This is a genomic window from Shimia sp. W99, from assembly GCF_053851455.3.
The window spans coordinates 284,549-341,376 of sequence record NZ_JBSQBU020000001.1 but is presented as its reverse complement, the minus strand read 5'-3'; the positions used below and the strand labels follow the sequence as shown (position 1 = coordinate 341,376).

Annotated in this window: 55 protein-coding genes (2 of these 55 running past the window's edge); 26 read left to right on the top strand and 29 right to left on the bottom strand. The window is 60.8% G+C overall.

Going from position 1 to position 56,828, the window contains the following annotated elements:
- The 8 genes from pepN to ACS3QZ_RS01610 form a co-directional block, all read left to right on the top strand.
- Positions 1–190, top strand: partial view of an aminopeptidase N gene (gene pepN / locus ACS3QZ_RS01645; protein ID WP_456036272.1) — the end only. It extends 2,417 nt beyond the left edge of the window; the window shows 190 of its 2,607 coding nt (coding positions 2,418–2,607); the start codon falls outside the window, past its left edge; its stop codon occupies positions 188–190.
- Positions 172–912, top strand: coding sequence for an SDR family oxidoreductase (locus ACS3QZ_RS01640; protein ID WP_456036271.1), 741 nt, complete (start codon positions 172–174; stop codon positions 910–912). Before pepN ends, ACS3QZ_RS01640 begins: the two co-directional genes overlap by 19 nt.
- Complete coding sequence (locus tag ACS3QZ_RS01635) at positions 912–1,340, top strand: hypothetical protein (RefSeq protein WP_456036270.1); 429 nt, start codon at positions 912–914, stop codon at positions 1,338–1,340. Before ACS3QZ_RS01640 ends, ACS3QZ_RS01635 begins: the two co-directional genes overlap by 1 nt.
- 109 nt (positions 1,341–1,449) lie before the next feature.
- Positions 1,450–2,754: a hypothetical protein gene (locus tag ACS3QZ_RS01630; protein WP_456036269.1), complete on the top strand. Its 1,305-nt coding sequence runs from the start codon at positions 1,450–1,452 to the stop codon at positions 2,752–2,754.
- Between the two features lie 74 nt (positions 2,755–2,828).
- A complete protein-coding gene (gatB, locus tag ACS3QZ_RS01625; RefSeq protein ID WP_456036268.1) occupies positions 2,829–4,340 on the top strand; it encodes an Asp-tRNA(Asn)/Glu-tRNA(Gln) amidotransferase subunit GatB in 1,512 nt (503 codons plus the stop codon).
- Positions 4,341–4,421: 81 nt separating this feature from the next.
- The gene (locus ACS3QZ_RS01620) at positions 4,422–4,898 is read left to right on the top strand and encodes a thioesterase family protein (RefSeq protein ID WP_456036267.1); all 477 of its coding nucleotides are present in this window, start codon (positions 4,422–4,424) and stop codon (positions 4,896–4,898) included.
- A gap of 57 nt (positions 4,899–4,955) precedes the next feature.
- Complete coding sequence (locus ACS3QZ_RS01615; RefSeq protein ID WP_456036266.1) at positions 4,956–5,561, top strand: class I SAM-dependent methyltransferase; 606 nt, start codon at positions 4,956–4,958, stop codon at positions 5,559–5,561.
- Between the two features lie 21 nt (positions 5,562–5,582).
- Positions 5,583–6,080: a DUF4177 domain-containing protein gene (locus ACS3QZ_RS01610; RefSeq protein WP_456036265.1), complete on the top strand. Its 498-nt coding sequence runs from the start codon at positions 5,583–5,585 to the stop codon at positions 6,078–6,080.
- 2 nt (positions 6,081–6,082) lie between these two features.
- On the opposite strand, the gene ACS3QZ_RS01605 is transcribed toward ACS3QZ_RS01610, so the two are convergent.
- Positions 6,083–6,340 (bottom strand): BolA family protein, encoded by a 258-nt coding sequence (locus tag ACS3QZ_RS01605; protein ID WP_456036264.1) that lies wholly within the window; start codon positions 6,338–6,340, stop codon positions 6,083–6,085.
- Between the two features lie 75 nt (positions 6,341–6,415).
- Here ACS3QZ_RS01605 and ACS3QZ_RS01600 point away from each other — a divergent pair, with 75 nt between their 5' ends.
- The 3 genes from ACS3QZ_RS01600 to ACS3QZ_RS01590 all read left to right on the top strand — a co-directional run bounded on the left by ACS3QZ_RS01600 (position 6,416) and on the right by ACS3QZ_RS01590 (position 8,222).
- A complete protein-coding gene (locus ACS3QZ_RS01600) occupies positions 6,416–7,039 on the top strand; it encodes a DnaJ domain-containing protein (RefSeq protein ID WP_456036263.1) in 624 nt (207 codons plus the stop codon).
- A gap of 247 nt (positions 7,040–7,286) precedes the next feature.
- Entirely contained in the window at positions 7,287–7,496 is a 210-nt protein-coding gene (locus ACS3QZ_RS01595; RefSeq protein ID WP_456036262.1) for a hypothetical protein, read from the top strand.
- 15 nt (positions 7,497–7,511) lie between these two features.
- On the top strand, positions 7,512–8,222 hold the full coding sequence (locus tag ACS3QZ_RS01590; protein WP_456036261.1) for a response regulator transcription factor: 711 nt from the start codon (positions 7,512–7,514) through the stop codon (positions 8,220–8,222).
- Positions 8,223–8,255: 33 nt separating this feature from the next.
- Here ACS3QZ_RS01590 and msrB read toward each other — a convergent pair whose 3' ends face one another.
- Entirely contained in the window at positions 8,256–8,714 is a 459-nt protein-coding gene (gene msrB / locus ACS3QZ_RS01585) for a peptide-methionine (R)-S-oxide reductase MsrB (RefSeq protein WP_456039294.1), read from the bottom strand.
- Between the two features lie 210 nt (positions 8,715–8,924).
- Between msrB and cobS the strand changes: the two genes are divergently transcribed.
- From cobS to ACS3QZ_RS01560, 5 genes are all read left to right on the top strand, one after another.
- Entirely contained in the window at positions 8,925–9,899 is a 975-nt protein-coding gene (cobS, locus tag ACS3QZ_RS01580) for a cobaltochelatase subunit CobS (RefSeq protein WP_093093070.1), read from the top strand.
- Positions 9,900–10,053: 154 nt separating this feature from the next.
- On the top strand, positions 10,054–10,455 hold the full coding sequence (locus tag ACS3QZ_RS01575; protein WP_456036260.1) for a hypothetical protein: 402 nt from the start codon (positions 10,054–10,056) through the stop codon (positions 10,453–10,455).
- A 74-nt stretch (positions 10,456–10,529) separates the two neighbouring features.
- Entirely contained in the window at positions 10,530–12,404 is a 1,875-nt protein-coding gene (cobT, locus tag ACS3QZ_RS01570) for a cobaltochelatase subunit CobT (RefSeq protein ID WP_456036259.1), read from the top strand.
- Positions 12,405–12,527: 123 nt separating this feature from the next.
- Entirely contained in the window at positions 12,528–14,324 is a 1,797-nt protein-coding gene (locus ACS3QZ_RS01565; RefSeq protein WP_456036258.1) for an aminopeptidase P family protein, read from the top strand.
- 76 nt (positions 14,325–14,400) lie between these two features.
- Entirely contained in the window at positions 14,401–14,745 is a 345-nt protein-coding gene (locus tag ACS3QZ_RS01560; protein ID WP_456036257.1) for a DUF427 domain-containing protein, read from the top strand.
- A gap of 10 nt (positions 14,746–14,755) precedes the next feature.
- Here the strand turns inward: ACS3QZ_RS01560 and ACS3QZ_RS01555 are convergent, their stop codons facing one another.
- Entirely contained in the window at positions 14,756–16,420 is a 1,665-nt protein-coding gene (locus ACS3QZ_RS01555; protein ID WP_456036256.1) for a chloride channel protein, read from the bottom strand.
- 178 nt (positions 16,421–16,598) lie between these two features.
- Here ACS3QZ_RS01555 and ACS3QZ_RS01550 point away from each other — a divergent pair, with 178 nt between their 5' ends.
- On the top strand, positions 16,599–17,645 hold the full coding sequence (locus ACS3QZ_RS01550; RefSeq protein ID WP_456036255.1) for a GFA family protein: 1,047 nt from the start codon (positions 16,599–16,601) through the stop codon (positions 17,643–17,645).
- Here the strand turns inward: ACS3QZ_RS01550 and recN are convergent.
- The 15 genes from recN to ACS3QZ_RS01475 all read right to left on the bottom strand — a co-directional run bounded on the left by recN (position 17,637) and on the right by ACS3QZ_RS01475 (position 33,381).
- Positions 17,637–19,283 carry a DNA repair protein RecN gene (gene recN, locus ACS3QZ_RS01545; RefSeq protein WP_456036254.1) on the bottom strand — a complete coding sequence of 549 codons (1,647 nt, stop codon included), beginning with the start codon at positions 19,281–19,283 and terminating at the stop codon, positions 17,637–17,639. The two genes, ACS3QZ_RS01550 and recN, sit on opposite strands and share 9 nt — an antisense overlap.
- A 29-nt stretch (positions 19,284–19,312) precedes the next feature.
- Positions 19,313–20,167: an outer membrane protein assembly factor BamD gene (locus tag ACS3QZ_RS01540; protein WP_093093084.1), complete on the bottom strand. Its 855-nt coding sequence runs from the start codon at positions 20,165–20,167 to the stop codon at positions 19,313–19,315.
- A gap of 107 nt (positions 20,168–20,274) precedes the next feature.
- Positions 20,275–21,198 (bottom strand): UDP-3-O-acyl-N-acetylglucosamine deacetylase, encoded by a 924-nt coding sequence (lpxC, locus tag ACS3QZ_RS01535; RefSeq protein WP_093093086.1) that lies wholly within the window; start codon positions 21,196–21,198, stop codon positions 20,275–20,277.
- 210 nt (positions 21,199–21,408) lie between these two features.
- Entirely contained in the window at positions 21,409–23,037 is a 1,629-nt protein-coding gene (gene ftsZ / locus ACS3QZ_RS01530; RefSeq protein WP_456036253.1) for a cell division protein FtsZ, read from the bottom strand.
- A 348-nt stretch (positions 23,038–23,385) separates the two neighbouring features.
- Positions 23,386–24,720 (bottom strand): cell division protein FtsA, encoded by a 1,335-nt coding sequence (gene ftsA / locus ACS3QZ_RS01525; protein ID WP_093093090.1) that lies wholly within the window; start codon positions 24,718–24,720, stop codon positions 23,386–23,388.
- A complete protein-coding gene (locus tag ACS3QZ_RS01520) occupies positions 24,713–25,591 on the bottom strand; it encodes a cell division protein FtsQ/DivIB (protein WP_456036252.1) in 879 nt (292 codons plus the stop codon). Before ACS3QZ_RS01520 ends, ftsA begins: the two co-directional genes overlap by 8 nt.
- The gene (locus tag ACS3QZ_RS01515; protein ID WP_456036251.1) at positions 25,579–26,493 is read right to left on the bottom strand and encodes a D-alanine--D-alanine ligase; all 915 of its coding nucleotides are present in this window, start codon (positions 26,491–26,493) and stop codon (positions 25,579–25,581) included. The genes ACS3QZ_RS01520 and ACS3QZ_RS01515 overlap by 13 nt, the downstream gene beginning before the upstream one ends.
- A gap of 108 nt (positions 26,494–26,601) precedes the next feature.
- Entirely contained in the window at positions 26,602–27,525 is a 924-nt protein-coding gene (murB, locus tag ACS3QZ_RS01510) for a UDP-N-acetylmuramate dehydrogenase (RefSeq protein ID WP_456036250.1), read from the bottom strand.
- Positions 27,526–27,628: 103 nt separating this feature from the next.
- Complete coding sequence (locus ACS3QZ_RS01505; RefSeq protein ID WP_456036249.1) at positions 27,629–27,946, bottom strand: hypothetical protein; 318 nt, start codon at positions 27,944–27,946, stop codon at positions 27,629–27,631.
- Positions 27,943–28,188 (bottom strand): DUF2484 family protein, encoded by a 246-nt coding sequence (locus ACS3QZ_RS01500; protein ID WP_456036248.1) that lies wholly within the window; start codon positions 28,186–28,188, stop codon positions 27,943–27,945. Before ACS3QZ_RS01500 ends, ACS3QZ_RS01505 begins: the two co-directional genes overlap by 4 nt.
- Entirely contained in the window at positions 28,185–28,442 is a 258-nt protein-coding gene (locus ACS3QZ_RS01495) for a DUF2484 family protein (protein WP_456036247.1), read from the bottom strand. The genes ACS3QZ_RS01500 and ACS3QZ_RS01495 overlap by 4 nt, the downstream gene beginning before the upstream one ends.
- Positions 28,439–29,626, bottom strand: a complete 1,188-nt coding sequence (locus ACS3QZ_RS01490) for an APC family permease (protein ID WP_456036246.1) — start codon at positions 29,624–29,626, stop codon at positions 28,439–28,441. Before ACS3QZ_RS01490 ends, ACS3QZ_RS01495 begins: the two co-directional genes overlap by 4 nt.
- A 75-nt stretch (positions 29,627–29,701) precedes the next feature.
- A complete protein-coding gene (murC, locus tag ACS3QZ_RS01485; protein WP_456036245.1) occupies positions 29,702–31,117 on the bottom strand; it encodes a UDP-N-acetylmuramate--L-alanine ligase in 1,416 nt (471 codons plus the stop codon).
- Positions 31,118–31,120: 3 nt separating this feature from the next.
- The gene (locus tag ACS3QZ_RS01480) at positions 31,121–32,218 is read right to left on the bottom strand and encodes a UDP-N-acetylglucosamine--N-acetylmuramyl-(pentapeptide) pyrophosphoryl-undecaprenol N-acetylglucosamine transferase (RefSeq protein WP_456036244.1); all 1,098 of its coding nucleotides are present in this window, start codon (positions 32,216–32,218) and stop codon (positions 31,121–31,123) included.
- Positions 32,215–33,381: a peptidoglycan glycosyltransferase FtsW gene (locus ACS3QZ_RS01475; RefSeq protein ID WP_093093110.1), complete on the bottom strand. Its 1,167-nt coding sequence runs from the start codon at positions 33,379–33,381 to the stop codon at positions 32,215–32,217. The genes ACS3QZ_RS01480 and ACS3QZ_RS01475 overlap by 4 nt, the downstream gene beginning before the upstream one ends.
- Positions 33,382–33,512: 131 nt before the next feature.
- On the opposite strand from ACS3QZ_RS01475, the gene ACS3QZ_RS01470 reads away from it, so the two are divergent.
- The gene (locus tag ACS3QZ_RS01470) at positions 33,513–34,706 is read left to right on the top strand and encodes a BaiN/RdsA family NAD(P)/FAD-dependent oxidoreductase (RefSeq protein WP_456036243.1); all 1,194 of its coding nucleotides are present in this window, start codon (positions 33,513–33,515) and stop codon (positions 34,704–34,706) included.
- On the opposite strand, the gene murD is transcribed toward ACS3QZ_RS01470, so the two are convergent.
- The 8 genes from murD to mraZ form a co-directional block, all read right to left on the bottom strand.
- Positions 34,703–36,106, bottom strand: a complete 1,404-nt coding sequence (murD, locus tag ACS3QZ_RS01465) for a UDP-N-acetylmuramoyl-L-alanine--D-glutamate ligase (RefSeq protein ID WP_456036242.1) — start codon at positions 36,104–36,106, stop codon at positions 34,703–34,705. The genes ACS3QZ_RS01470 and murD overlap by 4 nt on opposite strands.
- A 145-nt stretch (positions 36,107–36,251) precedes the next feature.
- Positions 36,252–37,334: a phospho-N-acetylmuramoyl-pentapeptide-transferase gene (mraY, locus tag ACS3QZ_RS01460; protein WP_456036241.1), complete on the bottom strand. Its 1,083-nt coding sequence runs from the start codon at positions 37,332–37,334 to the stop codon at positions 36,252–36,254.
- Positions 37,335–38,777 (bottom strand): UDP-N-acetylmuramoyl-tripeptide--D-alanyl-D-alanine ligase, encoded by a 1,443-nt coding sequence (locus ACS3QZ_RS01455; protein ID WP_456036240.1) that lies wholly within the window; start codon positions 38,775–38,777, stop codon positions 37,335–37,337. It lies immediately after the preceding gene.
- Entirely contained in the window at positions 38,774–40,246 is a 1,473-nt protein-coding gene (locus tag ACS3QZ_RS01450) for a UDP-N-acetylmuramoyl-L-alanyl-D-glutamate--2,6-diaminopimelate ligase (RefSeq protein WP_456036239.1), read from the bottom strand. Before ACS3QZ_RS01450 ends, ACS3QZ_RS01455 begins: the two co-directional genes overlap by 4 nt.
- Before the next feature lie 30 nt (positions 40,247–40,276).
- A complete protein-coding gene (locus ACS3QZ_RS01445) occupies positions 40,277–42,061 on the bottom strand; it encodes a peptidoglycan D,D-transpeptidase FtsI family protein (RefSeq protein WP_456036238.1) in 1,785 nt (594 codons plus the stop codon).
- Entirely contained in the window at positions 42,058–42,405 is a 348-nt protein-coding gene (ftsL, locus tag ACS3QZ_RS01440) for a cell division protein FtsL (RefSeq protein ID WP_165610033.1), read from the bottom strand. The genes ACS3QZ_RS01445 and ftsL overlap by 4 nt, the downstream gene beginning before the upstream one ends.
- Complete coding sequence (gene rsmH / locus ACS3QZ_RS01435; RefSeq protein WP_456036237.1) at positions 42,405–43,379, bottom strand: 16S rRNA (cytosine(1402)-N(4))-methyltransferase RsmH; 975 nt, start codon at positions 43,377–43,379, stop codon at positions 42,405–42,407. The genes ftsL and rsmH overlap by 1 nt, the downstream gene beginning before the upstream one ends.
- A gap of 1 nt (position 43,380) precedes the next feature.
- Complete coding sequence (gene mraZ, locus ACS3QZ_RS01430) at positions 43,381–43,872, bottom strand: division/cell wall cluster transcriptional repressor MraZ (RefSeq protein ID WP_456036236.1); 492 nt, start codon at positions 43,870–43,872, stop codon at positions 43,381–43,383.
- Between the two features lie 725 nt (positions 43,873–44,597).
- Here mraZ and ACS3QZ_RS01425 point away from each other — a divergent pair.
- The 6 genes from ACS3QZ_RS01425 (at position 44,598) to ACS3QZ_RS01400 (ending at position 51,315) form a co-directional block, all read left to right on the top strand.
- A complete protein-coding gene (locus tag ACS3QZ_RS01425) occupies positions 44,598–45,071 on the top strand; it encodes an NUDIX hydrolase (RefSeq protein WP_456036235.1) in 474 nt (157 codons plus the stop codon).
- Positions 45,072–45,146: 75 nt separating this feature from the next.
- Positions 45,147–45,593 (top strand): DUF1178 family protein, encoded by a 447-nt coding sequence (locus tag ACS3QZ_RS01420; RefSeq protein WP_456036234.1) that lies wholly within the window; start codon positions 45,147–45,149, stop codon positions 45,591–45,593.
- A 32-nt stretch (positions 45,594–45,625) separates the two neighbouring features.
- Complete coding sequence (locus ACS3QZ_RS01415) at positions 45,626–46,270, top strand: SDR family oxidoreductase (RefSeq protein WP_456036233.1); 645 nt, start codon at positions 45,626–45,628, stop codon at positions 46,268–46,270.
- A 142-nt stretch (positions 46,271–46,412) separates the two neighbouring features.
- Entirely contained in the window at positions 46,413–47,705 is a 1,293-nt protein-coding gene (locus ACS3QZ_RS01410) for an O-acetylhomoserine aminocarboxypropyltransferase/cysteine synthase family protein (protein WP_456036232.1), read from the top strand.
- Between the two features lie 240 nt (positions 47,706–47,945).
- Positions 47,946–50,357: a hypothetical protein gene (locus ACS3QZ_RS01405; RefSeq protein ID WP_456036231.1), complete on the top strand. Its 2,412-nt coding sequence runs from the start codon at positions 47,946–47,948 to the stop codon at positions 50,355–50,357.
- A gap of 106 nt (positions 50,358–50,463) precedes the next feature.
- The gene (locus ACS3QZ_RS01400; protein ID WP_456036230.1) at positions 50,464–51,315 is read left to right on the top strand and encodes a lysophospholipid acyltransferase family protein; all 852 of its coding nucleotides are present in this window, start codon (positions 50,464–50,466) and stop codon (positions 51,313–51,315) included.
- Here the strand turns inward: ACS3QZ_RS01400 and ACS3QZ_RS01395 are convergent.
- Both ACS3QZ_RS01395 and hppD read right to left on the bottom strand, forming a co-directional pair.
- On the bottom strand, positions 51,312–52,187 hold the full coding sequence (locus ACS3QZ_RS01395; protein WP_456036229.1) for a haloalkane dehalogenase: 876 nt from the start codon (positions 52,185–52,187) through the stop codon (positions 51,312–51,314). The genes ACS3QZ_RS01400 and ACS3QZ_RS01395 overlap by 4 nt on opposite strands.
- A 127-nt stretch (positions 52,188–52,314) precedes the next feature.
- Entirely contained in the window at positions 52,315–53,412 is a 1,098-nt protein-coding gene (gene hppD / locus ACS3QZ_RS01390; RefSeq protein WP_456036228.1) for a 4-hydroxyphenylpyruvate dioxygenase, read from the bottom strand.
- 154 nt (positions 53,413–53,566) lie between these two features.
- Here hppD and ACS3QZ_RS01385 point away from each other — a divergent pair, with 154 nt between their 5' ends.
- A complete protein-coding gene (locus ACS3QZ_RS01385; RefSeq protein WP_456036227.1) occupies positions 53,567–54,022 on the top strand; it encodes an Lrp/AsnC family transcriptional regulator in 456 nt (151 codons plus the stop codon).
- Between the two features lie 22 nt (positions 54,023–54,044).
- Positions 54,045–55,925 (top strand): monovalent cation:proton antiporter-2 (CPA2) family protein, encoded by a 1,881-nt coding sequence (locus ACS3QZ_RS01380; RefSeq protein ID WP_456036226.1) that lies wholly within the window; start codon positions 54,045–54,047, stop codon positions 55,923–55,925.
- A gap of 6 nt (positions 55,926–55,931) precedes the next feature.
- Here the strand turns inward: ACS3QZ_RS01380 and cobT (ACS3QZ_RS01375) are convergent, their stop codons facing one another.
- Positions 55,932–56,828 carry the 3' portion of a nicotinate-nucleotide--dimethylbenzimidazole phosphoribosyltransferase gene (cobT, locus tag ACS3QZ_RS01375; protein WP_456036225.1) on the bottom strand. The gene runs 114 nt beyond the window's last position, so only the last 897 of its 1,011 coding nucleotides appear in the window; its start codon lies off the right edge, out of view; its stop codon occupies positions 55,932–55,934.

The following is a 56,828-nucleotide window of genomic DNA, read 5'->3' as shown; positions in this document are numbered from 1 at the left end:
TCCGGTGAACCCGCAGACCACCGCGCGGATGAGCACGGCGTTCCAGACCTGGAAGCGGTACGATACGAAGCGTCAGGCCCTGATCGGCGCACAGCTTGACCGGATTTCAAAGCAACCGGAGCTGAGCCGGGACACGACCGAAATGATCACACGGATCAGAGGGGTGAAAGCATGCGCAAAGTCTGCCTAATTACGGGGGCCAGCGCCGGAATCGGCGCCGCCACAGCCCGTCTTGCCGCAGAGCGAGGATACGATCTGGCGCTGAACTATCGGAGCGACCGGGAAAGCGCGGCGCGGGTTGCCGCCGCTTGCCGAGAGCTTGGCGCAAGCGTAGTGCTTTGTCCGGGCGACGTGGCCAACCCCGAAGACATCGCAGCAATATACCGACAAGTCGACGAAAGCTTTGGACGGCTGGATGCGCTGGTCAACAACGCCGGAATCGTGGATCAGGCCGCGCGTGTGACCGAGCTTGACCACGACCGCCTTCGCCGCATGTTCGACGTCAATGTCATCGGGGCGATCTTGGTCGCCAAGGAGGCCGTGCTTCGAATGCAGGCCCAAGGAACAGGCGGCGCCATCGTGAACCTGTCCTCGGCAGCCGCGCGGCTTGGATCAGCTAACCAATATGTCGATTATGCCGCCTCCAAGGCCGCCATCGACACCTTCACCAGGGGGCTTGCCGAAGAGGTGGCCGCCGACAATATCCGCGTCACCGCGCTACGCCCCGGCCTGATCGAAACCGATATCCACGCCAAGGGCGGACAGCCTGACCGCGCCCAACGCCTTTCCGGTTCGGTTCCCATGCCACGCACCGGATCAGCCGAAGAGGTCGCGCGCGGCATCTTGTTCTTGCTTTCAGAGGACGCCTCATACGTAACGGGAACCACGCTTGACGTGACCGGGGGGCGATAATGGCAGAGACGCTGATCTATGCCAACCACGGGCGCAACCCGCGCACATTCGGTGCGCTGGCCGTCGCGCTGTTGTTGCTGGGCGGCCTTTACGCAATTGGAACAATGACTTGGATACTTGTCCTATTGTTCGTCTTTGCCGTTCCGGCCCTGTTCGACGTGTTGCTCAATCCTGTTTCCACGTTCGAGATGACCGACAACATCCTGCGTTGGAAAAGCCCCACCCAAACGGCCGAACTGGGTATCGACAAGATACGCGAGGCCCGTTTTGATACGCGGCTCGATGTTTCTGTCCGGGTATCGCTCACTCTTGTTGACGGCAGCAAGCTGCGGATTCCACAGGACGTCTTGCCCCCTCACAACCGTCTGGAGGCAGCATTCAAAGCGCGCGGCATCAAGGTCGAACGCCACCATTTTCGCGTGATCTGAAATTCTGCCTCATTCGAGGGCACGCTGACCGGATGATTTCAACAAGGTGCCCCTTTTTTGCCTGAAATGACCTGCACACTGATGGCAATAACAGGAGCAGATTCACGCAATGAAACTCTTTTCATCAGAAAAGGCAGGCACGACGTCCGTCGCTGCCCCGGCGCTGCAAAAGCTGACGCGGAAATTGCCTCTGTCGCGTCGCGACACGGCCGAGGAAATGCCGCTTGACGGCAACCCGACCTATCGCGATCTGCAGGATCGGTTGCAAATACCGATCAACACGGCGACCCCCGATCAGGTCGAAAGTGACGCCGCGCGTGAACGCGGTCTTTTCCTGGCGCGTCAGGAAATGTGGGAAGAGCTTGAAGACTTGATCCGCACGCATGACCAAAACCGCGCTTGCACCACTGCTGGGACACCGCTGGCGGACCTAATGATTTTTGGTGCCCGTTCCGACGTGGTGCGCGCAGCCGAACACGCGTTGCTGCATGGACGTCCCGCCAAGGACAGTGATTTTTTCTCGGGCATCGAAGCATTGGAGTACATGCTGGAGGACTACCCCGATAGCTATGCGCTTGCGCTGATCGTGGCGCATATGCATATCGATATCGGCTGGGCCTGGCGTGGCGCCTCAGCCAAGGAAGATCTGCGCGAAATCAACCGCGAGGCATTTCAGGCGCATTTCGATCGCGCAGGCGATATTCTTGAGCGTTTCTGCCCGAAAGCGCACCATTCCCCGGCGCTATCGGCTGCGAGATGTGCGCTGCTGCCGGGCAACCCGCACCCTGCCACGCGCCTGAGCCACGAATTCGAAAACCTTATTGCGCTTGATCCACAGAACCCTCGTCACATGCGTGCTCTTGGCAACTACCTTCTGCCGCGCTGGTACGGCGATTTCGAGCAGCTAGACCTTCAAGCTCGCCGCGTGGCAGCCCAGACTTATGACCTTTGGGGGGCAGGCGGTTACACTTGGGTCTGGTTTGATGCGCTGCTCGTGGATCCAACCGGGTTGGAGATGCTGGAAATCGAGTATTTCCTTGATGGGGTCCATGACATTCTTAGCCGAGTAAAGGAACAACACGTTGCCAATCTGATGGCGGCCCACCTTTTCCGAAGCTGGCAGACCGCGCGCCAACAATATTACGAAGACGGGTTGCGTCAGGATCTTCCCCCGGCGCTGCGGCAGGGGTTCGACATGGTCGTCCGTGAACATCTTCGTGAGATTCACCCGCTGATTTGGGGACATGCCGAAATCGGGTTCGAAAACACGTCGCGGATCATCTCGAAAGAGCGTCTCGCCCTCAAAGGCAAGGAAATCGCGCTCCATGCGGTCGCGATGCCTTTCCTTTCGGGCCTGCAGGCCGGGCAAACCGTCTATTTCACGCCCGAAGGCATCACCCAGATCAACCCCTGACCCGCTCCCCCCTTGCTCCTGCATCGCGGCTGGCCTAGAACGCAGGCCAGCCAGAGATTCAAGGAGCCGGAGCGATGCTCGACCTCACCTATGAGACCCCCAAGCCCAAGGTTATCGCGGGCGCCAAACATGACTGGGAACTGGTCATTGGAATGGAGGTGCACGCGCAGGTTTCCTCGAACGCCAAACTTTTCTCCGGAGCCTCGACCGCCTTCGGCGCCGAGCCGAACGCAAACGTGGCCTTCGTTGATGCGGCGATGCCGGGCATGCTGCCGGTGATCAACGAGTACTGCGTTGAACAGGCCGTGCGGACCGGGCTTGGCCTCAAGGCGGAAATTCACCTCAAATCGGCCTTTGACCGCAAGAACTACTTCTACCCTGACCTGCCGCAGGGCTACCAGATCTCGCAGCTTTATCACCCGATCGTGGGCGAAGGCGAAATCATCGTCGACATGGGGCCGGGCGTCGCGCGCAAGGTACGGATCGAGCGTATCCACCTTGAACAGGATGCGGGCAAGTCGGTGCATGACATGGACCCGAACATGTCCTTCGTCGACCTCAACCGTACCGGTGTGGCTTTGATGGAAATCGTGAGCCGGCCCGACATTCGCGGCCCCGAAGAAGCCGCCGCTTATGTCACTAAGCTGCGCCAGATCCTGCGTTACCTCGGCACTTGCGACGGCAACATGCAGAACGGCAACCTGCGTGCCGACGTGAACGTGTCTGTCTGCCGTCCTGGCGCCTATGAGAAGTATATGGAAACACAGGACTTCTCGCATCTTGGCACGCGTTGTGAAATCAAGAACATGAACTCGATGCGCTTTATTCAAGCCGCCATCGAATACGAGGCACGCCGCCAGATCGCCATTGTCGAAGCCGGTGGAAAGGTTGATCAGGAAACCCGCCTTTACGATCCGGACAAGAACGAAACCCGGTCGATGCGGTCCAAGGAAGAAGCGCATGATTATCGCTACTTCCCCTGCCCCGATCTGCTGCCACTTGAGATCGAACAGGCTTGGGTTGACGATATCGCGGCCTCTCTTCCAGAACTTCCGGACGAGAAAAAAGCGCGCTTTGTCAATGACTTCAACCTTAGCGAATATGATGCCAGCGTGTTGACGGCCGACGCGGAATCGGCGGCCTATTTCGAGGCAGTCGCGGAAGGACGCGATGGCAAGCTGGCGGCGAACTGGGTCATCAACGAGCTGTTCGGGCGTCTCAAGAAGGAAGACCACGATATCTCGGAAAGCCCGGTCAGCCCGGCGCAACTTGGCGGCATCATCGAACTGATTTCGGCTGAAACCATCTCCGGAAAAATCGCCAAGGACCTGTTCGAGATCGTCTATACCGAAGGCGGCGATCCCTCTGTAATCGTTGAAGAACGCGGCATGAAACAGGTCACGGACACAGGCGCCATCGAGGCCGCTCTGGACCAGATCATTGCCGACAATCCAGCCCAGGTGGAAAAGGCCAAGGTCAATCCGAAACTGGCCGGTTGGTTCGTTGGACAGGTGATGAAAGCGACCGGTGGCAAGGCCAATCCGAAGGCTGTGAACGAGCTCGTGCAACAGAAGCTCGGCGGCTGAAACCGACATCGGCAACACGTCGGTATTACGTCGGTATCGCGTCGGTAAATGGCGCGGCATTGACGGCCACGGGAGATTGAAATGTTCGACGCCCCCTTCATGTCCGGCTTCATGGAAGTCGAGAAAGACTGGATCGACTATAACGGCCATCTCAACATGGCCTATTACAACGTCCTGTTTGACCGGGGCGTCGACCAGATCTGGGATCAGCTGGGGTTTGGCCCGGATTATCTCGAACGCACAGGGTGCACGACATTCTCGGCAGAGTTTCACATCTGCTACCTGAGGGAAGTGCATCTTGGCGACAGGCTGCGCGCTAGCTTCCAACTGCTGGACCACGACGACAAGTCCTTTCACTTCTATCAGGAACTGATCCACGAAGACGGTTGGATTTCGGCCACGGGTGAAGGGCTTGGATTGCATATCGACCAGAGTGGACCTCGGGTGGCGGCCATGCCCGAACCGATCCTGACCAACGTAAAGGCCCTTCGGGCAGCCCATACGACCCTGCCTCGCCCGGATCGGGTTGGGCGCCAGATGGGGATTCGGCACAAATAGGCCTCCGGTTCCAGAACCCACTGGACCGCACGCCCCGATCCATGACAGGCTGCGCGAATGGAACCACCCAAGGCTGACATCGTCGACATTGTTCAGGAACGCAAAGACCTGCCGCATTTTCTTGAGCGCGACGGGTTGATCGGCATTGAATTGGGGGTTGCCGGCGGCTGGTACTCCAAACGCATGATGGAAACCGGGCTGTTTTCTCAGTTTTACGGCGTCGATATCTATGGCGACCGGCACGATACGGCCGAATACATCGCAGCTCTCAAGAATGTCGGCATGGGCAAACCCTACTGGCTTTTGCGCATGACCTTCGATGACGCGCTGGATGCCTTTCCCGACACGTTTTTCGATTTTGTCTATATCGACGGCTATGCCCATACCGGGGAAAACCGGGGCAAGACTATTTTCGACTGGTATCCCAAGGTCAAGGTCGGCGGTATGATCGCCGGGCATGACTATGATCCGAAATGGCCTTTGGTGCAGTATTCCGTCAACACGTTTGCCTTGTTGGTGGATCAGCCCGTGATGCGGACGGCCCTTTCCAAACCTCGCGACCCGCAAGACAAATTCCACTCTTGGGCGGTGTTCAAGGAATCCGCAGCCGTACCCGACTATCCCGACAGCCTGACCCTTCTTCCCAAGAACATGCGCCGTTAACAAAACTGATTTCAGACTGACATGACCCAATTCGAATACAAAGTTGTCCCCGCCCCTGCCAAAGGCCGCAAGGCCCGTGGTGTCAAAGGCCCCGAAGGTCGTTTCGCCAACGCGCTGGAAATGCTGATGAATGAAATGGCCGCCGAAGGATGGGAATTTCTGCGGGCCGAAACCCTCCCCAGCGAGGAACGCAGCGGACTAACCGCGAGCACGACAATCTATCGCAGCGTTCTGGTCTTTCGCCGCGCCCGCACCGACACGGTAGACGCATTCGAGCCGCGCTTGCTCGACCACCCGGCACCTTCAGAGCTACCACCTCCGGACACGGAATGCGATGCGCCAGCTGCGAAGGATCAGAATGAGACAACTGCGGCGGAGGAAACCGGACCGCAGCCCCTGGTTCTGAGCAAGGAAGATGCAACCGGTGCAAGCGCGGTGAGCGACCCGGATGAAGCGGACAATGTCAGCGACATCTCGGTTGCGCTCAAAGCGCGTGCAGAAAAGCCGCCCGAGACTTAGGCTCAGACACCGATATCCAGCGCCAGCGCGTGAATGCGTGCTACTAGGTCGGCGCCAAGCGCCTTGTGAACAGCGCGGTGCCGGGCCACGCGGCTTTGACCTTCAAAGGCCCCGGCCCGAATATATACGTTGAAATGGCTTTCTCCGCCCTCCTGGTAGCCAGCATGGCCCCGGTGGCGTTCGCTATCATCCACGACGTCGAGTTCGCGCGGTTCAAAAGCGGCGTTCAAACGGTCATGAATTTCCTGTGTCACAGACATGTTTTTTGCCTCCAGCCTCTTCAATCTTTTCCCCGTTAGGGTAAACTCCCTGCTCCGAGTCGAAAAGGTGAGTTCATGACCAAACCAGACCCCTTCGGTTTTGATATGTCCGTGAAATCGGCCAAGAAGAACAACCCCCGTGGCCGACGTGGCATGTCCGGCGCACAGGAAACGTCAACGCGTGTGTGCGAACACGACGGTTGCGAAGAACCCGGCAAGTATCGCGCACCCCGTGCGCCCGACGTGCTGGACGAGTACAAATGGTTCTGCAAGGACCATGTGCGCGAGTATAACCTCAAGTGGAACTTCTTTGACGGCACGACCGAGGCCGAGATCAATGCGCAGATGTCCAAGGACAAGGTCTGGGAGCGCGAAACAAGGAAGTTCACCGATCCCGAGGCACGCGCCTGGGCGCGGCTTGGCATTGAAGACCCGCACCAGGTACTGGGCGCAAATGCCACGCAGAACCCCGGAAAAGGTGGCGGCGGTTCGCGCCGTTTGCCCCCGACAGAACGGCGCGCGATCGAGATTCTTGAAGCGCAGGACCACTGGACCAAGGCCGAGGTGCGCAAGGCGTACAAGAAGTTGATCAAGGTGCTGCACCCCGACATGAATGGCGGGGACCGCAGCCAGGAAGAACAGTTGCAGGAAGTGGTCTGGGCCTGGGACCAGATCAAGGAAAGCCGGAACTTCAAGTGACCCTGTGGGCGGCCCGTTGGCCGCCCCGTTTCGTTTTTGCGCAGCTTTGGGTACGGAGATCGCCCGGTTGATTTGCGCGAATTCCGCCATGTTGGCAGGTTTTCCCAATTTTCTGTCAATTTCGCCAAATCAATGCGCCCAAAACCGCCCCATATCCGGAATGAACCGGGGCGGATGCGCAGCAACATGCCCATTTTCCCCGGCACCTGGCAGGCTTTTCTGCCGCATGAACTTGGGGGAATGACACATGACCACATCTGTGGCTTACACACGCGACACTGATCGCTTTCTTTTGCCCGCCATCCAGTATCTTGGCGAAGGGTTTTTCATGCGCCGTTTGTTTCGCGGCCTGATCCGGTCCGACGATCCGATCCCGAGCCGTCGCGAAGCGCGCCTCGACACTTACCACACTGACCTGTCCTATCTTGTCCATGTGGGCAAGGCGCGTGACCTTTGAGAAAGGGCTGAAGACATGGCAAATCTTGTTCTGGTCGACGACGATCGCACGGTGCTGAGCGCCGTTTCTCAGCTTCTCGAAAAAGAGGGGTACAAGGTTCAGGGGTTCACCGATCCCGAGCAGGCATTGCGCACCATTGGGCGATCCAAACCCGATTTGGCTGTGGTGGATGTTCAGATGCCGAGGGTCGACGGGTTCGAAATGCTGCGCCGCATCCGGGAAAGCTCGAACCTGCCGGTGATGTTTCTAAGCGGCGAGACCTCGGATCTGGACGAAGCGATGGGGCTGCGTCTTGGCGCGGATGACTACATGCACAAGCCGTTTTCGCCGCGTGTGCTGGTGGAACGGGTGCGCGCCTGTCTGCGCCGGAAACCCGAGACCGTCGCCGCGCAAATTGGCGAAGGCGCAGCCCTGACACGCGGCGCGCTGCACATGGACCGCGATTGCCACGAGGTCAGCTGGAACGGGCATCCTGTCTACCTGACCGGAACCGAGTTCAACGTGCTGTGGATCATCGCGCAGCGCCCGAACGTGGTGTTCAGCCGGGCACGGGTGCTTGACAGCGCTTATGGCGAAGACATCCACGTCACTGATCGCAGTATCGACAGCCAGATCAAGCGTATCCGGATCAAGCTGCGCAAGGTCGACCCCGATTTTGACGCGATCGAAACCCTTTACGGGTTGGGGTATCGGTTCGTTATGAAACCGGAAGATACGCTGCAGTGAGGCAGGATCCGGGCGCTCGGTCCGGATCGTCCGTCAGTCCGGTTTGAACACCAGCGAGACACCGTTGAGGCAATGCCGCTTGCCCGTGGGTTTGGGACCATCATCAAAGACGTGCCCCAGATGAGACCCGCAGCGGCGGCAATGCACTTCGGTGCGCACCCTCCACAGCTTGCGATCTTCCTTGGTCCCGATGGCCCCCGGCAGGGATTTGTAGAAACTGGGCCACCCCGTGCCGCTGTCATACTTGTGGCGTGAGGAGTAAAGTGGCAGGTCGCACCCACGGCAGTGATACCGACCTTCGCCATATTGCTTGTCGAGAGGCGACGAGCCTGCGCGCTCGGTTCCTTCCTGCCGCATGACCTTGTATTGCAGGGGTGTGAGCATGGCCCGCCATTCGGTGTCCGTGCGGGTCACTTCGAACCCGCCCGCACCGGCCCATTGCGGGAAAAGCGTCACCACGGCAGAGCTGGCAAGGAAACAGCGTCGGTTCATCATGTGATCCTCCTTTACCGCAAAACATGGGCGGAGCAGGTCGCCGGGGCAACTAAACCCTGAGCACGCCTGCGTGAGAATGATTGCAACGCCCCGTCAATTCCACTTGCCCTTGTGGTCCGGCGCAATATGGTGCACCACAGCCTCGTTAACCGGGCAATGAATTTTAAAGCCTGCGAAGTGATCTCCGGCGCGAAAGGGATATAACCGATGACTGACACCAACGCGAAACCCACCGAAGATATTCTGGTCCGGGATGTGTTTGGCATCGACACTGACATGAAGGTGCGCGGGTTCGAAGAGCGCACCGACCGGGTGCCCGAGATTGATCCGACCTACAAATTCGACCCCGATACCACGCTGGCCATCCTTGCAGGCTTTGCCCATAACCGCCGCGTGATGATCCAGGGCTATCACGGCACAGGTAAATCGACCCATATCGAACAGGTGGCCGCCCGCCTGAACTGGCCCTGTGTGCGTGTCAACCTTGACAGCCATATCAGCCGGATCGACCTGATCGGCAAAGACGCAATCAAGCTGCGCGACGGCAAACAGGTGACCGAATTCCACGAGGGGATTCTTCCCTGGGCGCTGCGTAACCCGACCGCAATCGTATTCGACGAATACGATGCGGGCCGCGCCGACGTGATGTTCGTGATTCAGCGCGTTTTGGAACATGACGGCAAGCTGACCCTGCTTGACCAGAACGAAGTGATCACACCGAACCCCTATTTCCGCCTGTTCGCCACGGCCAACACCGTGGGTCTGGGCGACACGACGGGCCTTTACCACGGCACGCAACAGATCAACCAAGCGCAAATGGACCGCTGGTCGCTGGTGGCAACGCTGAACTATCTCAGCCACGACGCGGAAACCGCGATCGTTCTGTCCAAGGCACCGCATTACAACACGGAGAAGGGCCGCAAGATCGTGAGCCAGATGGTGACGGTTGCGGACCTGTCGCGCACTGCCTTCATGAACGGCGACCTGTCGACCGTGATGAGCCCGCGCACCGTGATCAACTGGGCGCTCAACGCCGAGATTTTCCGCAATGTCGGCTATGCCTTCCGCCTGTCGTTCCTCAACAAATGTGACGAGTTGGAACGTCAGACCGTGGCCGAGTTCTATCAACGCTGCTTTGACGAGGAACTTCCCGAAAGCGCGGCAAGCGTCAGCCTCGGCTAACACCACAGCATGGGATTTGAGAAAGCCGGTTCCGAAAGGAGCCGGCTTTTTTCGTGCCTTCGTGCGGGTATGCGCGTTGTGAACGGGATCACACTATAAAAAGTTTTCAAACTGCATGCTTGATTGGCAATTTTTTTGCCATGAAGATCAGTTCATGAGCGGTTTAAAAACTTTGGCAAAGACTGTCGGTCTGGTCGCGTTTTTGGTCACGCCTGCAAATCTGGCGCGGGCGCAATCCCTGTCTGGCCAGTCACCGTTGCAATTTTTCGCCGCCTGTGCGGGGCGCCTATCAGCGGAAATGGAGTTTCAATGGATGTTCGACGGCGCGGCCGCCGATGCCATTAAACTGGAACGCGCAGCCGTTCTCGACATTCTTGACGCCATGATGCCGCCGGAACGAGGGCGTGCGGTGCTCAACTGGCGCGTCGAGGCGAAAATGGCGCAGGCCGCCCTTTTGACGCGGGCAACCTTTGGCAGCGACACACGGGAACAGCACCACGCACGCCTGCTGGCGGCGCGCAACTTGGAAACCTGTCGCGCACAGATGTTGGGATGACGCCCCTGAAATCCGCGCTGCGTCACGTCGATCGTGACTTGCGCTTGGGCCAGCACCCGTGATTTACAACAGGCATGAGCACCAAGTCCGACAATCCCGCTGATCCGTTCAAGAAGGCGCTGGCCGAAGCCACCAAGGTGATGGCCGATGATCCCGACCTGAGCGTTACCTACACGGTCGACCCTTCCGGGGTTTCGGGCGATGCGATGCGCCTGCCCCAGATCAGCCGCCGCATGAGCCGGGACGAGGTTCTTCTGGCGCGCGGCACCGCCGACGCGCTGGCGTTGCACCGCAAGTACCACGACGGGGCCACCCATGCCCGTTATGCCCCCCAACAGGGCATTGCCCGTGAGCTGTACGAAGCCATGGAGACCGCCCGCTGCGAGGCAATGGGCGCGCGCGACATGCCGGGCACGGCCAGCAACATTGACGTCAAGATCGCGCATGAAGCGACCGGGCGCGGCTATGGCGAGATCACCTCGACCGAGCAGGCCCCGCTGCCCGTTGCCGCAGGCTATCTGATCCGCCACCTTGCCACCGGGCGCGACCTTCCCCCGGCGGCGGCCAATGTCATGGAGCTTTGGCGCGGCTTTATCGAGCAAAGCGCCGGTGAGCATCTGGATGACCTGCAGGAGATGCTGTCCGATCAACAGGGCTTTGCCAAGTTTGCCCGCCAGATCATTGAAGACCTCGGCTATGGCGACCAGCTTGGGGACGATCCGGACGAGATCGGCGATGAGGATCAGGACGACTCCGAAGAAAACGCCGAGGAACAGGACGATCCGGACAGCACCGGCCAGGATGAAAGCCAGGACGAGAGCGAGGCCAATCCCGAACAGGCGCAGGAAGAGCAGCAGGACATGTCCGAGGCGCAGGTCTCGATGGACGACATGGCCGAAGAGGAAATGGGCGATGAGGCCGAGATGCCTGATGGTGAGGCCCCTCTCGAGCCCCCGCCCCCGCCGCCTGTCTCCGAGGCTGATCCTGATTACACGGTCTATGATACGACCCATGACGAAGAGATTGATGCTCAGGAGCTGGCCGAGCCGGTCGAGCTGGAGCGTTTGCGCGCCTATCTTGACCAACAGCTGGAACCGCTGAAGGGCGCGGTGAGCCGTCTTGCCAACAAGCTGCAGCGCCGCCTTCAGGCGCAACAGAATCGCAGTTGGGAATTTGACCGGGAAGAAGGCATCCTTGACGCCGGGCGACTGGCGCGCGTTGTCGCCAACCCGACGACGCCTCTTTCGTTCAAGATCGAGAAGGATACCGAATTCCGCGACACGGTGGTGACTCTGTTGCTCGACAATTCCGGGTCGATGCGCGGGCGACCGATTTCGATTGCGGCGATCTGTGCCGACGTTCTGGCCCGCACGCTGGAGCGGTGCAACGTCAAGGTGGAGATTCTTGGCTTTACCACGCGTGCCTGGAAAGGCGGTTTGAGTCGTGAGAAATGGCTTAATGACGGCCGCCCGCAGCAACCGGGGCGCCTGAACGATCTGCGCCACATCATCTACAAGAAGGCCGATGCCCCGATGCGCCGCTCGCGTCAGAACTTGGGCCTGATGATGAAAGAAGGGCTGCTGAAGGAAAACATTGATGGCGAGGCGCTGGAATGGGCGCATCGCCGGATGCTGGCCCGCCGCGAGGCGCGCAAGATCCTGATGGTGATCTCAGATGGGGCACCGGTGGATGACAGCACTTTGTCGGTGAACCCGGCCAACTATCTCGAAAAACACCTGCGCGACGTGATTGCCATGGTGGAAAAGCGCAAGCAGGTTGAACTTCTGGCGATCGGGATCGGGCATGACGTGACGCGCTATTATGACCGCGCCGTCACGATCACCGACGTCGAGCAGCTGGCCGGGGCCATGACCGAGCAGCTGGCCGCCCTATTTGACAGCGATCCACGCGCGCGCGCGCGGGTGATGGGCATGCGAAAGGCCGGGTAAGGGGGCGCTGCCCCCGCCGCCCTTTTGGGCGACTCCCCCGGAGTATTTCTGGCAAAATGAAGTCGAGAAGCGCTTGCCTTTGGGGAGCGCGTTGATAGCCTGCGGGTCAGCGAGAGGGACGAGATGTTTCAGGATTTCAGTGTTTTGGCGCGCCCCGAACAGGGCCCGGCGCGGTTGGATCGGTTGCGGCAGGAGATGCAGGCGCAGGGTTTGCAAGGTTGTCTCGTGCCGCGCGCCGATGCACATCAAGGGGAATATGTCGCGCCGCGCGATGACCGGCTTGCGTGGCTGACCGGATTCACCGGGTCAGCCGGATTTTGCGTGGTGCTGATGGATCAGGCCGGGGTCTTTGTTGATGGGCGCTATCGCGTGCAGGTGCGCGAACAGGTGGCCGGGTGTTTCACCCCGGTGGACTGGCCCGAAACGAAACCGGGCCCGTGGATTTTGCAGGCGCTTGGGACCGGGCGCGTCGGGTTTGATCCCTGGCTCTACACGATCGGCCAGATCGCGGAACTGGAAGAGGCTCTGGCGGGTAGCGGGATCACCCTTGTGCCCGGCGACAATCTGATTGACCGTATCTGGGAGGACCAGCCCGGCCCGCCAATGGCGCCGGTTGCGGAGCAGCCGCTTGAGTTTGCCGGCGAGGCTCATGGTGAAAAACGCGCACGGCTGGCAAGTGAGTTGTCTTCGGCAGGGCATCGCGCCGCGGTGATCACTTTGCCGGACAGCATCGCGTGGCTGCTCAATATCCGTGGGGCAGACATTCCCCGCAATCCGCTGGCGCATGGATTTGCCATTCTGCATGATGACGCCAGCGTCGATCTGTTCATGGCCGACAAAAAGCTGACCGCCGTGCGCGAGCATCTCGGCGCGCAGGTGCGGGTGCATGCGCCTGAAAATTTTGTACCCGCTTTGAAAGCATCGCAAGGCCCCGTGCGACTCGAAAAGGGCAGCGCACCGTTGGCGGTGCGACAGGTTCTGGAAAGCGCCGGATGCGACATCGTCTTTGGCCCGGACCCTTGCGCCCTGCCCAAGGCGCGCAAGAATGCTGCCGAGATCGCCGGAATGGCCGAGGCGCATTTGCGCGACGGCGCCGCGGTGGTGTCTTTCCTGTGCTGGTTTGACAGCCATGCGCAAACCGGGATCAGCGAAATCGACGTTGTGACCAAGCTCGAGGAATGTCGCCGCGCCAGCAATGCGTTGCTCGACATCAGCTTTGACACCATCGCCGGCACCGGACCGCATGGTGCAATCATGCATTACCGGGTCACGGAGGAAAGCAACCGTGAACTGGCCCCCGGAGATCTTATTGTTCTGGACAGCGGCGGGCAGTACCGGGACGGCACCACGGACATCACCCGCACCCTGCCCGTCGGTGAGGTAGGCGAAGAAGAGCGCCGCGCCTTTACCCGTGTTCTGCAGGGACTGATTGCCATGTCACGCCTGCGCTGGCCCAAGGGCCTGGCCGGGAGCCATATCGAAGCCATTGGCCGTATGCCCCTGTGGATGGCCGGTCAGGATTTCGATCATGGTCTGGGGCATGGGGTTGGCGCCTATCTTTGTGTGCACGAGGGGCCGCAGCGCCTGAGCCGGGTCAGCGACGTGCCGCTGGAACCGGGCATGATCCTGTCAAACGAGCCGGGTTACTACCGCAATGGCGCCTTTGGCATCCGTATTGAAAACCTGATCGTCGTGGAACAGGCCGCCGCGCTGCCGGGGGGGGATGACCACCGTGACATGCTGTGTTTTCGGACCCTGACCTATGCGCCAATCGACCGGCGCCTGATTGTCGTTGACATGCTGAGCGCCGAGGAGCGTGTCTGGATCGACGGCTATCATGAAACGTGCCGTCAGGTCATCGGCCTGCGGCTGGAACCCGAGGCGCGTTTGTGGTTGGATGCCGCCACCGCCCCACTCTGAGGCGCGTGCGCCAATGTGACATGCCCCTGTCACATGCCGTGCTGATATAAGGGCGGCAAAACGAAGGATATGACGGATGAATAAGCAGATCACCATTCGCAAGGCCGATGGGAAATGGAGCGTTCGCGCGGGTGGCGCGGTTCTGGGCGAAAGCAACAATGCACTGGAACTGAGCGAAGGCGAATTGGAACCTGTCATCTATTTCCCGCGCGAGGACATCGCGATGGCATTCCTTGATACCAGCACGCACCACACCCATTGCCCGCACAAGGGTGATGCATCCTATTTCTCTATCGTTACAAAGAGCCAGACCATCGAAAACGCGGCCTGGAGTTATGAGACACCGATTGAAGCCGTGGCGCGGATCAAGGATCACATCGCATTCTACAAAACCGATCTGGTCACGGTCGAGCGCATCTGAGCCTTCTCCTTCAGCTGTGCTCTTCTGCTGCTGTCGCCGCCAGAGCGCGATTGTAGGCACGCAGGGCATCCACATGAAACAGTGCCCCCCAAAGCTCGGGGGGAGCATCCTCACCCGTGAGGGTAACGACCGGAAGGAATGGTGTTCCGGTGGTCTCGAAGATCGGCATCGCGCTTTCCAGTGTGGCATTGCCATCAATATAGGTGCCCTCGGCGATCATCTCCCACAGGCGGTCTTCGGGCGCGGCGCGCGGGTGATCCTTGGGCCGCATGACCTTGGCAACGCGGAACATACCCAAAAGGTAGGCCTGCGGGCCTGCCGCTACGTGCACATTGCGGCGTTCAAGCTGCGTAAGAAAGAACGAGCGATCCACGAGTCGCGATCCAAGCGCCGTTGAGATCGACACGCTGACCATCACTGCCAGCCCGGTCTGCCAGTCGCCGGTCAGCTCAAATACGATAAGGGTTGTCGAAATCGGTGCGCCAAGCACGGCTGCGGCGACGGCGCCGGTACCCGCCAGAGCATAGAGCGTGATAGTGCCCGACACGTCTGGGAAGACGGCTGTGGCGATCATCCCGAAGGCAAGACCGGTCAGCGCACCGAGCATCAGTGAGGGCGAAAACACGCCCCCGCCCATGCGCCCGGCCATGGTGATCGACACGGCGATAACCTTCAGAACGGCAAAGACGATCGCTTCGTGTAAAACAAGCTGCCCGGTGAGTGCCGCGGACGTGGTTTCATACCCCACACCGATAATATGCGGGAACCAGATCGCCAGCGCTCCCAAGAGCGCACCTGACACGGCCGGGCGCAGCCAGCGGGGCATTTTCAAACCGGCCTGTACATGATTGGCCATGTCTTCGGCCCAGAAAATTGTCCACATCAGTGCGACGGCAACGAATCCACATACACCACCCAGCAGAAGAAAGGCCGGCAGTTCCTGATAAAACTGTAGCGCCGAGGTCATCGGCAGGTGGAATTCTGTCACGTCTCCGAATTCCAGACGGTTGATCACCGTCCCGGCGACGCTGGCAATCACGATGGGGGCAAAGGCATGCACGGCGAAGTGGCGCAGGACGACTTCGAGCGCGAACAGGGCCCCGGCAATCGGGGCATTGAACGACGCCGATACGGCGGCGGCGACGGCACAGCCCAGAAGATCACGCCCGGTGATGCCATCGGCCTGAATGCGATTGCTGACCCAACTGGCGATCACCCCAGCCATGTGCACGACCGGACCTTCGCGCCCGGTCGATCCCCCCGAACTGAGTGTGATGAGCGAAGCAAGCGCCGAGGCCACCCCCTCACGTCCCTCGACCCGGCCTTCGTGCAGCGCGGCGCCTTCAATCACATCCGCGACCGAGCGCACCCGGCCATCCGGTGTAAAGCGATGCAGGATCAGGCCAACAACCAATCCGCCCACGGTCGGGATCAGCAACAACATGTACCACGGCAGGGTGTTGGCGAAACTGTGCAGGTGGGTCAGGTCATCGGTGCCATAGAGCGTCGATTGCAGCCAAGCGATCCCTTTTCGGAATCCTAGCGCGGCAAAGCCCGCCGCGATCCCAATAATCAACGCAATCAGCCAAAACTGGAACTGGCTTGGGCCTTTTTCCACGAGGATGCGCCAGCCCCCCTTGCAGGTGCTGACCGCCTGTTGCGCGCTTTCTGACATGAAAGATCCGACCGACTTTGCCATGCCGCCCCGACTGATTGGGTGTTTCTTCCAGATGTAGAGGGATTTGCGCCGATTGGCAAAGGCTGCAGCGGACAGAAATGCATTCTTGAGCTGTTCTCAACCCGGAGCACTCAATTGGCTAGACTTTTGACCAAAGCAGTCGAAAGGTAAGCGAATGGAGCGTCGATTAGCCGCCATTCTTGCCGCCGATGTGGTGGGGTTCTCGCGCAAGGTTTCACGCGACGAGGAAGGCACGATCGCCCGGATCGCGGTCCTGCGCGACGAGTTGCTGAACCTGGTCGTCGCTGGACATGGAGGGCGCATTTTCAAGGCGATGGGAGACGGGATCCTTGCCGAATTTCCAAGTGCCGTGGAATGCGTGCGTGCCGCCGAAGAAATCCAGACCCGTCTGCGCGAACAGAACAACCGTCTGGCGGTCGATCTGCGCATGGACATGCGCATCGGCTTGAATCTGGGAGACATCGTTGTTCAGGGGTACGATGTGCTCGGCGATGGTGTCAATGTTGCGGCCCGACTCGAACAGCTTGCGCCGCCCGGGGGCGTTCTGCTGTCGGCGGCGATCCACGACCAAGTGTCCGAGAAGCTAAACTTGGATTTCCGGGACCAAGGCTTTCAAACGCTGAAGAACATCCCACGTCCGGTACATGTATATAGCTTTGGCGCAGAGCAAGAGGGCGCTTCCATGACCGGTGGCGGCATGTTCAATTTCGGCGATGCGATGGAAAGGAAACCGCTTATCACTGGAGGGTGTTTCTGTGGAAACGTGCGGCTTGAAACCCACGAAGAGGCATTGGGTTCGGGCTATTGCCATTGCACTTTCTGCCAAAGGTTTACAGGTGCGCCGGTAGCAGTCTGGACGGCGTTTCGTGATGGCGCGATCAGGTTTGTGACGAAGCCACCCAAGACTTTTCGCTCGTCCCTGATCGGCGAGCGGGGCTTTTGTCCCGAATGTGGAACTGCCATGACATATCGGCTGCTCAAGCCCAGTGATTGCGGCTATCTCGTGATCTACACCACCTGTCTGGACCGGCCAGAAGCATTTGCGCCAACCGCGCATGGCGGAATCGAAAGCAAAGTGCCGTGGCTGGAGATCAATGACAATCTGCCGCGAACGCGATGCGACAATTCCTGGGCCTTACGTACGGCATGGGCGTCTGTGGGACGTCCGGACCCCAAGGACTGGACCCCTGGTCTAACCTAACAACGCGCCTGCCGCAGCGCGTGCCTCAGAGGTGATGGTGTCCCCCGACAACATGCGCGCGATCTCGTCCACGCGCTCATCTGGAGCGAGCGGGACAACGCGGCTAAGCGTCTGGTTCTCGACAACCTGCTTTTCCACACGCCAGTGATGTGCCCCGAGGGCAGCGACCTGCGGCGAATGCGTCACCACCAACACCTGCCCCTGCCCGGCCAATGCGGCAAGACGACGGCCAACCGCGTCGGCAGTCGCCCCGCCGACACCCCGGTCGATTTCATCAAAGATCAGGGTCAACCCGCCCACGTCCTGTGTCAGACAGACTTTGAGTGCCAGAAGGAACCGGCTGAGTTCCCCACCCGAGGCAATCTTGGCCAACGGACCGGCAGGTGCCCCCGGATTGGTCGCCACCACGAATTCGACCTGATCACGCCCATCCGGGCCAGCCTCGCCCGCTGTGAGGCGGGTTTCGAATACGGCGCGTTCCATCTTGAGCGGCGCAAGCTCGGCCATGACCGCAGCATCAAGCTTGCCCGCCGCATCCCGACGCGCCACGCTGAGCGTGTCCGCCGCGCTTTCAAACGCCGCCTCGGCTGCGCGCAGGCCTTGTTGCAACGCCGCGATGTTTCCTTCGCCCGCATCCAACGCGGACAGCCGTTCGCGCAGATCCTCGGCAAAGTCCCCCAATGCATCCGGGGCAACCCCATGTTTGCGGGCCAGCCCCCTGATCGCAAACAGGCGTTCTTCAACCTGTTCAAGCTCGTGCGGATTGAACTCGAGCGCCTCAAGGCAGCGTTCGACCCCGTCCGAAGCCTCGGCGAGTTCGTTCATGGCGCGTTCAAGCGCCGCCAACGGCGCCTCAAGATGGCCTTCAGTCTCGGCCAGAGCCCCTTCAAGCCAGCGCAAGGCATCACCCATTGCGCCCTCGGCCCCATCAAGCCCCAGCGCCGTGTGCGCCCGCCCAACACTTTCACGCACCTTTTCGGCGCCCTGCATCATACGTCGGCGGCTATCGAGCTCGGCCTCCTCTCCCGGCTTCGGGTCCAACGCATCTAGCTCACCAACCGCGTGGCGCAGGAAATCTTCTTCAGCGCGCGCAGCGGTAAGAGCGGCTTCGGCTTCGGACAGCGCCTTGCGCGCCTTGGCCATTGCCCCCCATGCCCTTCGTGTCGACTCGCGCGCGGCGTCGGTTCCGGCGAAGCTGTCCAGCAAGGCGCGGTGCCCCCGCGGGTTGAGAAGCCCCCGGTCGTCATGCTGTCCATGCAGTTCAACCAACGTTTCGGAAAGCTGCCGCAACACCTCGCCGGAACAGCGCCGATCGTTGACCCAGGCGGTCTTGCGCCCATCCTGACGATTGACGCGCCGCAGGATCAGTTCGTCTCCGCCGGGCAAACCCGCGTCTTCCAGAATCGCATGGGCCGGATGAACCGAGGGAAGGTCGAACACCGCTACCACTTCGCCTTGTTCGGCACCCGTGCGCACCAGTTCGGCGCGTCCACGCCACCCGAGAACGAAGCCAAGGCTGTCGAGCAATATGGATTTGCCGGCCCCGGTTTCCCCGGTCAGCACGTTCAGACCCGGTTGGAAGCCAAGCTCCAACCGGTCGATGATCAACATATCCCTGATATCGAGCGTGCGCAGCATCGCCGCCTACTCCCAGACCCGCAGCCCCGTCAGAGCCACTTGCCCTGAACGGTCTGGCGATACACCTGGTTCAACCAGCTGCTGCCTTCAGCCTTCATTTCAAGCCCCTGCTGTGCCAGCAGGCGATAGCTGTCCTCGTACCATTCGGTCGACTGGAAGTTGTGACCCAGAATGGCCCCGGCGGTCTGTGCTTCGTTGGTCAGACCAAGTGCGAGATAGGCTTCCACAAGGCGGTGAAGGGCTTCGGCGGTGTGGGTCGTGGTCTGGAAATCCTCGACAACGACGCGGAACCGCTTGATCGCCGCCGCATAATGATCCCGGCGAAGGTAGTAACGCCCGACCTCCATCTCCTTGCTGGCGAGGTGATCAAAGGCAAGGTCGAATTTCAGGATTGCCGAACGGGCATATTCGCTGTCCGGATAAACCTCGATCACCTTGCGCAGCTCCTGTAGCGCCTGGAAGGTCAGCCCCTGATCGCGCCCAACCTCGTCAATCTGGTCATAATAGCTCAGCGCCAGAAGGTATTGCGCATAGGCCGCATCTTCGTCCGCCGGATAGAAATCAATGTATCGCTGCGCGGCGGCGCGGCTTTCCGGGTACATTTTGTCCTGGTGATAGGAAAACGCCTGCATGATCACCGAGCGTTTGGCCCATTCCGAATAGGGATAAAGGCGTTCGATCTCTGAGAAAAAGAAAGCGGCGTCTTCGCCCTTGTTGCGGGCAAGCTCGTATTCACCACGCTGATAGATTTGCTCGGCGGTGAACTGTTCCATGGCAACGTCGCCGCGACGGGCTTTCTCTGCCGTAGAGGTGGCACAGGCGGCCAAGGTGGCGATGGCCAGAACCGACCCGACAAACCGAATGCGCGCCCCGAAGCCTGTCATGCTGCTCAACCTCTTGTTCCCCGGCAGGCAAACCCCACCCTTTGACAAGCTGTTAGCATAGAAAATTCCGGTGCAAAATGACTTTGGAAGGATTTGTACACCAAGGATCAGGCGACGGCAGGAAATTCCGCCATATGGACACCTGCGCCCGGCAGGCGGGCGGCCATCTGGTGATCGCACTCGACATAGCGCCAAGCGGAAGGATCGGCAAACAGGACTCGCAGAAGTTCATTGGTCAATGCGTGTCCGGCCCGTGTTCCAAGGTAACGCCCGAGGATCGGCGCACCTGCAAGTGCGAGATCGCCCAAGGCATCCAGCATCTTGTGACGCACCGGTTCGTCAGCGTACCGCAGTCCGCCCGGGCTCAGAACCTTGTCACCGTCGAACACAACCGCGTTCTCCGCCGGATCGCCGCCAAGCGCGAGGCCGTTGGCCTGCATCGTTTCGACATCGGCCTGACGGCAGAAAGTGCGGCTGTCGCACAATTCACGTACGAAGCTGCCATTGGCCATGTTCAGCCCCTTGGTCTGCTGGCCGATCGCCGCGTCAACGAAATCAATGTGGAAATCAATGCGCAGCTCGTCCGCCGGAACCAGTTCGGCACGGGCATCGCCCCGTTCGACCGAGATCGGCTTGAGGATTTCGATGGCACGCACCGGCGTATCCTGCGCGACGACACCAGCCTTGAGAATGGCGCGCACGAACTCTGCAGCACTACCGTCAAGAATTGGCACTTCGGGGCCATCGATCTCGATCAGGGCGTTGTGGATGCCGCAGCCTGCAAGCGCGGCCATCAGGTGTTCGATGGTGGCGACCGACACACCGGCGGAATTCACGATCCGTGTACACAGCGGGGTTTGCTCAACTACGTCCCAACGCGCCGGAATCATGGTGTCGCCCAGAAGAATGTCAGTGCGCTTGAACCAGATGCCATAGTCGGCGGAAGCCGGGTGAATGACAAGGTGCACCGCCGCGCCCGAATGAAGGCCGGTTCCGGTAAATCGTACAGATGATTTCAGCGTTGCTTGCACGGTTTTCCCCAAATGACGCGGTGCTCCCCATTGCGCCGCATCCTTGAGGTAATCGTTTCACTTGTGCATCACAATTCAATCTTTGTAACGGACTGAAACATGGCTGAAACAAATCGGCAAAACACCGCGCACCAGCACTTAAAACCTTGATAAACAATACAAAAAGGGCCGCCATGCGGCGACCCTTACCAACAGGATATCCTGTATTTTCTAGTTTGCCTGACGACGCAGGAAGGCCGGGATTTCAATCCGTTCCTGATCTTCATCCGCCTCGGGCTGGGGCTCGACGGCCTGCATGCTGGGCTGCTGGCGGGCTGTCTGTGCCCCGCGCGGAGCCGTTTCGCCACCATGGCCGGTCATGCGGTTGATCAGCGAGTTGATGCCAAAGCGGGCACGCTCTTCTGGATGGGCCTGCCGGTCCACGGCAACAGGGCGCGCGGGAGCAGCAGCCGGAGCCTTGTCAACGGCAGCCTTCAGGCGCTCGATCATCTGCGGTGTCGGTGTCCCGGCTGCAGGGCGCTGCGGAGCAACAAAGTCTTGCGCTTCATCCTCATCGACCACTTCCGGCTCGAACGGCTGTACCGGCGCGGGCTGATATGCAGGCGGCGGCAGGTCATCATCCAGGGAGGCCGCCGGGGCATAGGCCGGTGCAGTTTCTTCCTCGAAGATGTCCTCCATCTGATCCTCGGCAGCAGCAGCCTGAGCATCCAGCTCCGAGAACAGCGACGGTTCCTGGGCATTCTGGGCCACGTAGGCTTCCGGGGTCTCTTCCGCAACAATTTCAACCGTTTCTTCGACGGTTTCCTGCGAAACCTGCTGGGTCAGCGGCTGTTTCAGCGAACGGCGCGGGATCGGCATAGGCGATGTCGCTTCGGCGGCGTCGATCCCGGTGGCAACCACGGACACGCGCATGCCACCTTCGAGGTTGTTGTCCAGGGTCGAGCCAACGATGATGTTGGCATCCGCGTCCACTTCCTCGCGGATGCGGTTGGCCGCTTCGTCCAGTTCGAACAGCGTCAGATCATGGCCACCGGTGATATTGATCAGCACACCCTTGGCACCACGCAGGCTGATTTCGTCCAGCAGCGGGTTGGCAATGGCTTTCTCAGCCGCCTGGATGGCGCGATCTTCGCCTTCGGCCTCGCCGGTGCCCATCATCGCCTTGCCCATCTCGTCCATCACAGCGCGCACATCGGCAAAGTCGAGGTTGATCAGACCCGGACGGACCATCAGATCGGTCACGCCCTTCACACCTTGATAGAGTACGTCATCGGCCATCGAGAACGCTTCGGTGAAAGTGGTCTTTTCGTTGGCAAGGCGGAACAGGTTCTGGTTCGGAATGATGATCAGCGTGTCGACCATCTTTTGCAGGGTTTCGACCCCCTCTTCCGCCTGACGCATGCGCTTGGCGCCTTCGAACTGGAAGGGTTTGGTCACGACGCCGACAGTCAGCACCCCCAGTTCGCGTGCGGCCTGCGCGATGATCGGCGCGGCGCCGGTCCCGGTACCACCGCCCATACCCGCGGTGATGAAACACATATGCGCGCCGGCCAAGTGATCGACAATCTGTTCGATGCTTTCTTCAGCGGCCGCGGCCCCGACGCTGGCCCGCGCACCGGCGCCCAGACCTTCGGTGACTTTTACGCCAAGCTGAATGCGGTTGGTCGCATCGCTTTGCTGGAGAGCCTGCGCATCGGTGTTGGCCACGACAAAGTCGACGCCATCAAGTTCCTTCGCAATCATGTTGTTGACCGCGTTGCCACCTGCACCGCCTACACCAAATACGGTGATGCGAGGTTTCAGATCCGCCTCTTCGGGCATCGTCAGATTCAATGTCATAGAACTGTCCGCCTGTTGTTTTACCCGCTTCAGCGGGGGTTATTCTGCCTACTCAACGTCCATTATTAACTCTGCTTTCAGGAATCGTCATCCCCAAAAGGCATTTTCGCCACAAAATATGGGTGAAAAAGCAATGATAACGGCGGCATCTTGCCAGTTTTGACAGATTTTGCGGAAACCTCCGAGCATAACACAACATAGAAAAACTGGGGCGCTCTCCACCAGAGGCGCGTCGTTGCTTTTTAATGCTGTGTCAGGTGCCTTCTGCCCGGCTCTCCTGTCCGCCCTTTTCGAACGTGTTGAGAACAGATTAGCGCGCCTCGCCGGGCGCGTCACCCCTCAAATCGCTTACCAGTTGTCGCGGAACCATCGTACGGCCCGGCGTAGCGAACGGACTGGATAGCGTTCCACCGGCAGATCGAAATCCCACCATTCATCCTGTGGATGGGTCGCAAAGAGGCACATCCCCACTGCGCTGGCAAAGCCCGGACCGGTTGCGGCCTGCGGCAGACCGTGCACCCGCATCGGGCGGCCAAGGCGCACCTGCTGGCCCAGAATCTTGGACGCCAACCCATCAAGTCCCGGAATCTGGCTGCCGCCACCGGTCAAAACAATCTGCTGGCTCGGCAAATGGTCAAACCCCGCAGCATCCAGACGGGCGCGGACCTCTTCGAGAATTTCCTCAACGCGCGGTCGCATGATCCCGATCAGTTCGGCGCGGCTTACCGTGCGCCGATCATGTTCCCAATCGCCCGTGTCCCCTTCAAGCTCGATCATTTCCCGGTCATCCATGCCTGTTGCCACGACACCGCCATAGAACGTCTTGATCCGTTCTGCGGTCGCCATGGGCACCTGCAACCCCATCGAGATGTCCCCGGTCACGTGGTCCCCGCCCATACGTACCGTGTCCGCATAGATCATGTGCTTCTTCATGAAGATCGACAGGCCCGTCGCTCCACCGCCCATGTCAATGCACGCCGCGCCCAGTTCCTGTTCGTCTTCGACTAGCGCCGCCATGCCCGATACGTAGGAGGAGGACGCAATCCCGGCCAGTTCGAGATCGCAGCGCTTGACACAATGCGCGAGGTTCTGCACCGCCGCTTCGTCAACCGTCAGCATGTGCATGTCAGTCGTCAGGGTCTGGCCCATCTGGCCGCGCGGATCGGCAAGCCCGGAACGGTGATCCAGGGCAAAATTGACCGGCTGGGCGTGCAACACTTCGCGATGCGGACCGAAATCGGGCACATCACAAGCTGACAAGACGCGCGCAACGTCCTGTTCCGTCACGACATGGCCTTCGAGTTCGATGCTGCCATCCAGCCCGTAAGACCGCGGATCGGCCCCCGCGAAACAGGCAATCACGTGGTCAACCCGGATCTTGGCCATCTTCTGAGCCGCCTGAATGGCGGTGCGGATGGCGCGCTCAGTTTCCTGCATTGCGTTGATCTCACCAAAGCGCACGCCGCGCGACCGGGTTGTCGCGGCGCCGATCACCCGGAACCCGCTTTGCCCCGCCATTGAGCCGACACCGTCCATTTCGGCCAACCTGTCGGTGCCGTCAAAGCGCAGGACAAGGCAGGCAATCTTGGAGCTGCCCACGTCCAGAACCGCGACGACACCGCGCTGCATGGCGGCTTTGCGCATGTTGCGCATGGCACGCTGAGATTCATAAAGCTCAATCATTGTTGCTTTTCCCAAATGACAACTGGCTGATACGCCACCATTCTTCCACGGCGGCCTCGGCAAGGCGGATGGTCGGGCGTGCGGCCAAGCGCATGTCGACGACCAAGAGATTACGTTCGAGCAAATCCTGCGCCTCGCTGAGCGCGATCACCCGCTCAAGCGCCTGAACCGCTCCGATTTCCGGCAGAAGGATGCGTTGCCCGCGATCCAGAACCACGTCCCAGCGGCGTTCACCCACACGCACAAGGCCCCGCACCCGAGCCGCCAGCGGTCCGGCAGCGGCATAAAGCTGAACCGCCTCGGCCACATGGCGATCCGCCCCTTCGCCCGCCATCAAAGGCAGATCAGGGTGCAGGGTTCGGGCGCGGGCCGGGCCGGTAACATAGCCTTCGCGATCCACAAGGGCCAAACCGTCATAGGTACGCCACAGGATCACCGGATCACGCTCCACAACCGCGATCTGGAGAATGCCGCCCGGACGCACCCGGACAGAAGCCTTTGCCACGGCGGGCAACTCGGACACGCGTTCCTGAATCTCTCCCAATTCAAGATCAAACGAGCTTGTCGGAAAGTCGATCGGCATGATTTCACGGATGTCTTCGGCGATCCCTCTGGATGCACCGTCAATCGCCATCGCATTGACCATGAACTCTGGACGTGTCGCGATTTCGGTGCGCAGGTCGTTATAGGCCATGGCCAGTTGATCGCGCCGATCCTGATCCGAAAACCACAACAGAGTCAGACCGGCCACCAACAGAAACGGCACCACCACGCGCAGGGCAAACCGGAACAAAGGTGTCAGCAACAGACGTTGCAGACGGTAGGCCCAACGGGACGGGGCCGGATCACAGCGTTGCCCTACCGATTGCATGATGCGTCCTCCACCATCCAGGCACAGAACTGCGCAAAACTCATGCCAAGGTGGGCAGCCTGTTCGGGTGCAAGCGACGTCGGTGTCATGCCGGGCTGGGTATTTGTTTCCAAGAGCACCAGCCCATCCAGTCCGCGCACCTCATCCCAGCGGAAATCGGTGCGGCTAACGCCACGGCACCCAAGCGCCTGATGCGCGCGCAAGGCATAGTCCATGCACGCCTCGTAGATTTCCTGGGGGATGTCCGCGGGGACCACGTGACGCGACCCACCTTCCTTGTACTTGGCGTCGTAGTCATACCAGCCGTCGGTGATGATGTCCGTCACTGACAACGCCCTGTCGCCCATCACGGTCGTGGTCATCTCGCGCCCGGGTGCATAAGTTTCGACCATCACCTCGGCGGGCATGTCATCGGACAATTGCGGCGGCCCGTTGGCGGCCTCGTGCACGATATAGATGCCGACCGAAGATCCTTCGTTGTTCGGCTTGACGACATAGGGTGGCGCCATCACATGTCCGGCGCGGACGTCTTCGCGGCTGCGGAGCACGCTTTCCACCACCGGCAGACCAGCGGCGCGGTACACGTCCTTGGAGCGTTGTTTGTCCATCGCCAGCGCTGACGCCAACACCCCGGAATGGGTATAGGGCAGACCCATCCATTCAAGAATTCCCTGAACGCACCCATCTTCGCCCCAGCGGCCATGCAGGGCGTTGAAACAGACATCCGGTTTGATTTCGTTCAGACGTGCAACAAGGTCGATGCCAGCATCGATCTCAACCACGTCATATCCCGCTTCCCGCAGCGCGGTTGCGCATTCGCGCCCCGACGTCAGCGACACCTCGCGTTCGGCCGAGGGGCCACCCATCAATACCGCCACTTTGGGGTTTGCCCTGCTCGACATACCCACCGTGCCTCAATGTCCCGGGTCAATTATTGACGGTTTTCCGTCTTTTTGACCCTGATTTATTGTTCTTGATCCGACCTGATTTTGCCTGTGGTCGGAAGACTTTCACTCCGTCGGTTCACCGACGCGCATGATTTCCCACTCTAGCTGTATTCCGCTGTTTTGGAAAACCCTTTTTCTTACATCTTCCCCCAGATTTTCCAGATCCGCAGCCGATGCGCCACCAGTATTGATCATGAAATTGGCATGCATCTCGCTCATCTGCGCCCCACCAACGCGCGCGCCGCGCATGCCTGCATCGTCGATCAGTTTCCATGCCTTGAGGTCGTGCACGTCATCCGCCTTCCCTGTCGAAGAAAACCCCGCCGGATTGCGAAAGGTGCTCCCGGCGGAGCGGTCCTTGGTCGGTTGCGTCGCGTTGCGCTTGGCCAGTTGCGCCTCCATCCGCTCGGCAAGGGTGTCCGGATCCCCGGAGGGCCCTTCGAACACGGCTTCGGTGATCACCCAGCCTTCGGGCAGATCGGTCTGGCGATACCGGAAGTTCAGATCTCTCGCGCTCAGGTTCACGACGTCGCCTTCGCGTGTGATCGCCGTCGCCTCAACAAACACGTCCGCGACATAGGTGCCATAGCATCCTGCGTTCATACGGACTGCCCCCCCGACGGCCCCCGGAATGGTGCGCAGGAAGGTGAGGTCCACCCCGGCCACCCCTGCCCGGCGTGCCACATGTGCGTCCAGTGCGGCGACACCTGCACGCACGCGGTTGCCTTCGATCTGGATGTCGTTGAAACCACGCCCCATGCGCACCACCACGGCGCGCAAGCCCCCGTCGCGCACGATCAGGTTCGACCCCACCCCCATCGGGAATACGGCCACATCCTTGGGCAATTCGCGCAGGAAGTCGGCAAGGTCTTGAGCATCAGCGGGCTGGAACAGCCAGTCGGCGGGGCCGCCCACACGCAGCCAGGTCAGTTCTGCCAGCGCCATGTCCTGAGTCAGCGTTCCGCGTGGTGTCGGCATATCGGTCATGTAAGTCTCGCGTCCCCGGCGCTTTTCCTGTGCATCTCGCCCAAAGGCCCGGCACGGATACCGAAGCCCTGCCCGACACGCAAGCTCTGCGCCTGCGCGTCGCCTATCCCTTGCGCGCCGCCAATTTGCGCCCGACAAGGAACAACCCCCATCCCAATGCCGAAGAAATCGCCAGACAACCGATGACCCAAGGGCGATACGATGTCACCTCCGCCACTTCGGCGGCTTCCTCCGGCAAGGCGGTGAACTGCAACCCTTCGGAAACGGCGATCAACAGGGCAAGAAGGCACAAGAGGATCAGCTGCGCCCGCAGCAGGACCGGACGTTGATCGTAATACCCCTTGGCAAAACCGAAAGCCGGAAACAGCAATGCGGCGAACCAGATCACCGCGTTCAACCCAAGTGCCACATCCAGCATCATCCCACCCGTTTCCTGACCCAGCGCACCAGATAGATCACCGGCCAGCGCATCACCCATCCTGCCATGACAAGGATCAGCAATGCCATCCAGATCCCATTCTGAATCGCAACGCCGATCAGGATCGGAATGCCGATCGCGATCATGACATAGGCAAACTTCCACAAATTGTCCCGCGACGGAAACATTGCGCGCAGGTTTGCAACGAGAAGCCATAACAGGGCAAGGATCATCGAAATCGTCATCGGCGTGCCTCTGCATCCGGGACGCCGCGTGCGCGGCGGTAGAAATAGCGCAACGGTCGGCGGAACATGCTTACAAAGCCAAAGAGGGCCACGCCACCCAGCCACGGCCCATGCTGGACCCAGATTACCCCAATCAGGATAGGGGCCGCGATCAACAGGGCCACACCGGGCAGGTATTGGCGGCGCATCGGCAACATGGCAACGATGGCTGCGGCAAGCACCCAGAGACAGGCAAGGATCAAGGCGAAACTCATAGGGCCGCTCCAATGTTAAAGGCCAATGCCCCGGCAGAAAGGACGAACCCCGCCACTGGGACCGCCATCGGCACTCGGAACGGTGCCTCGGGCGCGCGGCGTTTGAGGGCGATCAGCGCGAGATTTACGATCACGAAAACACCCAACAGGATGGACGAGGTGACTTCGGCCAGCGTGGACACCGGCAGTATCAGCGCCGCCCCAATGACCGCCCCCCCGATAAGGAGCGTCGCCAGCACCGGCGTGCCGCGTGTCGGATGCGCATGATAGAAAACACGCAGCGCCGCGCTGCGTTTACCAAGGCCAAACAGGACCCGGCTCGCCATCACGATCTGGGCCAACACACCATTCAGCGCCGCGAAAACGGCAATCGCGGCAAGAAATTGCCCCTCACCGCCGCGCCCGGCCTGCCAGACCAGCGCCAGCGGTCTTTCGCTTCCTGACAAGGCATCCACGGGCACGGCCCGCACGGTCGCCACGGTCACAAGTGCATAGATCACGGTTGTCAGCGCCAGCCCGATCAGGATCGCGCACGGCATGGTGCGCTCGGGGTTGGACACCTCCTCGGCCATGTTCACGATGTCCTCGAACCCGATGAAGGCAAAGAAAGCCAGAACCGCCCCGGCCCCGACACCGGCCCAGATCACGCCGGGCGGCGTACTCCAATCCGCAACGGCGGGGGCCTCGAACCCGGCCCAGACCACAAGCCCAAGCCCTAAAAGCTCAATCACGGTAAAGACGGCCGCCAATGCAAGGCTTTCCATGACTCCAAAGACCGCAACACCGGTCAGAACAGCCCCGATCCCGACAATGGCCCAAAGCTCAGGCCAGTCAAACACCACCAGCAGATACCCCACACCGCCGCGTAGCACGGCCGCCGCCGAGATCATGCCGGTCGCGACAATCCCGAGCCCCACCAGAACCGCGAGCGCCTGGCTATTGAACCCTTGATGCACAAAAGCCGCCTCACCGGCGGCCTCAGGGATACGGGTGCTGAGTTCGGAATAGCTGAGGGCAGTTGGCGCTGCGATCACCCCGGCCAGCAGAAAGGACAACGGCGCCCAGATCCCGGCCTCGCCGGCCACGGCCCCGACCAGCACATAGATGCCGGCCCCCACCATGACTCCGACGCCATAAGCCGTCAGCAGGCCAAGGCCGATCCGTCTCTTGAGATGTTCTGCCACTCCCGCACCCCCGGCTTCATGTTGCCAAAAATACTCCCGCCGGAGGCTCCCACGTTCAAATCAGTTTGAAAAGCCTTACGGTTTTCCCAGTCGCTTGGGCAGGTTGTTGGCCCATGCGCTGATTGTCCCAGCACCGAGGCACACCACGATATCCCCCGGCTTCGCCTCAGAACGCACCAGCGCCTCGAGGTCGTCCTCGCTGTCGATTGCAACCGCCTTGCGATGTCCGTGCGCCACAAGACCGGCCACAAGATCGTCGCGGCTGGCACCAGCGATCGGGTCTTCGCCCGCGGCGAAGACTTCGGCAATCCCAACCACGTCGGCCTCGTTGAAACAGGCACAGAAATCCTCGAACAGGGAATGCAGGCGGGTATAGCGATGCGGCTGGTGCACCGCGATCACGCGCCCACCACCGTCTTGCCCAATCGCTTGCCGCGCTGCCTTGAGTACGGCGGCAATTTCGACCGGATGGTGCCCGTAATCGTCGATCACCGGCACGCCGCCGTTGACCTCACCCACCTTGGTAAAGCGGCGGTTCACCCCGCCAAACGCAGCCAGCGCTTCGCGGATTTCTTCGCGCTTCATTCCAAGGTGGCGCGCCACGGCCACCGCCGACAGCGCGTTTGAAACATTGTGATCCCCCGGCATCGGCAGGGTGCATCCCTCGATCACCGTTCCCTCAGACTGCAGCGCCACGTCAAAATGCGCCACCCCGGCCTCGTAGTGCAGGTTGATGGCGCGCACGTCGGCCTGTGCATTGAAACCGAACGTGACCACACGCCGATCCGTCAGTCGCCCGACAAGCGCCTGCACCTCGGGGTGATCCGTGCAACAGACCGCGAGACCATAAAACGGAATGTTCGAGACAAATTCGTCAAACCCGCGCCGCAGGTTCTCGATCGAGCCCCAATGCTCCATGTGCTCAGGGTCGATGTTGGTGACGATGGCAATCGTGGCGGGCAAACGGTTGAACGTGCCGTCGCTCTCGTCAGCCTCGACAACCATCCACTCTCCATCCCCGACGCGGGCGTTGGAATCATAGGCGTGGATGATGCCGCCATTGATCACCGTGGGATCGAACCTGCCATGATCCAAAAGTGCCGCCACCATGGTTGTCGTCGTGGTCTTGCCGTGTGTGCCTGCCACGGCCACGTTGGACTTCAATCGCATAAGTTCGGCCAGCATCTCGGCGCGGCGCACCACCGGAAGGCCGCGTCGGCGCGCCTCGTCCAGTTCAGGATTGCCCGGTTTTATCGCCGACGAGATCACGACAACTTCGGCGTTTTCAAGGTTTTCCGCCTTCTGCCCCACGAACAGGGTCGCACCGCGGGCTACCAACCGATCGGTAATCTTGCTGGTTTTGAGGTCGGACCCCTGTACCGTGTAGCCATGGTTCAGCAGCACTTCGGCAATGCCGGACATGCCGATCCCGCCCATGCCGACAAAATGGATCGGGCCGACGTCACCGGGGAGTTTCGTTGCTGCATTCATGTCTCAGTCTTCCTTGCTTGCCAGCATCTCAACAAGCGCCACGAGGTTTTCCGTAGCATCAGGCTTGCCCACTGATAGCGCTGCCCGCGCCATCTGGGTTGCCCCATCAGGATTGCTGAGAATGTTGGTGATCTGATCGGTCATGACCCCAACCGTCAGTTTGCTTTCCGGGATAAGAATGGCGCCCCCCGCCTTGACCAGCCCGCGCGCATTGGCGGTCTGATGATCCGCCGTTGCGGCGGCATAGGGGATCAGGATGGAAGGCCGACCGATCACGCTGATATCGGCCACGCTTGACGCACCCGAGCGCGAAATCACAAGCTGCGCCTCGCTCAGGCGGGCCGGAACGTCGTTGAAGAACGGCTGCACGTCCGCCGCAATCCCCTGTTCCGCGTAAAAGGCCGTGACCCGGTCGAAATCTTCATCGCGCGCCTGATGGCTGACACGCACATTGCGCCGAAGCCCTTCGGGCAGCGCGGCGATGGCCATCGGCACCGTGTCCGACAGGATACGCGCGCCCTGAGAGCCGCCGATCACGAGAATCGACATCGGGTAGTCCCCCGGCGGGATATAGCCCGACGCAGCCCGGTCCAGCACCGCCCGGCGGACCGGGTTGCCGGTATGGATGCCTTCGATCCCTTCGGGCAATGTGGTCGGCCATGTGCCGCAGGCAATCGCATCGACGCGGCTGGCGAATTTTTCGTTCACACGCCCAAGGACACCATTCTGTTCATGGATCATGCGCGGCAACTTCAAGAGCCACGCCGCTCCCAGCGCGGGAATGCTCGGATAGCCGCCAAAACCGACCACGACCTCGGGACGATCCTTGCGGAATTTCAACACGCTCGACAGCACGCCGCCAAGAATGCGGAACGGCACCGCCAGCTTGGCCAATGCGCCGCCGCGCGCGAAGGTCGCACTTGAGACTTCCTCGATTTCGACCGTATGCGGAAAGCCACCCGTGTAACGCGCGCCGCGCGCATCCGTGCTCAGCTTGACCCGCCAACCCTTGCGCAGCATGATCTCTGCCAGCGCCTGCGCGGGGAACATATGCCCCCCGGTGCCACCGGCTGCAATCACCAGCAATGGCTGTTCATTCATCTCACGTGTCCCCGCAGAATTTCACCGATCTCGCCCTGAGGCCGGGTGCGGGTAAACGCCAAAATCATGCCAACTGCAATCCCCCCTGCGATCAGCGAAGAGCCCCCGTAGCTGACGAAGGGCAAGGTCATGCCCTTGGAGGGCAGAAGGCGCACGGCTACACCCATGTTGACCATCGCCTGCACGCCGAAAATCGACACGAGGCCGGTGCCAGCGAGGCGGATAAAAGGGTCCCGTTCGCGCATCAGGCGGAAATAGCTGCGCAGCACGATCGTGGCATAAAGTGCGATGATCACCATCACCAGGATCAGCCCATATTCCTCTGCAGCAACGGAAATAATGAAATCCGTGTGGGCGTCCGGCAGGCTCCATTTCACCTGTCCCTCGCCCACACCGACGCCAAAAAGCCCGCCTTCACGAATGGCGTTGGTGGCGTAACCAATCTGGGTTGTCGGATCGAGCGACCGGTCAAGAAAGCCGTCAATCCGGCGGGCGAAGTGTTCGGAGTTCGAATAGGCGAACTGTGCCGCCGGGTAGATCGCCAGCAAGATCCCGCCGATCAGCACCATTGGCGCGCCGGAAACGAAGTACATGACGCTCCAACCGAACAGGATCAGACAGGCCTGTCCGAAATCCGGCTGCAGCGCCAGCATGACCACGATGGTGATCATCAACAGGAAAGACCACATCCGCCCCGGCGGCCCGTTGATTTCTTCATTGGCCGCCATCAGCCACGCGGCCACGACCACGAAGCCGGGCTTGAGAAATTCGGAGGGCTGGAGCGAGCCAAACCCGAGCGAATACCAGCGCACCGCCCCCTTGCCGAAATCGGTTCCGAAAAACGGTAGCATCGCGGTGGCCAGTAGGGTGACGATGAACCCGATCACAGCAAGTCGCCGTACGAGGATGGGTGACATCATCGAGGTGAGCAGCATCGCGACCATCGCGGCACCGCCGAAAATCACCTGTTTCTTGACATAGTGAAAGGCTTCGAACCCGTTCTTTGCCGCCAGCGGCGGCGAGGCCGCCATGCCCAGCAGGATACCTATCCCGAACAGCAAAAGAATGGACGTCATAGTCCACTTGTCCAGCGTCTGCCACCACTTGGGAAGCACCGGTTCACGCTCCTGTACAGGAAGCGCGCCATAAACCATCTCTGTCATCGGGACCCGCCGATATCTGCCTCAAAACGCCCGTTTTCCGGGTCTGAGTGAGAGCATAGCATCGAAGCCCTGCCTTGGGAACCCACACCACCCACTTGACCGAAAGCGCCGCATCAGGCAGGGGCGGTGAGATGCGCTACGATACGATCATTCTGGGTGCCGGCGCCGCCGGCATGATGTGCGCCACGCAATGTGGCAGCAGGACACTTGTGCTGGACCACGCCAAGGCCCCGGGCGAAAAGATCCGCATATCCGGCGGTGGGCGCTGCAACTTCACCAACATGTATGCCGGACCGGAGAATTTCCTGTCACAGAACCCGCATTTCTGCAAATCCGCACTCAGCCGGTACACCCAATGGGATTTCATTGACCTCGTAGCCCGTCACGGCATCCCCTATCACGAAAAGACTCTGGGTCAGCTGTTTTGCGACGACAGCGCGCGTGACATCATCGGGATGCTGCGCACCGAAATGGATCGCGGCGGGGCAGAGCTTCGGTTGAACACGCAGATTGTCAGCGTGTCCCACGACGGCACGGGATTTGAAGTGGAAACCGAAACCCAAGGCCAGCGCACAACGCTGCGCTGCCAAAACCTCGTTCTTGCGACGGGGGGCAAATCCATTCCCAAGATGGGCGCCACCGGGCTTGCCTATGACATTGCCCGCCAATTTGGACTTTCCATCACCGAAACCCGGCCTGCCCTTGTACCTTTCACCTTCTCGGACAATCCCTTCAAGGCGCTGTCGGGAACAGCGCTGCCGGTCTGTGCGGAAGCCGGGTCGACCCGTTTCGACGAAGCCATGCTGTTCACCCATCGCGGTCTTTCCGGTCCTGCGATGCTGCAGATCAGCTCGTTCTGGCGCGAGGGGGATGACATCACCATCAATCTGTTTCCCGAACGCGATCCGTTTGAAACCCTGCGCGCACGCCGCCAAAGCGACGGGCGCCGCAACCTTTCAACGATCCTAGCGCAGATGTTGCCCGCCAAGCTGGCCGATCATCTCTCGTCCGACTGGCAGCTTTCGGGCAATATCGGAGATCAAAGCGACGCATCGCTGCGCGCCCTGTCCGAGCGACTGACCCACTGGACCCTGCGGCCGACCGGGACCGAAGGCTATCGCACCGCCGAAGTCACCTTGGGAGGGATCGACACGGATCACCTGTCTTCACGCACGATGGAAGCCAAATCCGTGCCGGGGCTTTATGTCATCGGCGAAGCGGTGGACGTGACCGGCTGGCTTGGTGGGTTCAATTTCCAATGGGCGTGGTCCTCGGGCTGGGCTGCCGGACAGGCGATCCGTTCAAATCTCACCCCGGCGACCTAGAGCCCAAGCGCGCGCTTCACCTCGGCGCCGAAATCCTCGCCGCGTTTTTCAAAGCTGTCATACTGGTCAAAGCTCGCCGCCGCCGGGGCCAAAAGCACCGTATCCCCGGCCTCGGCATCGGCGACGGCCTGGCGCACGGCCTCGGCCATCGTGGTGCAAACCACGGCCTCGACCCCTTTGAGCTGCATGGCAAAACCGGCTGCCTCGCGCCCGATGACATAGGCCTTGCGCACTACGCCCGCGGCCTCGGCCAGATCACCAAGCCCGCCTTCCTTTTCCAACCCGCCGCAGATCCAGCGGATATTGCCAAAAGCCCCCAGCGCCTTTTTCGCCGCATCCACATTGGTGGCCTTGGAATCGTTCACATAGGTCACGCCGTCCGCCTCGGCGATAATCTGGCTGCGGTGCGGAAGGCCGCCAAAGCTTGCAAATCCCTTTTCGATCACCTTCGGCGCAAGGCCCAGAGTGCGCGCCACCGCGTAGGCGGCACAGGCGTTCTGATGGTTATGTGTGCCCGGCAGCCCCCTGATCGAACGCAGGTCGACCGAGCCGACTTGCCGCCCCTTGCGCCACTCGCTCAGGAACCCCTTGCGGGCAAAGACCTGCCAGCCCGGCCCCGAGAGTTTTTCCGCCACTGACACGCGGATCACCCGATCATCGGCCGGGCCTTCGGACAGTTGATCGGCCAGAAACAGCCCCTCGGCCTCGTCCACGCCGATCACCGCGCGATCCGGGCCACCCTCGGCAAAAAGGCGACGCTTGGCCGCGAAATACCCGCCCATGCCCCCATGACGGTCAAGGTGATCGGGTGACAGGTTGGTAAAGACGGCCACATCCGGTGTCAGCGCGCGGGCAAGGTCGGTCTGATAGCTGGAAAGTTCCAGCACGATCACATCCCCGTCTTCGGCCGGATCCAGATCAAGCACCCCGCGCCCGATATTGCCCGCCAGCTGCGTGCGCCGCCCGGATTGATCCAAAACGTGATGGATCAGCGCGGACGTGGTGGATTTGCCGTTCGACCCTGTGACTGCCACTACCTTGGGGGCGATGTCGAAATTCTGCCACTCTGCCGTAGCGAAAGAGCGAAAGAACAGCCCGATGTCGTTGTCGACCGGCACCCCGGCCTTTAGCGCTGCGCGCACCACCGGGTTGGGTTTCGGATAGAGATGCGGGATTCCGGGGCTGACAATGAGCGCGGACACATTTTCGAACGCGCCCTGCCGGGTCAGGTCGGCACAGGTGAAGCCTTCGTTTTCGGCGACCTCCCGCGCCGCCGGATTGTCATCCCAGCACAGCGCCTCTGCCCCCCCGGCGCGAAGCGCGCGCGCGGTTGCCAACCCCGAGCGGCCAAGGCCAAGCACGGCCACGGTTGCGCCTTCAAAACCCTGTACCGGAATCATTTATGTCCCCTTCCACCGATTTCCCCGACAGTGCCTGTCTCATCCCGTCGGGACAAGTGTTCCCGTCGGATGCCTCCGGCGGGGGTGTTTCCGCAAAAAAGAAAGATCGGTAGGCCCCGAGCGCGTCTGGCAAGTGCCAGACTCCTTAGCGGATTTTCAGCGTGGCGAGGCCGATCATGGCGAGGATAAGCGAGATGATCCAGAAACGGATCACGATCTGCGGTTCGCTCCACCCCTTCTTCTCGTAATGGTGATGGATTGGTGCCATGAGGAACACGCGTTTACCGGTGCGCTTGAAATAGAGCACCTGAATAATGACCGAAAGCGCTTCGACCACGAACAGGCCACCGACGATGCCCAGCACCAGCTCGTGCTTGGTCGCCACCGCGATCGCGCCAAGCGCGCCGCCAAGGGCCAGCGAGCCCGTATCGCCCATGAAGACGGCCGCGGGCGGCGCGTTGTACCACAGGAAACCCAGTCCACCGCCCGCAATCCCGGCGGTAAAGATCAGGATTTCACCCGTTCCGGGGACGTAATGCAGATCAAGATACTCGGTAAAGTCGACACGCCCCACCGCATAGGCGATGATGCCCAGCGTTCCGGCAGCAATCATCACCGGCATGATGGCCAAACCATCCAGACCGTCTGTGAGGTTCACAGCATTCGCCGCCCCCACGATCACGATCATCGCGAAGGGGACGAAGAAGAAACCGAGATTGAGCAAGACATCCTTGAAGAAGGGCAACGCCAAATGCATCTGCATCGCTTCGGGTTGCAGGAAGGTCGCCCACCAAGCGGCAATCGCGGCAATGACAAAGCCCATTAACAGGCGGATTTTTCCCGACACGCCGTCGGTGTTCTGTTTGGAAACCTTGGCATAATCGTCGGCAAACCCGATCAAACCGTACGCCAACGTCACGAACAGCACCAGCCAGACAAACCCGTTGTCCAGCCTTGCCCAAAGCAGGGTGGACGTCATCAGAGCCCCCACGATCAACAATCCGCCCATCGTTGGCGTGCCTGCCTTTACGAAATGCCCCTCGGGACCGTCGTCGCGGATCGGTTGGCCCTTGCCCTGCTTGCGTCGCAATACGTCGATCAGAGGGCGCCCGAACAGGAACCCGAACAGCAATGCCGTCAGGAACGCCCCACCGGCGCGGAAGGTAATGTAGCGGAACAGGTTGAAAATATCCCCGCCATCCGACAGCTCGGTGAGCCAGTAGAGCATTCAGGAGTCCTCGTCATTTGATTGCGGGGCGGGATGGCCCAGTTTGCGCACCGCGTCAACCACCTTGGCCAGGCCCATGGACAATGACCCCTTGACCAGCAAACAATCGCCTGCATCCACCAGATGCCGGATCTCGGCGGCCATTTCGCCGCTGGTTTCCGTCCACATCCCACGCTTCTCGGGAGGGAGTGCCGCATAAAGGTGCTGCATCAGCGGACCGACGCAGTGCACCTTGTCGATACGAGCCATCGCCGGATGGTCGGCGAGCGCGGCATGCATCTTTGACTCTTGCGGTCCCAGCTCCTTCATGTCCCCGACAAAGGCGGTCCGACGGCCACGCCCAATGCGCCCGACGCCATCCACTGGCTGCGCGGCGGCCAACACGTCCAAAGCGGCACCCAGCGACGTCGGGTTGGCGTTATAGGCATCATCAATCAGATCAAGGGTGCGGTCCGTTTCCACCGGGTCAAGCCAGATCGTCTCGCGAACACCGCGCCCGGCATAGGGTTTCCAACGCCCAAGATCGCCGGTCGCCATCGCGAGGTCGCCCCCAAGCGCCTGCACAGCCGCCAGTGCGCCCAAGGCATTCATCGCAAAATGCGCCCCGGCGCTGTTGATCTTGTAAACCGTCTTTTCTCCGTCGACCCGCGCCCGCGCCACGGTGATATCCCCGGTCAGTGTCACGTCGAGAAGCGTCCAGTCCGGCGCTTTCCGGCCAAACTCGATGCGCGCCACCGCCAAGTCGTCCGCGTGTTCACGCAACACATCCGCCGTGTCGATATCAGTGTTGACGATGGCCACGCCCCCCGGCTCCAGCCCATCGAAGATCGAAGCTTTCTCGGCGGCGATCCCGGCAACATTCTCGAAGGCTTCGAGATGCACGGCGGCCACGGTCGTGACCAAAGCTACATGCGGGCGCGCCATCCGCGCCAGCGGCGCGATCTCTCCGGGATGGTTCATTCCGATCTCGATCACGGCAAAGTCGGTCTCTTGGGGCATGCGCGCCAGCGTCAGCGGCACCCCCCAATGGTTGTTGTAGCTCGCCACGCTGGCATGGGTTTTTCCCTGCCCTGACAGCATCGCACGCAGCATTTCCTTGGTGGAGGTCTTGCCCACCGAGCCTGTCACGGCCACCACACGCGCCTGTGTCCGTGCACGCGCGGCGCGGCCAAGGGCCTCCAGTCCGGACAGCACATCCTCGACAATCAGGAGCGGCGCATCCTCGGCTACCCCTTCGGGAATGCGCGAAACAAGCGCCGCAGCTGCCCCGGCCTCCAGCGCCTGTGCAACAAAATCATGCCCGTCGCGTGCCGCCGTCAGGGCCACGAACAGGTCTCCAGGTTCGAGCGTGCGCGTATCAATCGACACGCCGGTGCAGGTCCAGTCACAGGTTGCGCAGCCACCGGTTGCCTCGGCTGCCGCCGCAGAAGTCCAAAGGCTCATGCCATTCCCCCGTCCAAGGCCTCCACCGCCACGCTGGCCTGTTCGCAATCATCAAAGGGCAACATGTCATCTCCGACAATCTGCCCGGTTTCATGCCCCTTGCCCGCGATCAGCAACGCATCGCCCGCCTGTAGCGCATCCACCGCGCGCAGGATCGCTTCGGCGCGGTCGCCCACTTCGGTTGCCTCGGGGGCGCCCTCCATCACCATGGCCCGGATCGTTGCCGGATCTTCGCTGCGTGGGTTGTCATCCGTCACGAAAACCACATCGGCATTGCGCGCAGCGGCCTGTCCCATCAGCGGGCGCTTGCCCTTGTCGCGGTCCCCCCCAGCGCCGACCACGGCCACAAGGCGCCCCATCACATGCGGACGCATCGCCTGGAGTGCGGTTTCCACTGCATCGGGCGTATGGGCATAGTCCACGAAAACAGCCGCACCGTTGGCGCGCGTCGCGGCCAGTTGCATGCGCCCGCGCACGGTCTTCAGCTCTTGCAGGACTTCAAAAACCCGCTCGGGCTCGGCTCCGCAGGCAATGGCCAGCCCCGAGGCCAACAAAACGTTTTCCGCCTGAAACCCGCCAATCAGGTTGAGCCGCGCCAAGTAGGCCCGCCCGCGAAAGGTAAACCTGATATCCTGCCCGGTCGTGTCAAACCGCTGCGTTGTCAGTTCAAGATCTGCCCCCGACCGGCCCACGGTGATCACCTCCTGCCCACGCGCACGGGCAATCGCCGCCATATCCACCCCGCGCGGGTCGTCGATATTGATCACGGCGACTCCTTCTTCAGGCAGGACACGGGCAAACAATCCGGCCTTGGCGTCGAAATACTCTTCGAAACTGTCGTGGTAGTCGAGGTGATCCTGCGTGAAATTCGTAAACCCGGCAGCGCGCAAATGCACTCCATCAAGCCGCCGCTGGGCCAATCCGTGGCTGGACGCTTCCATGGCTGCGAACTGCACACCAGCGGCACTGCACTCTGCCAGCACCCGGTGCAGGGTAATCGGTTCAGGCGTGGTGTGCTTCAAAGGGGCCTGATAATCGCCCTCCACCCCTGTCGTGCCAAGATTGACCGCTTCGAGCCCCAACTCCTGCCAGATCTGGCGCAGGAAAGTGGACACCGATGTCTTGCCGTTGGTGCCTGTGACCGCCGCCATGACGCCGGGCTGTTCGCCGAACCAGAGCGCGGCGGTATAGGCCAGCGTCTGGCGTGGGTCTTCGCAGACAACAAGGGCCGCCTCTGACGCCGCCAGTTCCGCGGCAGCGATTTCAGCGCCTTCGGCGTCCGTCAGGATCGCAGAAGCGCCCATACGCAAGGCGAATTGAATGAATTCCCCGCCGTGCACCCGCGTGCCCGGAAGCGCCGCGAAAAGAAAGCCGTCCTTCACGTCACGGCTGTCCACCGCCAACCCGGTAATAACGGGGTTGGCTCCTTTCGCGGCCGTCAGCCCCAGTTGTGAAAGCTGTCGTGCCATGCCTGCCATCTGCCCTGCCCTTGATCTGGCTTAATTCGATGTCAGCGTTATATCAGCCAGAAGCCCGGGTTCAATGTCGGGCCGCAGCCCCAAAAGCGGTGCCACGCGGGTGATCATTTCGGCAGCCACGGGCACTGCTGTCCAACCAGCCGTCCGGCGCGGTTTCGGACCCGAGGTCTCGACCGACTCGTCCAGCGACACGATTAGCACGTATTTGGGATCATGCGCCGGAAACATCGAGGCAAAGGTGGCAATCACCTTGTCCTCGTAGTATCCGCCGCCGTTTTCCTTGGGCTTGTCTGCGGTTCCTGTCTTGCCCCCAACGGCATAGCCGGGCACATCGCCAAAGCTGGCCGTGCCTTCGGTCACGACAAGCCGCAACATCCGCCGCGCCGCTGCCGCGCTGTCTTCGGTCATGATGCGCGGCCCGTCCTGCGCGGCATTTCGCTTGAGCAGAGTCGGCAACACACGTTTTCCGCCATTTGCAATCGCCGCGTAACCGGCAGCCAAGTGCAGTGGGCTGGCCGACAGGCCATGCCCGTAAGAGATCGTCATGGTCGACAGCTCGGACCAGTTCTTGGGCAGCAGGGGCTGTGCGCCGCGTGCCTCGACCAACTCCACAGGCGTCGGTTCAAAAAAGCCCAGATCACGCAGGAACCCTTGCTGGCGCGCCGCGCCGATAAGCTGTGCCATGCGGGCCGTGCCGATATTGGAAGATTTCACGATCACCTTGGTCAAGGTCAGCTGCGGCCCGTAATTGTGGAAATCACGGATCTTGAATTTGCCCCACCTCAGCGGCCCGGCCGTCTTGATCATCGTGGCCGGGTTGGCAAGGCCAAGCTCCATCGCCTGAGCCGCCGTGAAAATCTTGAAGGTCGATCCAAGCTCATACAGGCCCTGCACCGCGCGGTTGAACAGCGGACTGTCGCTGGCATGACCCTTGGTGGGCGGACGCGGACGATCATTCGGATCAAAATCCGGAAGGCTGACCATCGAGATGATCTCACCCGTATGCACGTCCATGAGCACTGCCGCCGCGCCCTTGGCATTCATCAGCTTCATGCCGCCGTAAAGCACGCGCTCGGTTGCGGCCTGAACCGTCAGGTCCAGCGACAGGGTCAACGCCTTGCCGCCATTCGCCGGATCGCGCAGCGCTTCGTCAAACTGTTTTTCGACACCGGCAACGCCGATCACCTCGGCGGCATGCACGTCTTCCTTGCCAAAACTCGCGCCACCCAGAATGTGCGCCGCAAGGCGACCATTGGGGTACAGACGCATCTCGCGCGCGCCGAACTGCAGGCCCGGATCACCAATATCATGCACGGCCTGCTTCTGTTCTGGACTGATTTTCTTCTTGATCCACAAGAATTTGCGCTTGCCCGTGAAATCTTTGACAAGCCGTTCTTCCTCAAGGTCTGGGAAAATGTCGACCAGTTCCTTGGCGACCCGCTCCTTGTCAATCATGTGTTGTGGCTGAGCATAGAGCGAATGGGTTTCCAGGTTCGTCGCCAGAATGCGCCCCTTGCGGTCCACGATGTCAGCGCGCTGCGCAACGATCCGGTTGGCCGAATAGTTGGCGCGCGGCTCGACGGCCTCGGAATAGCTTACGATTCCCATGCGCGCGCCAACGGTGATGAAGGCGCCCAGAAACAGGATCGACATGATAAACAGGCGCCCCTCGGCGCGCGCGCGGCCTTTGTCACGCATCTCTTCATGGCGCTGGCGGATGTTTTCGCGCTCGATCACATCGGGGTTCTCCCCGGCGTCGCGTGCACGAAGGATCGAGGCCAGTGGTCGCAGCGGTTTGCGGATCATGGGCGCTCTCCTTCGCTGGACACATCCACGGCGCCGTCCAGATCAAACTGCAGCCCACTCGGCGGATAGGCGACCTGATCGACCTTGCCGAACTGGTCGGGACGCAAGGGAAGAAGCTGCAGATCGTCATAGTTGATCTCGGCCAGATCGCGCAGGCGCTCTGGGCGGTTAAGATAGGCCCACTCGGCATTCAACACGGACAGCCGGGCGCGTGCCTCGCCGATCTGGCGCTGCAACTGGTGGGTTTCGGCAATCGCATTCTGGGTGCGGTAGTTTTCCTGATAAGCCCAGACCGCCAGCCCGATCACCGCCAGCGCGGTCACGACAAACAAGATCGCCCGCATCAGTTTCGCCCCCCAAGTGTTGGCATTCCAATGTCTTTTCCTGAAACTTCACCCGCAGGCGCATCGGTGCGCCGCGCCACGCGCAGCTTGGCGGACCGGGCGCGCGGGTTGCGGTCCAGCTCTGCCTCATCTGGCCCAACGGCCTTGCGTGTGATCAATTCAAAAGCGGGCGCCTCACGCTCGACCTCGGGGGCATAGCGATTCACGTTGCCTTTACGCCCCGCGCGGGCCTGCAGGAACCGCTTGACCATGCGGTCCTCGATCGAATGGAACGTCACAACAGCCAGCAACCCGCCCGGCTTCAGGGCGCGCTCCGCAGCCATCATCCCTCGGAACAACTCGCCATACTCGTCATTGACCGCGATCCGCAGCCCCTGGAAGCTGCGTGTCGCCGGGTGGCTCTGCCCCGGTTTGGCGCGTGGTAGGCAACCTTCGACAATGTCGGCCAGCTCCAATGTCGTGGTAATTGGCTGCGCCGTCCGCGCCCGCACAATCGCGCGCGCAATGCGTCGGCTGGCCCGTTCCTCGCCGTAGTGGAACAGGATATCGGCAAGCTCCGCCTCGCTTGCTTCGTTGACAAGATCCGCTGCTGAAGGTCCATCCTGGCTCATCCGCATGTCCAGTGGGCCGTCCTTCATGAAGGAAAACCCACGCTCGGCCAAATCCAGCTGCATCGAACTCACCCCGAGATCGAGCACTACCCCGTCAAGGTCGGACGCATATTCATCCAGCCGGGAGAAAACCCCTTCGACCATCGATATCCGATCACCATATTCGCCAACCCAGGGCGCCGCCATTTCGAAGGCCAGCGGATCGCGATCGACGCCGGTGACATGTTCCGCCCCCGCCTCAAGCAGCGCGCGCGTATAGCCACCGGCCCCGAACGTCCCATCCAGCCAACGCCCTCCGATGGGCGAACAGTGTTTCAGGATTGCGTCGATAAGCACCGGGATATGTGCTTTGTCCGACCCCATGTCAGTCCAGATCTCCGTCTAGATAGACCGACGGATCGACATCCGGGTCAAAACCCTCTTCGTCCAGCGCATCGATCGACGCGTCATAGATTTCCGGCTTCCAGATTTCGAACGTGTCGCCCGAGGCCACGAACCGTGCCATGCCATCCAGGCCGATCTTTTCGCGCAGCTTGGCCGGAAGCACGATCCGGCCCGTATCATCCACCACGATCTCGACGGATTGCGCCGAATACAGGCGCTCCATTGCCTTACGCTTGGCGGATCCGCGGGGGAACTTGGAAATCTTGTCGTCGACCTCGTCCATGGCTTCGATGGTAAAGCCCTCGAGGAACTCACGCGTCGCGCCGCCATAGACAAGGATCAGGCGCGGCGGCAGACCTTCGGTCCAGTCGGGATCACAGCTTTCGATGACACGGCGAAACGAGGCCGGGATTGACACCCTGCCTTTGCTGTCGACCTTGTGGTCGCTTTCACCTCTGAACCTGCGTGCCACGGCCTGCCGGTCCCCTCTTCACTGTCGCCCCAATTCTGCCGGAGCCTTGAAACGAAACGGCGGATTGATCTGCTGCCACTGATCAATCCGCCGCCCTCGTCCCGCTCTAGCGGGTGTCCAGCTGCGCGCGCCACCTGGGGGGATGTCTGCTCGCCCGCGCGCCGGATCTCTCTATTCCGATGAAGGCGGATGCCTGTATGAAACCTGACTTGGGATTTTCTTATGGGGTCTTTAGCGCCCCTTTGTTCCCGTCCTCATCGTGTTATTAGGGATGACATGGGAATTCATGGAAATCAACAGGAAATTTTGGGTTAGAACACAATATTTGGTCCCAAGGGCCCCTGAAAAACAAGATGATGTGGCAAAACTTGGACCCCAAAACACAACATATAGATAAAGGATCGAAAATTAAGACTACATAGAGCCCAAGACGGCGGTACTCATTTTCGTCCCGCGAATTCCCAAAAATTTTACCCCCCTTCCAAAGGAACCACGCCGAACCATGGCTCAGCATGCCACTCCAAGGCGCATTTTGTTGGGAATTCTCCATTTGATTCGTGAACGGCTGACCCATGGACGCGCACGTTCCCACGATTTCCCATACTCACTCCCATTTGGCCCTATCCCTTGGTGGTGCCGACCTCATGTGCAGGGAATCATTGGTGAAACCGCTCGGCTTTGATAATCTCGCGTTACGAGCAGACGACACAGCGCGGAGGCCCCAAATGGGCATGCAGCAACCCGCCAACATCGCCGCGATGGTCAAAGCGGCCACCAAGAACGGACACGCACTGCAATACGGCGCGTTGGTCTATCGCATCATCAATGACAAGACACAGGTCCTGTTGATCACCTCGCGCCGCTCCCAACGCTGGATCACGCCAAAGGGCTGGGGGATTTCGGGACTGAAACCCCATCAGACCGCGGCCCAGGAAGCTTGGGAAGAAGCTGGCGTGCGCGGGCGAGTCTCCAAGCATTGTATCGGTGTGTATTCCTACGAGAAGCCAGACAAGGACAGCAGACTGCAAACCCGGTCCGTGATGCTGTTCCCGCTCGAGATGCGCAAACTGAGCAACCGCTTTCCCGAACGCGATGAACGCCGCCGCAAATGGCTGAGCCCCAAAAAGGCCGCCCTGCGGATCGACAATCCCGAACTGGCGAGGCTCATAAAGAAATTCGATGCCCGACTGCTGCGATAGCGCGGCTTGAACGTTCCCATGACGCCAATTATGTTTTGATCAGGGATAAGACGACCCTGAAAGCACCGACGAGCCATGATCAACTACACGCTGAAATGCGCCAACGAACACCGCTTTGACAGCTGGTTCCAGTCTGCAGACGCCTTTGAGAAACTGAAGGCGGCCAGGATGGTGTCCTGTGCCATTTGCGGCGACAGCAACGTTGAAAAAGCGATGATGGCGCCGCGGGTTCGTCCGGCGCGCTCGACCTCGGAAACACAGCAAGGCGGGGCGCCCGAACGCGCCCTGTCAACCCCCGCCAGCCCTGCCGAACAGGCGCTGGCCGAACTCAAGCGGCATATCGAGAAGAACTCGGACTATGTCGGCAACAAGTTTGCCTCCGAAGCCCGCGCCATGCACGAAGGCAGCGCGCCGGAGCGCGCAATCTATGGCGAGGCGCGCCCGGAAGAGGCCAAGGCGCTGATCGAAGACGGCGTGCCGGTAGCGCCCCTGCCCTTCAACATCACACGCAAGACCAACTGACCGCAAGAAACCAAGGTATAAGGGAGACGCCCATGCATGTCGTGATCACAGGCGCCAATCGCGGCATCGGGCAGGCACTCGACAGAACCTTGCGCTCTCAAGGGCACGACGTCACGGGTACGTCCCGTGCCGGAGGAGAGTTCGAACCGCTGGACGTCACCGACAGCGCCAGCACACGCGCCCTGTCTCACCGGCTGGATTCGCGCCCCGTCGACCTTCTGGTGTGCAATGCCGGCGTTTACCTCGACAAGCACGAAAATCTTGCCGATGGCTACCCGGCCGAGATGTGGGCGCAAACATTCGCTGCCAACGTGACCGGCGTTTTCCTGACCGTTCAGGCGCTTCTGCCCAACCTGCAGCTTTCTCGCACCCCCAAGATCGCTATCATTTCCTCGCAAATGGCCTCTCAGGAACGCGCACCCGGCGGAAGTTACATCTATCGCGCATCCAAGGCCGCCGCGCTCAACCTCGGACGCAACCTCGCCACCGATCTGCGACATATCGGTATCGCGGTCGGAATCTACCATCCCGGATGGGTGCGTACCGATATGGGGGGAGTCGCCGCCGAAATCTCCGTCGAGGAGTCAGCCAGCGGTCTCGCCAAGCGTTTCGCGGAGCTTTCTCTCGAGACAACCGGCTGTTTTCAAACCTGGGACGGACGTCCACACCCGTTCTGACCGATACGCTTGCGACGGCGCGGGCAGTGCTCTCTCTCCCTTTCATACATTCAAATAGACGAAAGCGACGCAACGCCCGTTGCACCTGCGTGCGCCTGCCCCTAACACTGTTGCCAACATTGTCTCAGGGAGGTTTTTCCGAATGTCCGACGCACCCACACATGGTTTTGACACGCTGCAAATTCACGCGGGCGCACGCCCGGATCCGGCCACCGGCGCACGCCAGACGCCGATCTACCAAACCACGGCCTACGTGTTCCGCGATGCCGAACATGCAGCCGCCCTCTTCAATCTACAGGAAGTCGGTTTCATCTATTCCCGCCTGACCAACCCCACCGTCGCGGTGCTGCAGGAACGCATTGCAACCCTGGAAGGCGGCGTGGGCGCGGTTTGCTGCTCTTCGGGCCACGCGGCACAGATCATGGCACTGTTCCCACTGATGGGTCCGGGCTGCAACGTGGTGGCCTCTACCCGTCTTTATGGCGGCACCGTCACCCAGTTCAGTCAGACCATCAAGCGCTTCGGCTGGTCGGCCAAGTTCGTGGACACAGACGATCTCGACGCGGTGCGTGATGCCATCGATGAAAACACCCGTGCGGTTTTCTGCGAATCCATCGCCAACCCCGGCGGCTACATCTCGGATATCGAAGCACTCGCGGGCGTCGCGGATGCCGCCGGTGTGCCGCTGATCGTGGACAACACCTCGGCCACGCCTTACCTCTGCAACCCGATCAGCCTTGGTGCGACGCTGGTGGTGCACTCCACCACCAAGTACCTGACCGGCAACGGAACCGTCACCGGCGGCTGCATCGTGGATTCGGGCAAATTCGACTGGTCGGCTTCGGACAAGTTCCCGTCGCTGTCCCAACCCGAACCCGCCTATCACGGGCTCAAGTTCCACGAAACCTTCGGCCCGCTGGCCTTTCCCTTCCACGGCATCGCCATCGGGTTGCGTGATCTGGGCATGACGATGAACCCACAGGCAGCGCATTACACGCTCATGGGTATCGAAACCCTGTCGCTGCGCATGGAACGCCATGTTGAAAACGCCAAGACAGTTGCCGGGTGGCTGGAACAGCATGACCTGGTGGACTACGTGACCTATGCGGGCCTGCCTTCTTCGCCCTATCATGACCGTGTAGAACGCATTTGTCCCAAAGGTGCGGGCGGCCTGTTCACCGTGGCCCTCAAGGGGGGGTATGACGCCTGTGTCAAATTCGTCGACAGCCTCGAAATCTTTAGCCACGTAGCCAATCTTGGTGACACCCGCTCGCTGGTGATCCATTCGGCTTCGACCACACACCGTCAGCTCACCCCGGAACAACAGGAAGCCGCAGGTGCAGGCCCGAACGTGGTGCGCATTTCGATCGGGATCGAAACGGCTGCGGACCTGATTGCCGATCTTGATCAGGCGCTGGCCAAGGCTCACGCCTGATCCACTTACCCAAAAGTGAGGCGCGCCAACTGAAAACGGCGCGCCTTTTTTGTTGAATGACATTCGCAGAGCGCCCCCGGATCGGCTCCTGACCGCAGTCACCCCATCATCTAGTGGTCCACGCGCGACAACCCACAGGTGGCGCGGCTTTTTCTTCCCCTTTGGCAATAACTTGCTATAAATCCTTGAACTCCTCGCTGAGGACTCCTTTCTGCCCATTTCGGATGCTAGACCCGATACATGAAACCGGATTTCGCTCTATCGCTTTCATTTGAAGGGATCGGCCTGCTCACACGGCGTGCCGGGGGCTGGCATTTGCTGGGCGAAGTAACGCTGGATACCGAGGATCTCGCGGGAGATCTTGAGAAGCTACGCGCCAAGGGCGAGGCGGTTGCCAATGGGCCGTTCGTCACGGCGGTGATACTGCCCAACGATCAGATCAAATACCTGTCTCTGGATACCGGGCGGGCCCGCGACGCCAAGCGACGGGATGCTGCACTGGTGGCGCTGGAAGAGTCGACGCCCTACCGTGCGGACCAACTTGCCTTCGACATTCACGCAGTTGGCCGAAACACCCAAGTCGCCGCTGTTGCGCGGGAAACGTTGGAGGAGGCCGAAGCTTTCGCCACGGAACACGCATTCAACCCGGTCTGTTTTACCGCGATGCCGCCCGAAGACGATTTTGATGCGGCGCCAGATTTCGGCCCGACCAAGGCGGCGCCGGCTCTCCTGAAGAGTGCGCAGCTCAAGCCGGACCCGAGACCGATCCGCATCGTTGCAAGCGGCGACCTGCCAGACCCGGAGCCCGAACCGCTTCCTAGCCCACCCGTCAAGACGGTAGCCAGCGCGCGTGAAATCGCTGAACCCGAGGCAAGCGCTTCGACCGACAGTGCCGCCACGCCAGCATCGAACGATATATCCGACGGCACCCCTGCAAAAGCCGAGGGCCAGTCGACAGACTCAGCCGCCCCGGTCGCCTTTGCGTCGATCCGCGCACAACGAGAGACACCGGAGACGGCCTCGAAAACCACCTTGGGGGGCGCGAGCCGCACCGCGCAGGGCACCAACGCACCCGGCATACCCGGAGACTCCGGTCCCACCGCGAGCCGCAGCCTGCGATTTGATCCGGCCAAGGTCGTTGCCGGGCTGAAGGCAGACTCCGCGCAAACCGAGTCCCACGTCAAAGAAGAGAGCGCAGAAGATGACGGCGGGTTTGTTAGCCGCCGTCAAAGGACCAAGAATGCGGCCAAGCCCAAGAAAAGGCCCGCTCCGCCCGCAAATCACAGTGAGACGCAGGGCACTCAAAACACTGACAGCGAACAACAGCGGCTGACTGTCTTTGGGGCACGCACCGGCCAGTCCGTGGGAGGCAAGCCCAAGTACCTCGGCTTGATCATGACCGCCGTGCTTTTGCTGTTCCTCGCCGCGGTCGCGCTTTGGGCTGCCCTGTTTCTGGAAGACGGGGTCGCCGGGTTGTTTGGCCGCGGAGACCGAAACCAGATCGTGCTGCTTGATCCCGAAGCATCGGTGATCGCGGATGAGGACACCGCCCCGGTCCACGACAGCGCGGCTTCTCAAACGCCCGCTGAGGAAAACATGGCGGGGACCGACCCCAGCGCACTGTCTACTGACGCACTCGCCACGGACATCCTGACGCCAGCCGCCCCGGACAGCATCACCGACAGCGCCGAAATTGAAGCGATGGAGGACAGCGTTCACCCGACAGTGCTGAGCGAAAACGAGGCTGAGGCCCGCTATGCCGTCACCGGCATCTGGGAACGTGCGCCGCAACCGCCGGAGACCCCCACGGCTGGAAGCACGGATGACCTTTATGCCACCTCCATTGACCGGGTCCTGATCGCACAGGACGCCGTGGCTCTTCCCGACCCGAAAGGGTTTCTTGTGGACCAGCCGCTGAATGCACAGTTGAACCCGGTTGGGCCAGGCACCCGGTTTGATCTGGACGAGCGGGGCCTCGTAGTAGCCAGCGCGCAAGGAACCCTGAACCCGGATGGCGTCATGGTCTATCTGGGCCGCCCGCCTGTTCTGCCTGCGAGCCTGCCCAACCGCGCCGAAGCTGACGGGCGCGCCCTGTCACGTGAAGATGAGCAACGCCTCGCCTCGATCCGCCCGCGTTTCCGCCCCGGCGATCTCGTGGAGAGCAACGAGCGGGCAACACTTGGTGGGCGATCGCGTGCAGAGCTTGGGCGCATTCGCCCCAAACCGCGCCCGAGCACCGAGAAAGACGCTGCGGAAAACGACAACACCCCGACCGCGCTGGCGGTAGCCTCGTCGCTGCGTCCGCGTCAGCGGCCAAGCAACATCGCCCAACTGGCGCAGCGCAGCAAACCGACCGAAGCGGTTGTCGCCACGCCTGCAGCTGCCACCATCACCCCCAAGATTCCGACCACCGCGTCAGTTGCCCGTCAGGCCACGATCCAAAACGCGATCAACCTGAACAAGATCAACCTGATCGGCGTCTATGGAACAAGCAACAACCGCCGCGCGCTGGTGCGACTGGCGAATGGCCGTTATCGCAAGGTTCAGGTGGGAGACCGGATCGACGGCGGCAAAGTCGCCGCAATCGGTGAACAGGAACTGCGCTACGTCAAATCCGGTCGCAATATCGTTCTGAAAATGCCCAAAGGCTAGGGACCCGCATATTGGGGGATGCAGGCACGCAAACCGCCGTGCTAGTTTGCGCAGACCACATTGGAACGACGGCACGACCTTGGCACAACAGAAGCCCCCTTCCCCGATGGACGAACTCTTGCGCACGCGCTTGCGCCTGTCCCAAGGTGCCAACCTGCGGATCAAGGCGCTTCGGGTGCTCATGAGCGTGGTCGACATCGGCAACCGGGCCTTTACCGGCCAGGCTTTCTTTGCCCTGCGCGAAACTGAACAAACCCTGATCGCACTCGATGGGCGTGTCGGCACCGATCTGGTCTGGGCGCTTCTTGAAATGAAAGGGGGTACAACCATCGGGGCCCATGGCCTCCACCATGTTCCGCGCACGGGCCGCGTGGTCATCGGGGCCACCCATCCGGTCGGCACATTCGATTTCATTGCCCACGCCGGGGCCTTGCTGAAACATCGCCCCGATCTCAAGGTCGTTGCCAATCGCGAGGCCGAGCGATTTCTTGGCCCTGACCTGTTGATCCCGGTCGACCTGGATCGCAACAACAACGCGCTGTCCGCGCGCACAACACGCGCCGCCATGAAAGCCCATGTGGAAAACGAAGGCGCATTGCTGATCTTCGGGTCGGGGCGGGTGCCGGATATGCGCGACGGGCTGCTGGTAGAGCCAGCCTGGCGGATGGGTGTCACCCGCATGTCGCAAGAATGCGGCGCCCCCATAATCCCCGCCTCTGCTGACATGCGCAACTCGCGCCATTATTACCGCACGCGCCGTCTTGGCCGGGTGCTCAGCGGGGGCAATGATGACTTCGGGCGCGAGGTGGCGTCGCTGCGTTACGTGTCCGAGCTGCTTTCGAAACTGGGCGGAAACTATGATGTCCACTACGGTGCGCCCCTTGCGCCCGGCACCGCCCCGGAAACGATCAAAGCGGCTGCCGAAGGACTGGTGCCCGGTCTTTACAGCCCTGCCTAAAGTGTCCTCATCCAATTGCGCAACGCCGCCCCGATTTCATCGGGGCTGTCCTCCTGAATGAAGTGGCTCCCTGCAACTGTGACCTCGGTCTGGTTCTTCCACCCACGACAAAACGCCCGCGGCGCGCCGATCAGGATCGCCCCCGGCTCGGCGTTGACAAATAGCTTGGGCAGATCGTTTTCGGCCATCCAGTCCGCGTAGCTCTGAACAATCGCAGTGACGTCCGACGGTTCCCCATCTATCGGGATCTGCCGCGGCCATGTCAGCGTAGGTCGCCGCCCTTCGCCCCGATCGGCAAAGGGCTTACGATACTCGGCCCTCTCAGCTTCGGTCAGCTTGCGCAAGATGGAACCAGGCAGCACCACTTCGATGAAAAGGTTTTTCTCGAGGATCATTTCCTCACCTGCATCCGAGCGAAAGGCCTGGAAAATCGGTTTGGCGGGCTCTGGCCACTCGTCCCACGTTACTGGACGCACGATACCTTCCATGTAGCAAATGCCGCGCACGCGGTCGCGATGGCGGTTGGCCCAGTCAAACCCAAGCGCGGAACCCCAATCGTGGATCACAAGCGTGACATTGCCCGTGTTCCCAATCACCTGCTTCAGCAGCCCGTCCAGATAGGCACGGTGTTCGATAAACCGATAGCTTTCTGTGCCGACATCATCCAGCTTGTCGCTGTCCCCCATGCCGATCAGGTCGGGCACGATGAGCCGGCCAAGATCAGATACATACGGTACAATGTTGCGCCACAAGTAGGACGAGGTCGGGTTGCCATGCAGAAACAGGATCGGATCGCCCTGCCCCATCTCGGCACAGGCCATGCGCTTGCCATTGACGGTGACAAATGCCTTTTCAAGTGGTGCTTCAGTCATAATCGCCTCCCAGTGCGCCACCAGCCTTTCCCAGGTTGCGGTTCCAATCAAGTCTCGATGTGACGAGACGAAAAACGCCGCCCACCTCTCGGCGGACGGCGCTCCCCTCCCTCCGGTTGGACCGGATTTATTCCGCAGCTTTAATCTCGCCGGATTCGATCTGTTCGCGTTCGATCGACTCGAACAGTGCCTTGAAGTTGCCTTCACCGAACCCGTCATCGCCCTTGCGCTGAATGAACTCGAAGAAGATCGGACCGATCACGGTCTTGCTGAAAATCTGCAGCAGGATCTTGGTTTCACCGCCATTCAAGACACCTTCACCGTCGATCAGGATACCGTGTTTCATCATCCGGTCCTTGGGCTCATCATGGCCGACAACGCGCTCATAGCTGAGATCGTAATAGGCTTCGTTCGGGCCAGGCATGAACTTCAGACCCTTGGCCGCGATCTTGTCGGTGGCTTCGTAGATATCATCGGTTCCCACGGCGATATGCTGGATGCCTTCACCGTTGTATTTCTTGAGGTAGGACACGATCTGACCGGTTTCACCGCGATCCTCGTTGATCGGAATACGGATCTTGCCGCAGGGCGAGGTCAGCGCGCGTGAAAACAACCCGGTGAACTTGCCTTCAATGTCGAAAAAGCGGATTTCGCGGAAGTTGAACAGGTCGCCATAGAACTTGAACCACTTGTCCATGTTGCCCTTGAACACGTTGTGGGTCAGGTGGTCGAGGTAATAGAACCCGTCCCCTTCCGGTTTTGACGTGGTGATCCAGTCGAACTCTTCGTTATAGGGCGACGTGTCGAAATACTGGTCGGAGAAGTAAAGCAAGCTGCCACCGATCCCCTTGATCGCAGGCCAGTCCAGCGTCTTGTCTCCGGCGTCATAGGCTTCGGCACCCTTGGAAATCGCATGCTCATAAGCTTTCTGCGCATCCACCACACGCCAGCCCATGGACGGGGCGCAGGGGCCGTGCTCCTCCACGAAACGCGCGGCAAAGCTGCCCGGGTCGTTGTTGAGAATATAGGTCACATCGCCCTGCTGCCACAGTTCAACCGCCTTGGCCTTGTGGTTGGCTACGTGCACAAAGCCCATGCGCGCAAACAACTCGCGCAACTCCTGCGGCTCCGGGTGAGCAAACTCGACAAATTCGAACCCATCGGTTCCGGCAGGGTTGAAATCGGAAATCTCGGCGCGCGGGGCGTCATGCGGGAAAGGTCCCATGTCGCGTCTCCTTTTGATGTGTGTCGGGGGCATGTTTGTTCGCTGATGGAAAGATACGCGCTTCTTCGCGCGGTTTCTCCGCGAAGTGACGTGCGTATTTGACATGGAACGCGCAAATTACGCATAATTTGAAAAAATGCCGCAAAGAAGACGCATGCTTGATCAGACAGATATCCGCCTTTTGTCCGCATTGCAGAAAAATGCGCACCTGACCGCATTGGAACTCTCCGAGATTCTCAACCTGTCGCCCAGCCAGGCCGGGCGCCGCCGTCAGCGCCTTGAGGCCGAAGGTTATATACAGGGTTATTTCGCCCGACTGGACCCGGACCGCGTCGGCCTGCATGTGCAGGCGTTTATTCAGGTGCAATTGGGAACGCATCGCCCCGAGCAAGGGCGCAGTTTTGCCACGTTGATCAGCACCCGCCCTGAGGTCGTGAGCGCATGGACATTGACGGGGGATGCGGATTATCTGCTGCGTGTCTATTGTAGCGACCTGAATGCGTTGAACAGGTTGATTCACGAAATCCTTTTGCCCCACCCGGCCGTCAGTCGCGTGCAAAGCCAGATCGTCATGGATCAACCCAAACGCGACGCCCCCCTGCCGACCTGATCGGCGCGAAACAGGACTGATTATGGAAAGCGTACTCTATCAGGCGACGATCTTCCTGATGACGGCGGTCATCGCCGTGCCCATTGCGGCCCGCCTAGGGCTGGGATCCGTGCTTGGCTATCTCGCTGCCGGCATCCTGATTGGCCCGGTCTTCGGCCTCGTCGGCACACATCAGGCCGACGATCTGCTGCACTATGCGGAATTCGGCGTGGTGATGATGCTGTTCCTGATCGGCCTTGAACTTGACCCGCGTGCGCTCTGGGCCATGCGAGACAAGCTTATCGGACTGGGCGGACTGCAGATCGGGCTCACTGGGGGCGCTGTTGTCGTTGTAGCCATGGCGATGGGCATGACCTTCAACTCCTCGATCGCGATCGGCATGATCTTTGCCCTGTCCTCAACCGCGATCGTTCTGCAAACCCTTTCTGAAAAGGGACTGATGCAAACGGGCGGCGGGCGATCCGCATTCTCGGTTCTTCTGACGCAAGATATCGCCGTTATTCCGATGCTCGCGATCCTGCCATTGTTTGCAATGGCCGAAGTCCACCAGATCGCGGCAGATGGCTCGATCATTAAACCTAGCGCAACACATGCCGAGCACGGGATGTCCCTCGTCGAAGGGCTGCCCGGCTGGGGGGTGACCCTCGTGACCATCGGGGCGGTCTCGGTGATCGTGATTGGGGGAATGTACCTCACCCGCCCCGTGTTCCGCTTCATCCATGCGGCCAAACTGCCCGAGATGTACACCGCACTCGCACTACTGATCGTGGTTGGCATTGCTCTCTTGATGGAACTGGTCGGCCTGTCGCCGGCGCTCGGCACGTTTCTGGCAGGCGTTCTTCTGGCGAACTCAGAGTTTCGGCACGAACTGGAAAGTGACATCGAACCTTTCAAAGGGCTGTTGCTGGGGTTGTTCTTCATCACTGTCGGTGCCCAGATTGACTTTCAGGTTCTCGCCCGCTCTCCGGCCCAGATCATCAGCCTTGCCGTGGGCATCATCGCTCTCAAGGCGGCAATCCTCTTCCTGATCGGGCGCGCTTTTGGCCTGCGAAGGCGCGACCTCTGGCTTTTCACGCTCAGCCTTGCACAGGCCGGGGAATTCGGCTTTGTCCTGATCTCCTTTTCCTCGCAGCAGAATGTGTTGCCGGGCTGGGCCGCCGAGAGGCTCTTGCTAGTGGTGGCGCTGACAATGCTGATCACGCCGCTTCTCTTCATCCTATATGACCTGCTTTCCAAGCATTTTGGCGACCATTCTGATGCTCCCGCGCCCCAAGAGGACGAGATCGACGAACGCGGCCCCGTGATCATCGCTGGCATTGGGCGTTTCGGGCAGATCGTGAACCGCCTGGTACGCTCAGCCGGGTTCCAGACCGTGGTTCTCGACCATGACATCCGGACCATCGAGAACATGCGGCGCTTCGGGGTCAAAGGGTTCTTCGGCGACCCAACCCGTCCCGAAATCTTGCATGCTGCAGGCTTGGGAGAGGCACACGTCCTCGTCGTGGCACTCGACAACCCGGAAGCCGCATTGAAACTGGTGGAATACGTGCGCCGTGAACGGCCCGACATTCACATCGTCGCCCGTGCCCGCGACCGCGGTCAGGTTTTCCGCCTCTACCAAGCCGGGGCCGATGACATTGTTCGCGAGATGTTTGACAGTTCGTTGCGCGCGGGACGCTATGTGCTCGAAAACATGGGTCTCAACGAATACGAGGCCGCTCGCGCCGAACAGATCTTCTACAAACACGACCGATATTCGGTGCAGGAACTTGCGGAACTCTGGCGTCCCGATATCCCATCGGCGCAGAACGCGGCCTATGTCAAACGCGCCCGCGAGCTCGAAACCGAGCTCGAGGCGCGCCTATTGGCTCAGGACGAAGAGAAAGACGAACAGCACCCCTAGAGGCGCTTAGCCGTCCGAAACGCCCGCCTCGGCGAAGGTGGCCATGCCTGAATGGCACGCCACCGCCGCCTTCAACACATTGATCGCTACCGCCGCGCCGGAAGCTTCGCCAAGGCGCATGTTGAGTTGCAGAACCGGCGCCTTACCCAGCTTGTCGAGCACGGCGCCATGCGCCGCTTCAGCGCTCGCATGACCGGCAATTGCATGGTCCAGCGCCCCCGGTACCGCAGCCTCAAGGGTCGCGGCTGCCGCCGTGCAGATGAACCCGTCAAGAATTACCGGAATACGCAGGCTGCGGGCGCGCGCAATCGCTCCCGCCATCGCCGCCAATTCGCGCCCCCCGAGGCATCGCAGCACCTCAAGCCCATCCTTGCCGGAGTTGGCAGCCACACTTTCGCGCACCACGCGTGCCTTGTTGGCAAGCCCAGCATCGTCCACGCCGGTGCCGCGGCCAACCCAATCCTCTGCCGCGCCGCCATAGAGCGCGTGGGCAATGGCCGCCGCCGAAGTGGTATTGCCGATCCCCATCTCACCCACGACCAGCAAGTCGGCATCCGCGTCGACGGCCGCCCAGCCGGTGGCCAGCGCCACGACAACCTCTTCCTCACTCATCGCAGGACCTTGGGTGAAATCCGCCGTCGGTGTGTCAAGTGACAGGGCATGCACATCAAGCGACGCCCCCGCCGCCTTGCTCAGTTGGTTGATCGCCGCGCCGCCATGTTGAAAGTTCAGCACCATCTGCTCGGTCACTTCGGCAGGAAAGGCCGATACGCCCTGTGCAGTCACGCCATGGTTGCCAGCGAACACGATCACCTGCGGCGCGTTGATCTCGGGGCGCGGATTGCCGCGCCAGCCCGCATACCAGATCGCCATGTCTTCCAGCCGCCCCAGCGCACCCGGAGG

Bases quoted from the DNA above. Each gene is read 5' to 3' on its own strand.
- ACS3QZ_RS01415 (WP_456036233.1), top strand. From the start codon at position 45,626: ATGCATGTCGTGATCACAGGCGCCAATCGCGGCATCGGGCAGGCACTC.
- cobS (WP_093093070.1), top strand. From the start codon at position 8,925: ATGACTGACACCAACGCGAAACCCACCGAAGATATTCTGGTCCGGGAT.
- murB (WP_456036250.1), bottom strand. From the start codon at position 27,525: ATGACCGATATGCCGACACCACGCGGAACGCTGACTCAGGACATGGCG.
- ACS3QZ_RS01550 (WP_456036255.1), top strand. From the start codon at position 16,599: ATGGAGCGTCGATTAGCCGCCATTCTTGCCGCCGATGTGGTGGGGTTC.
- ACS3QZ_RS01620 (WP_456036267.1), top strand. From the start codon at position 4,422: ATGTTCGACGCCCCCTTCATGTCCGGCTTCATGGAAGTCGAGAAAGAC.
- ACS3QZ_RS01560 (WP_456036257.1), top strand. From the start codon at position 14,401: ATGAATAAGCAGATCACCATTCGCAAGGCCGATGGGAAATGGAGCGTT.
- ACS3QZ_RS01410 (WP_456036232.1), top strand. From the start codon at position 46,413: ATGTCCGACGCACCCACACATGGTTTTGACACGCTGCAAATTCACGCG.
- ACS3QZ_RS01380 (WP_456036226.1), top strand. From the start codon at position 54,045: ATGGAAAGCGTACTCTATCAGGCGACGATCTTCCTGATGACGGCGGTC.
- ACS3QZ_RS01405 (WP_456036231.1), top strand. From the start codon at position 47,946: ATGAAACCGGATTTCGCTCTATCGCTTTCATTTGAAGGGATCGGCCTG.
- ACS3QZ_RS01595 (WP_456036262.1), top strand. From the start codon at position 7,287: ATGACCACATCTGTGGCTTACACACGCGACACTGATCGCTTTCTTTTG.
- ACS3QZ_RS01565 (WP_456036258.1), top strand. From the start codon at position 12,528: ATGTTTCAGGATTTCAGTGTTTTGGCGCGCCCCGAACAGGGCCCGGCG.
- ACS3QZ_RS01470 (WP_456036243.1), top strand. From the start codon at position 33,513: ATGCGCTACGATACGATCATTCTGGGTGCCGGCGCCGCCGGCATGATG.
- cobT (WP_456036259.1), top strand. From the start codon at position 10,530: ATGAGCACCAAGTCCGACAATCCCGCTGATCCGTTCAAGAAGGCGCTG.
- ACS3QZ_RS01515 (WP_456036251.1), bottom strand. From the start codon at position 26,493: ATGTCGAGCAGGGCAAACCCCAAAGTGGCGGTATTGATGGGTGGCCCC.
- ACS3QZ_RS01555 (WP_456036256.1), bottom strand. From the start codon at position 16,420: ATGTCAGAAAGCGCGCAACAGGCGGTCAGCACCTGCAAGGGGGGCTGG.
- ftsZ (WP_456036253.1), bottom strand. From the start codon at position 23,037: ATGACATTGAATCTGACGATGCCCGAAGAGGCGGATCTGAAACCTCGC.
- ACS3QZ_RS01425 (WP_456036235.1), top strand. From the start codon at position 44,598: ATGGGCATGCAGCAACCCGCCAACATCGCCGCGATGGTCAAAGCGGCC.
- ACS3QZ_RS01400 (WP_456036230.1), top strand. From the start codon at position 50,464: ATGGACGAACTCTTGCGCACGCGCTTGCGCCTGTCCCAAGGTGCCAAC.
- ACS3QZ_RS01610 (WP_456036265.1), top strand. From the start codon at position 5,583: ATGACCCAATTCGAATACAAAGTTGTCCCCGCCCCTGCCAAAGGCCGC.
- ACS3QZ_RS01615 (WP_456036266.1), top strand. From the start codon at position 4,956: ATGGAACCACCCAAGGCTGACATCGTCGACATTGTTCAGGAACGCAAA.
- ACS3QZ_RS01575 (WP_456036260.1), top strand. From the start codon at position 10,054: ATGAGCGGTTTAAAAACTTTGGCAAAGACTGTCGGTCTGGTCGCGTTT.
- ACS3QZ_RS01600 (WP_456036263.1), top strand. From the start codon at position 6,416: ATGACCAAACCAGACCCCTTCGGTTTTGATATGTCCGTGAAATCGGCC.
- hppD (WP_456036228.1), bottom strand. From the start codon at position 53,412: ATGGGACCTTTCCCGCATGACGCCCCGCGCGCCGAGATTTCCGATTTC.
- ACS3QZ_RS01505 (WP_456036249.1), bottom strand. From the start codon at position 27,946: ATGATGCTGGATGTGGCACTTGGGTTGAACGCGGTGATCTGGTTCGCC.
- ACS3QZ_RS01500 (WP_456036248.1), bottom strand. From the start codon at position 28,188: ATGACGATTTCGATGATCCTTGCCCTGTTATGGCTTCTCGTTGCAAAC.
- ACS3QZ_RS01420 (WP_456036234.1), top strand. From the start codon at position 45,147: ATGATCAACTACACGCTGAAATGCGCCAACGAACACCGCTTTGACAGC.
- ACS3QZ_RS01455 (WP_456036240.1), bottom strand. From the start codon at position 38,777: ATGAGCCTTTGGACTTCTGCGGCGGCAGCCGAGGCAACCGGTGGCTGC.
- gatB (WP_456036268.1), top strand. From the start codon at position 2,829: ATGCTCGACCTCACCTATGAGACCCCCAAGCCCAAGGTTATCGCGGGC.
- ACS3QZ_RS01630 (WP_456036269.1), top strand. From the start codon at position 1,450: ATGAAACTCTTTTCATCAGAAAAGGCAGGCACGACGTCCGTCGCTGCC.
- ACS3QZ_RS01540 (WP_093093084.1), bottom strand. From the start codon at position 20,167: ATGACAGGCTTCGGGGCGCGCATTCGGTTTGTCGGGTCGGTTCTGGCC.
- ACS3QZ_RS01635 (WP_456036270.1), top strand. From the start codon at position 912: ATGGCAGAGACGCTGATCTATGCCAACCACGGGCGCAACCCGCGCACA.
- ACS3QZ_RS01640 (WP_456036271.1), top strand. From the start codon at position 172: ATGCGCAAAGTCTGCCTAATTACGGGGGCCAGCGCCGGAATCGGCGCC.
- ACS3QZ_RS01395 (WP_456036229.1), bottom strand. From the start codon at position 52,187: ATGACTGAAGCACCACTTGAAAAGGCATTTGTCACCGTCAATGGCAAG.
- ACS3QZ_RS01475 (WP_093093110.1), bottom strand. From the start codon at position 33,381: ATGACAGAGATGGTTTATGGCGCGCTTCCTGTACAGGAGCGTGAACCG.
- ACS3QZ_RS01605 (WP_456036264.1), bottom strand. From the start codon at position 6,340: ATGTCTGTGACACAGGAAATTCATGACCGTTTGAACGCCGCTTTTGAA.
- recN (WP_456036254.1), bottom strand. From the start codon at position 19,283: ATGCTGCGCACGCTCGATATCAGGGATATGTTGATCATCGACCGGTTG.
- ftsL (WP_165610033.1), bottom strand. From the start codon at position 42,405: ATGCGGGCGATCTTGTTTGTCGTGACCGCGCTGGCGGTGATCGGGCTG.
- ACS3QZ_RS01520 (WP_456036252.1), bottom strand. From the start codon at position 25,591: ATGCAATCGGTAGGGCAACGCTGTGATCCGGCCCCGTCCCGTTGGGCC.
- ftsA (WP_093093090.1), bottom strand. From the start codon at position 24,720: ATGATTGAGCTTTATGAATCTCAGCGTGCCATGCGCAACATGCGCAAA.
- murC (WP_456036245.1), bottom strand. From the start codon at position 31,117: ATGAATGCAGCAACGAAACTCCCCGGTGACGTCGGCCCGATCCATTTT.
- ACS3QZ_RS01495 (WP_456036247.1), bottom strand. From the start codon at position 28,442: ATGAGTTTCGCCTTGATCCTTGCCTGTCTCTGGGTGCTTGCCGCAGCC.
- ACS3QZ_RS01445 (WP_456036238.1), bottom strand. From the start codon at position 42,061: ATGATCCGCAAACCGCTGCGACCACTGGCCTCGATCCTTCGTGCACGC.
- ACS3QZ_RS01590 (WP_456036261.1), top strand. From the start codon at position 7,512: ATGGCAAATCTTGTTCTGGTCGACGACGATCGCACGGTGCTGAGCGCC.
- ACS3QZ_RS01480 (WP_456036244.1), bottom strand. From the start codon at position 32,218: ATGAATGAACAGCCATTGCTGGTGATTGCAGCCGGTGGCACCGGGGGG.
- msrB (WP_456039294.1), bottom strand. From the start codon at position 8,714: ATGAACCGACGCTGTTTCCTTGCCAGCTCTGCCGTGGTGACGCTTTTC.
- rsmH (WP_456036237.1), bottom strand. From the start codon at position 43,379: ATGGGGTCGGACAAAGCACATATCCCGGTGCTTATCGACGCAATCCTG.
- ACS3QZ_RS01385 (WP_456036227.1), top strand. From the start codon at position 53,567: ATGCTTGATCAGACAGATATCCGCCTTTTGTCCGCATTGCAGAAAAAT.
- murD (WP_456036242.1), bottom strand. From the start codon at position 36,106: ATGATTCCGGTACAGGGTTTTGAAGGCGCAACCGTGGCCGTGCTTGGC.
- mraY (WP_456036241.1), bottom strand. From the start codon at position 37,334: ATGCTCTACTGGCTCACCGAGCTGTCGGATGGCGGGGATATTTTCAAC.
- ACS3QZ_RS01450 (WP_456036239.1), bottom strand. From the start codon at position 40,246: ATGGCACGACAGCTTTCACAACTGGGGCTGACGGCCGCGAAAGGAGCC.